We start from the raw sequence: 55974 nt of genomic DNA on the forward strand, positions 1-55974 counted from the left end.
GGTTCGCCAGCCGCAGCGAACCGCGGTCGGCGGCACCGGACCGGCCGACGCCGATCGCGGCCAGCCCCGGTCGGCCGAGGTCCTGCACGGTGGTGAAAACGCCGGGCCGGAGCACTTCGATCTTCGCGGTCATGAAGTGAACCGGATCCGCGTGCCGGGTGCCAGCAGGTTCGGCGGCTCGCGTTCGACGTCCCACACCGGCAACGTCGTGCGTCCGATCAGTTGCCAGCCGCCGGGTGAGGCGTTCGGGTACACCGCCGTGTACTCGCCCGCGATCGCGACCGAGCCGGCGGGCACCCGGGTGCGCGGGCTCGACCGGCGCGGCAGGTGCAGCGCGGGGTCCAGCCCGGTCAGATAGGCGAAACCCGGGGCGAAACCGCAGAACGCCGACACGTAGGTGCCGTCCTCGTGCCGCCGGACGACCGCCTCCGCGGACATGCCGGACGCGGCCGCGACGTCGGCCAGGTCCGGGCCGTCGTAGCGCACCGGCACGACGATCTCGGCCGCCTCGCGTGGCTTGGTGTCCACTCCTGCCCGATGGAGGACGTCTTCGGCGAGCCGGTCGTGGTGGGTGCGGCCGGGGTCGAACCGGATGAGCAGGGTCCGCGCGGCCGGGACCAGTTCGAGGACGCCGTCCGGCGGGTCCTGCTCCAGTGACGCGTGCAGCCCGAGCACCTCCGACGGATCGTCGAAGTCGACCATGGCCGCACGCGCCCCATAGGGCAGCACTCGCATCATGCGGCCTCGATGAACGATCCGATGTGGACACCGGAGGCGTCGAGTCCCGCGCGGATCCGGCGCGCCAGTTCGACGGCGCCGGGGGTGTCGCCGTGCACGCACAGCGAATGCGGCTGCAGCGCCAGCTCGGTCCCGTCGGCGGCGACGACCTTGCCGGTGGTCGCCATCGCGACCGCCCGGGAAGCGACCTCGTCGGCGTCGTGGAGCACGGCACCGGGGAGTTTCCGGGAGACGAGAAGGCCTTCGGGGGTGTACGCGCGGTCCGCGAACGCCTCGGCGTACGCGGGGAACCCGGCCTTTTCCGCCTGCTTGGCCATTTCCGACCCCGGCGGGCACAGCAGCGCGAGCCCGGGACGGAACCGCCGGATCCCCTCGACCACCGCCGCCGCCTGCTCCGGATCGACCGCCGCGGTGTTGTACAGCGCCCCGTGCGGTTTGACGTACCGCACGCTCGTTCCCGCCGCGCGGGCGAACGCGTCGAGCGCGCCGATCTGGTAGAGCACGTCGTCGGCCAGGTCGGCGGGGGCGACGTCCATCGCCCGCCGCCCGAAGCCCGCCAGATCGCGATAGGCGACGTGGGCGCCGATGACGACGCCCCGCTCCGCCGCGCGTTCGCAGACGCGCCGCATCACCGACGGGTCGCCGGCGTGGAAGCCGCAGGCGACGTTCGCGCTGGTGACGATGTCGAGCATGGCGTCGTCGTCACCCATCTTCCAGGCGCCGAAACCTTCGCCGAGGTCACTGTTGAGATCCATCAGGCCACCCTGAACTCACTGTCGAGTTTGTCGGTCACGAACATGTAGCCGGGCGCGTGCGTGATCGCGAACGGCGGACGCGACGCCATCAGCGCCGCCTGCGGGGTCACACCGCACGCCCAGAACACCGGCACGTCACCGGGTTCCGCGACGACCGGGTCGCCGAAATCGGGTTTGCCGAGATCGGCGATGCCGAGCGCGGCCGGGTCGCCGATGTGCACCGGAGCACCGTGCACGGCGGGCATCCCGCGGGTGATGCGCACGGCGTCGTCCACACGGTCTTCGGGGATCTGCCGCATCGAGACCACCATCGGCCCGTGCAGCCGTCCGGCCGGGACGCATTCGCGGTTCGTCACGTACATCGCCACGTTGCGGCCCTGGTCGACGTGCCGCAGCGGGATGCCCTCCGCGGCCAGCGCCGATTCGAAGGTGAAACTGCAGCCGATCGAGAACGTGACCATGTCGCTGCGCCACAACCCGGTCGCGTCCGCGAGTTCGCCTGCCAGCGCGCCGTTCTGCCACACGCGGTAGCGCGGCAGGTCGGTGCGCAGATCCGCGCCGGGCGCCAGCCTGGTCGACGGGTCGCCGGGGTCGCTGACGTCGAGCACTGGACAGGGCTGCGGGTTCCGCTGGCAGAACAGCAGGACGTCGTAGGCCCAGTCCTCGGGGACGGCGATCAGGTTGGTCTGGGTGAACCCGTTCGCCCAGCCGGTGGTCGGCCGGGCCGTGCCCGCGCGGAACAGGGCACGCGCCTCGCCGGGGGACAACGTCGCCGGGTCGTCGAAGGTGGTCATCGTGGTGCCTCCTCTTCCGATTGTGGTCACAGCAGTTCGCGGCCGCGAGTCTCGGGCAGGCCGAGCAGCGCCAGCACGGCGATGCCGTAGCCGACCGCGCCGACCGCCATCGCGCCGCCCGCGCCGAGGAAACCGACCACGGCGGGGAACGTCGCGCCGATGGCCCGGCCGAGGTTGTAGGTGAAGCCCTGCCCGGTGCCGCGCAGCGCCGACGGGTACAGCTCGGCGAGGAAGGCGCCGAACCCGCTGAAGATCGCGGACATCGAGAACCCGAGCGGGAAGCCGAGGAACAGCACGAGCGTGTTCGCGCCCGCCGGGATCTGCGTGTAGGCGACGATGAGGCCCGCCGACAGCACCGAGAACAGCAGGAACGTCTTCTTGCGGCCCAAAAGATCGGTGAGATAGCCGCCGGTGACGTAGCCGATGAAGGCGCCGGAGATCAGGAACGCGAGATAGCCGCCGGTGCCGATGACGGTGAGGCCGCGGGTGGTCTTCAGGTAGCTCGGCAGCCAGGTCGCGAGCGTGTAGTAACCGCCCTGGACACCGGTGGCGAGCAGCGCGGCGAAGAACGTCGTGCGCAGCAGGTCCGGTTTGAAGATGCCCGCCAGCGAACCGCGTTCCTTCTTCGTGGCGCGGGCGGCCTCCGCGACGGGCGCGTCCTGGACGTTTCGCCGGACCCAGAGCACCAGCAGCGCCGGGATGACGCCGGTCCAGAACATGACGCGCCACGCGACGTCCGGGCTCCAAATGCTGAAGACCACCGTGTAGACGACGACGGACAGCGCCCAGCCGACCGCCCACGCGCTCTGCACGAAGGCGACGGTCCGGCCGCGGTACTTCGCCTGCGAGTACTCCGCGACCAGCGCGGCGCCGGCCGCCCATTCGCCACCGAAGCCGAGGCCCTGCAGGGCGCGGAAGACCAGGAGCGTCTCGAAGTTCGGCGCGAATCCGCACAGCACGGTGAAGATCGTGTACATCGCGATGGTGAGCTGGAGGGTGCGGACCCGGCCGATCCGGTCGGCCAGGATGCCCGCCCCGATCCCGCCGATCGCCGAGACCACCAGCGTCGTGGTGCCGAGCAGACCCGCCTCACCGCCGGAGAGGCCGTAGTAGGCGGTGATCGCGGCCAGGCCCAGCGGGAGGGTCTGGTAGTCGAACGAGTCGAGCCCGTAGCCGCCGAACGCCCCGACGAAGGCCCGGCGGCCTCGTGAACCGAGCGTGCGGAACCAGGCGAAGGGGCGTGTGTCTTCGGTAGTGGCTGTCGCGTCCATCGGCACCTCCAGAGGGTGAATCCATCGTGGCACGGGTCACATGGATAGCCACTGTAGGTATTGTTCAACAATTCCACAAGAGGATCCTTGGCTCGCTCTCTTGTAGCCGGTTAGGATCGGTCACGTGACGATCGCGGAGGGTGGTCCTGCCTCGGTTCAAGGACTCGAAGCGGATCGCGGCATGGTGAGCCGCACCAGCACGGCCGAAAGGGTCGCGGGGGTCCTTCGCACGCGCATCGCGGAAGGGTTCTTCCTGCCCGGCGTCCGGCTGTCGGAGCACGACATCGGCTCGGCGCTCGGCGTCTCCCGCAACACGCTGCGCGAGGCGTTCCGGCTGCTCACGCACGAACGCCTGCTCACCCACGAGCTCAACCGCGGGGTCTTCGTGCGGGTGCTGCCCGTCGAGGACGTCGTCGATCTCTACAAGGTGCGCAAGGTCGTCGAGTGCTCGGCGGTGCGTGCGGTGACGGAGAAGCCGCCGTCGTTCGCGAAGCTCGCGCGACTGGTCGAGGACGGCAGGGTCGCCGAGCGGGGTGAGCGGTGGCAGGACCTCGGCACCGCGAACATCCGGTTCCATTCGGCGATCGCCGAACTGAGCGGCAGCGAGCGGATCGACGAGCTGATGCGCGGCATCCTGGCCGAGCTGCGGCTGGTGTTCCACATGATGGCCGACCCGCGGCGCTTCCACGAGCCGTACCTCAAGCGCAACGCGGAGATCCTCGAGCGCATCGAGGCAGGCGACGGCCTCGGCGCCGAAAAGCTCCTCGCGCAGTACCTCACCGATGCCGAAAATCAGCTCGTCGAGGCCTACGCCGAGCGTTCCCAAACGCGTTCAGAGGACTGAATGCGGTAGTTCGTAGTCGAACTACCGCATTCAGAGGACGAAACGCGTGGGGTGCTAGGGGGTCGTCCACTTCTGGTTCGCGCCGCCCCCACAGGTCCAGATCTGGAGTCTGGTCCCGTTCGCGGAGCTGTTCCCGGTGGCGTCCAGACATTTGTTCGCCTGAGGGTTCACGATGTCACGCGCCCCGCTGATCGCCCACTTCTGCGCGCCGGATCCATTGCAGTCCCACAGTTGCACGGCCGTTCCGTCCGCGGTTCCGCCGCCGGAGACGTCCATGCACTTGCCGAGCGCGCGGATCGTCCCGTCGCCGCCGATGGTCCAGTTCTGCGCGGCGTTCCCGTTGCAGTCGGTGATCTGGATCGGGGTGCCGTTGGCGGTGTTCGCCCCGGCGACGTCGACGCATTTGCCGCCGATGCCGGTGATCCGCCCGGTCCGCCCGGCGGTGTCGCTGGAGTTGACGTGCACGTAGTCGACCACGAGCCGCTGCGGGAAGACGGTGCTGGAGTTCGGGTCACCCGGCCAGTAGCCGCCGACGGCGAGGTTCAGGATCAGGTAGAAGGGATGGTCGAACACCCAGCGATTGCCGTTGAGATCGGCGGGCGTACGGGTCTGGTAGAGGTTCCCATCCACGTACCACTTGATCTGGTTCGGCGCCCAGTCGACGGCGTAGGTGTGGAAGTCGTCGGAGAAGTTCGGCCCGTTGTAGGCCGCGCCGATGCCACCCGCGCCGGAGTAGCCGGGGCCGTGGAGGGTGCCGTGCACCGTGTTCGGCTCGAAGCCGACGTTCTCCATGATGTCGATCTCGCCGCTGTTGGGCCAGCCGACGTTGCCGATGTCGGCGCCGAGCATCCAGAACGCGGGCCACATCCCTTGTCCGCGCGGCAGTTTCATGCGCGCTTCGAACCGGCCGTAGGTCTGGGTGAACTGACCCTGCGTGGACAGCCGGGCCGAGGTGTACTCGCAGCGCCCGTACCAGCAGTTGTAGTTGCCGGGGTTCTCCTTCTTCGCGGTGATGACCAGATTTCCCTGGCCGTCGAGCGCCGCGTTGTTCGTCCCGGACGTGTACCACTGCCGCTCGTGGTTGTTGACGTTGTCGCCGGTCTCGAAATGCCACTTCGAGGTGTCGATGCCCGCGCCGGCGGGCCCGTTGAAGTCGTCGGTGAAGGTCGCGGCCATGACGGCGGCCTCGGCCGGGGCCGGTGCGGTGGCGGGGAGTGAGCCGAGGAGAACGCCGGCGGCGAGGAAGGCCGCCCAGCGAAAACGGGAGGAGATGGACATCGTTGTCGCCTCTCTTCGCAGGCAGAAAAACCACTTTGTTGTGCCTGGCAACAAAGTATGCATGGTCTCTACCACTGCGACAAGACGTATTTTTCGACCTCGAATTAAGGTCAGGCGGCGGTGCCCCGCTTCGATCCGGCCGTCCGCGGGTCCGCGCCCTGCTCCAGGAGGGCGGCGACCGGGAGGGTGGCGGCTCCTATGGCGACGGCGTCCGGCCCCAGCTGCCCGAGCTCGATCTCGGTCTGGTCGAACACGTGCGCCAGCGCGTGCTCGCCCGCCACGCGCCGGATCTCGGGCAGGTAGTGCTCGCCGAGCGCGAGCCCGGCCCAGCCGCCCAGCACGATCCGCTCCGGATTGAACAGATTGATCAGATTGCCGATCCCGGCGCCGAGGTAGCCCGCGGTCTCTTCCAGCACCTTGGCCGCGGCCTTCGCCTTGCCCGCCGACTCCAGCAGGGCCGCGAACTGCGTCTGCTCGTCCTCGTCCGAGGCCGTCTTTCCGCCGCGCGCCTTGCGATAGCGGGCGAGGACGCCCTCCGCGCCGACATAGGACTCCAGGCAACCGCGTGCCCCGCAACGGCATTCCTGTCCGCCGTAGACGATCGTCGTGTGGCCCCATTCGCCCGCGCTGCTGGTGGAGCCCCGGTACGTGGTGCCGTCGGTGACCACGGCCGCGCCGACCCCGGAACCGATCAGGGCGATCACCGCGTGCCGGGCGCCGCGGCCGGCGCCGAACCACATTTCGCCCTGTCCCTGGGTTTTCGCGCCGTTGTCGACGAACAGCGGCAGCTCGACACCCTCCGCGCGCAGGAGGTCGACCAGCGGGACCTCCTTCCAGCCGATGGTGGGCGCGTGCACGCGAAGCGCCTCGCCCTGCTGGACGGTGCCGGGGACGCCGACGCCGACGCCGAGCACGGTCGCCTCGTCGATCCCCGATTCCGCGATCACTTCCCGGAGCCCGGACGCCACCTGGGTGACCGCCGCGGCCGCGTCCGGTCGCGGGGAGGCCAGCGGGTGCTCGACGGTGGCGAGCCGGTTCATGGTGAGGTCGAACAACTCGACCTTCACCCCGGTCTCGCCGATGTCGACGCCCGCGACGTGGCCGTACGCCGGATCGACGCGGAGCAGCACGCGCGGCCTGCCGCCATCGGACTCGACGAGACCGGCTTCGACGATGAGGCGTTCCTCGCCGAGTTCGGCGGTCACGTTGCTGACGGTCGCGGCGCTCAAACCGGTCAGACCGCTCAATTCGTGGCGGCTGAGCGGGCCGTCGAAGTAGAGTTTCGACAGGAGGAGGGAACGGTTGTGCCGCCGCAGGTCACGGACGGTGGTGCGCTTGGCAGGCATGCGGATACCCATCTTATGGCGGCGGACCTTTCCAGGATGCCCCACGACCTTAGCCTCCGCCATGTATCAACTGGTGAAATAAGGCGGGAAGAGGGTCATGACGGGGGAGGACGAGCTCATCGGCTCCTTGCCGCCGGACTTCCGGTGGGGGGTCGGCAGCTCGGCGTACCAGATCGAAGGCGCGGTCGCCGAAGACGGAAGAACACCGTCCATTTGGGACACCTGGGCCCGGTCGCCGTGGTCGGTCGACAACGGTGACACCGGCGAAATCGCCTGCGACCACTACCACCGGATGCCCGCCGACATCGCGCTGATCAAGGAACTCGGGGTCGACACCTACCGCTTCTCCGTCTCCTGGCCCCGCGTGCAGCCGCGCGGACGCGGCGGCGTCAACCCCGCCGGCATCGCCTTCTACGACCGGCTGGTCGACGAACTGCTCAACAACGGCATCGATCCCTGGCTGACGCTGTACCACTGGGATCTGCCCCAGCATCTCGAAGACGCGGGCGGCTGGCCCGCGCGTGACACCGCCGTCCGGTTCGCCGACTACGCGATGCTCGTGTTCGAGCGGCTCGGTGATCGTGTCCGCCACTGGACCACGCTGAGCGAGCCGTGGTGCACGGCGATGCACGGGTACGTCCACGGTGTGATGGCGCCCGGCCGCCGGGACGCGAAGGCGGGGATGGCGGCGGCGCATCATCTGCTGCTCGGCCACGGGCTCGCCGTGCGGCGGATGCGGGAACTCGCGAAGCCCGGCACGGAATTCGGCATCACGCTCAACCTGAGCACCGCGGACCCGGCCACGCCCAGCGAGGCCGATCGCGAAGCCGCCCGCTTCGAGGACGGGCTCGGGACGCGGTTCTACCTCGACGCGCTGGTGCACGGCCGGTACCCGGAGGACGTCCTCGAGACCCTCGCGCGCCAGGGCATCCGCCTGCCGTCCGAGCCGTGGGATCCGTCGATCATCGCGGCACCGCTCGATTTCCTCGGCGTCGACTACTACTTCGGGACGCGGTATTCCGGCGTGGAGGAGAACGGCGACGCGGTGGAGCATTTCGGGTTGCCCGCGTTCCGCAAGGTGCCGTTCGGGGCGCCGTCGACGGCGCTGGGCTGGGAGATCCTGCCGCAGAAGCTCACCGAACTGCTCGTCCGCGTCGGCCGGGATTACCCGGGCCTGCCGCTTTACGTCACCGAAAACGGTGCCGCGTTCGCCGACGTCCCCGACGAGACGGGGTTCGTCCGCGACGACGACCGCGCCGCGTACCTGTCCGCGCATATCGCCGCCACGGCCGCGGCCCGGCAGGCGGGCGCGGATGTCCGCGGCTATTTCGCCTGGTCCTTTTTGGACGGTTTCGAATGGGCGTACGGCTACGCGAAACGGCTCGGCCTGGTCCGGGTCGACCGCGAGACGCAGGCGCGGACGATCAAGCAGAGCGGCCTGGCCTACCGCGACGTCGTCCACCGGGTGCGTGGCAGCCGGCGGTAGGGCCCGCTCCACCATCGAACCGGCGGCGCGCTCCATTCTTCCGCCACGCCCCGCGTTCTAGGTTCGGCAGCGAAAGTTCTTCGCCGGTACCGGAACGTGGGGGATAGTGATGACCGTCAGGCTGGAACGTCGTGATCGGCCGGAGACGGCGCCGCGGAAAACGTGGTGGCGAAGGCCTTGGATAGCGCCGATGGCCGTCATCATCGTGGTGTTCCTGGCCTTTTCGATGCCGCCGTATCTGTCGCTGGACCCGTCGCAGTCGCGGGTGCCGCAACCGCCGGGGTTCACATCGCACTACTGGTTCCTTTCGGCGCACGTGCTGTTCGGCTCGATCGCGATGATCTCCGCGCTGCTCCAGATCTGGCCGTGGTTCCGGGCGAAGTACCCGGCGGTGCACCGGAAGCTCGGCCGCGTGTACGTCTTCGCGGGGGTGCTCCCGGCCGGGGCGATGGCGCTGACCGTCGGCGCCCTGAGCCCGTTCGGCCCGGCGACGCGGGTGGCCAACGTCGTGGCCGGGGTGCTGTGGCTGGGGTGCACGTTCGCCGGCTGGCACGCGGCACGGCAGCGCCGGTTCGCCGATCACCGCCGCTGGATGGTCCGCAGTTTCGCGCTGACCATGTCGATCATCGTCAGCCGGGTGACCGGGCCGATCGCGCTGATCACGTTGCAGCCGCAGCTGGAGACCACGTTCGGCGGAAGCGAACTGGCCTTGACCCAGTCGGTCGCCGCGATCTCGGCCTGGGTGAGCACGACGCTGGTCCTGTTCGCCGCGCAGTGGCACCTCGACCGGCGTCCGGCTAGGAAGAAGCCAGCGACCGCGCGATGATCGTGCGCTGCACTTCGGACGCGCCCTCGTAGATACGCGGCGCCCGGACCTCGCGGTAGAGGTGCTCGAGCAGATGGCCTCGCCGCAGCGCCCGGGCGCCGTGGATCTGCACGGCCGAGTCGACGACGTACTGCGCGGTCTCGGTGGCGAACAGTTTCGCCATCGCGGCCCGGCCGGCGAGGTTCCGCTCGCCCGCGTCGTACGCGGCGGCCGCGGCGTAGACGAGCAGACGTGACGCTTCGGTGCGGGTCGCCATTTCGGCGAGGGTGTGCGCCACGGTCTGTTGCTTCAGTAGCGGCCCGCCGAACGCGACCCGGGTCTGGGCGTGGGCGACGGCGGCGTCGAGCGCGGCCTGCGCCATCCCGACGGCGAACGCGCCGACACTCGGCCGGAACAGGTCCAGTGTCCGCATCGCCACGCCGAAGCCGCGGTCCTGTTCGCCGAGCAGTTCGTCGCGTTCGACGCGGACACCATCGAAGACCAGGGTGCCGATGGGATGCGGGCTGACGAGGTCGAGGTGTTCGCCCGACAGCCCGGCCCGGTCGGCGGGGACGACGAACGCGGACACCCCGCGCGATCCCGCTTCCGGTGTGGTGCGGGCGAAAACGCTGTAGAAATCGGCCTCGGGGGCGTTGGAGATCCACATCTTCTCGCCGGTGAGCCGCCAGCCGTCGCCGTCGGGCTCGGCGGCGAGCTCCAGGGCGGCCGCGTCCGAACCCGCGTTCGGCTCGGTGAGCGCGAAAGCGGCGACGGCGTCGCCCGCGGCCACGGCGGGAACCCACTTCGCGACCTGCGAGTCCTGCCCGGACTGCAGCACCGGATACGTGCCCAAGCCCTGCAGCGCCAACGCCGTCTCGGCCTCGGTGCTCTGGCTCGCGAGTGATTCCCGCAGGATGCAGAGATCCGTCGCGGCGGCCTCCCGGCTCGGGCTGCCGCCGTCGACGCCGGGGAACAGCCGGGCGAGCAGGCCGAGCGCGCCCAGTTCCTTGAGCAGCGGCCGGTTGACCGCGCCTTCGGTGCCGGATTCGGCCAGCGGGCGGAGTTTTTCGGCGCCCAGCCGCCGGACTTCTTCGGCGAAGGACTGCTGATCGGGGCTCAGTGCGAAGGCGGTCATCGGTCGCTCCCAGGTCGCCAGCGGGCGTGCGCGGTGCCGGGTTCTCCCGAGCGCAGGAGTTCCAGCCGTGGTTTCGGCCCGTCGGTGCGGCCGCCCTGCGGTTTCCGGCTGCCCGCCGCGAACTGCTTCGGCCACGGCATCGGATAGCCCTGCTCGGCGGCGGCGTGCAGTGTCCACTGTGGATCGTAAAGGTGGGTTCTGCCGAGCGCGCACAGATCCGCGCGGCCCGCGAGGATCAGCGAGTTGACGTCGTCGTAGGAGGAGATCGCGCCGACGGCGATCACCGCGATCCCGTATTCGCGGCCGATCTCGTTGCGGATCCGGTCGGCGTACGGCGTCTGATAGCTGCGGCCGTACTCGGGTTTCTCCTCGCTGACGACCTGACCTGTCGACACATCGATGCCGTCCGCGCCGTGTTCGGCGAACGCGCGGGCGATCTCGACGGCGTCGTCGACGTCGATCCCGCCGTCGTACCAGTCGGTCGCGGAGATGCGGACCGTCATCGGCCGCTCGGCGGGCCACGCGGCACGGACGGCGTCGAAGACTTCGAGCGGGAAACGCAGCCTGTTCTCCAGTGAGCCGCCGTACTCGTCGGTGCGCCGGTTGGTCAGCGGGGACAGGAACGACGACAACAGGTAGCCGTGCGCGCAGTGGAGTTCGAGGAGATCGAACCCCGCCCGTGCGGCGGCTCGGGCGGACTGTGCGAACTGGTCGCGGATCTCTTGTAGTTCAGCGACCGTGAGTTCGCGCGGGGTCTGGTTCGCTTCGCTGTACGGGATCGCGGACGGGCCGCAGATCTCCCAGTTGCCCTCGGGGAGCGGCTGGTCGATGCCGTCCCACATCAGTTTCGTGGAGCCCTTGCGCCCGGAATGGCCGAGCTGGACGCCGATCCGCGCGGGCGAATGCCCGTGGACGAAGTCGGTGACCCGCTTCCACGCTCGTTCTTGTTCCTCGGTGTACAGGCCGCCGCAACCCGGGGTGATCCGGCCGGTTTCGGAGACGCAGACCATCTCCGTCATCACCAGCCCGGCGCCGCCGAGCGCCTTGCTTCCCAGATGTACCAGGTGGAAGTCGGTCGGGACGCCGTCCTCGGAGGAGTACATGTCCATCGGCGAGACGACGACGCGGTTCGGCAGGTCCAGGTTCCCGATACGGAACGGCTGGAACATCGGCGGCCGGACTTCGGTGTCCAAAGTGGACGCGAACCAGCTGTCCAGTTCCGCGGCGAACTCGGGATCGCGCAGCCGGAGATTGTCGTAGGTGACGCGGCGGCTGCGGGTGAGGATGTTGAAGGCGAACTGCGCCGGATCCTGGTGGGTGTACTGGCCCAGGTTCTCGAACCATTCGAGGCTCGCCTGCGCGGCGCGCTGGGTCGAGGTGACGACCGGCCTTCGCTCCGCCTCATAGGCTTTCAGCGCACTGTCCATATCGGACTGTTCGTGCAGGCAAGCGGCGAGCGCGAGCGCGTCCTCCATGGCGAGCTTCGTGCCGGAACCGATGGAGAAATGCGCCGTGTGCGCGGCGTCGCCGAGCAGGACGACGTTCTCGTGCCGCCAGCTCGCGCAGCGGACGGTGGCGAAGGCGGTCCACTTCGAATTGTTGGCGAACACCTGATGGTCGCCGAGGACGTCCGCGCACAGCTCGCGGATGACCTCGATCGACTTCTCGTCGCTCTCGCCCGGCGCCAGTGACGTCGCGGCGATCTCGCCGAACGCGCGCTGCCAGACGTCCTCGTGCAGTTCGAGGATGAACGTGCTCGCGGTGTCGCTGTACGGATAGCCGTGGATCTGCATGATCCTGTGCGGGGTTTCCAGGACGTGGAACTTGAAGGCGTCGAAGACGAGGTCCGTGCCGAGCCAGATGTACTTGCAGCGCCTGGTCTGGAGGCTCGGCCGGAAGCTCTCCGCGAAGGCGTTGCGGGTCGGCGAGTTGACGCCGTCCGCCGCGACTACGAGGTCGTACTCGGCGCTCGCCTCGGCCGCGCTCGGCGCCTCGGTGCGGAACCGGACGTCGACGCCGAGCTCCGCGCAGCGTTCCTGGAGGATGCCGAGCAGCCGTTTGCGGCTCATCGCGGCGAACCCGTGCCCGCCGGAGGTGTGCACCGTGCCGCGGAAGTGGACGTCGATGTCGTCCCAGCGCGCGAACTCCCGGCGCATGGCCGCGTGGATCACCGGATCGGCGTGCTCGATGCCGCCGAGTGTCTCGTCGGAGAACACCACCCCGAACCCGAAGGTGTCGTCGGGCGCGTTGCGCTCCCAGACGGTGATCTCGTGATCGGGATGGAGCTGTTTCGCCAGCGTGGCGAAGTAGAGCCCCGCCGGGCCGCCGCCTAACACCGCGATACGCACGTCGCTCAGGGTATGTCGCGGTATGTACGACCGTCAACGATACGGGATATGCTGACCCGTATGGAGCGCATCAACCCGCCCGAGCTCGGCCGCCCCTCCGGTTTCTCGCACGCCGTCGCGGCGAGTGGCCGGTTCGTCTTCCTCGCCGGTCAGACGGCGTTGGACGAGGAGAACCGCATCGTCGGCGACGGCGTGGTCGAGCAGTTCGAACGCGCGCTGTCCAACCTGCTCACCGCGTTGCGCGCGGCGGGCGGGAAGCCGTCGGACCTGTGCAGCGTGACCATCTACATCGTGGACATGGACGACTACCGGGCCCACGCGCGCGAGATCGGCGCGGTGTGGAAGCGGCTCGCGGGGAGCGAGTACCCCGCGATGGCGGGGATCGGCGTCAGCCGGCTTTGGGACGTGGAAGCACTGGTCGAGGTGCAGGGCTTCGCGGTCGTTTAGGGCAGGGTGCGCGAGACGTGGGCGGCCGCGGCCTCGCCCAGCCGCGAGTGCAGCGTGAAGAACAGGTCCGCGGCCCGGATCCCGGCCCAGCTCGGCGGCAGCAGTTCGGCGGGCAGGCCCGGGTCGAGGTAGGGCAGGCGCCGCCAGTCGGTCAGCACCCGGACGTAGTCGGCGAACGCTTCGGCCTCGTCCGTGGTCTTGCGCAGCTGCCACCGCCGCAGCGCGGCCGCGTGCTCGTCGACGAAGGCGGTGTACAGCGCTTCGAGCTGGTCGAGGTCCCACCACTCGCGGATCTTCTCCCGCACGTCGCCGAACGCGAGGTGCTCGGCGTGGAAGAGATCGGCGTAGCCCTCGAGTTCGAGCCGCCGCAGCATGTCGGACGTCGCGTCCCGCAGATGCGCGGGCGCGATCCAGACGCCGGAAGACGCGGTCCCGAAGCCGAGCCTGGCCAGTTGCGTGCGCAGAACGTGCCTTTTGTGCCGTTCGGCCTCCGGGACGGAGAACACCGCGAGCAGCCAGCCGTCGCCGGGGGTGGCGCGTTCACGGCGGAAGATCCGCTCGTCGCCTTCGCGCAGGATCGCCAGCGCGGTCTCGGAAAGCTCGTACCCGGCGGCCCCGTCGCGGCGCACCGCGGACAGGATCCCGCGCCGCTTCAGCCGGGAGATCGACGACCGGACGGCCGGTTCCTCGACGTCCACTCCGGCCAGCAGGTCGATCAGGGAGCGGACGGAGAGCCAGCCGCCCTCGCCGCGCGAGTAGAGGCCGTACACGGTCACGATCAACTGGCGCGGTTGCGCCGTTCGCCCCGCGCCGTCGACTTCGGTTGCCTCCGACACGGCCGTCACCCGGTCACCATACAACGGCGATGAGCTCATGTTTCGGTCGTGACCGAAGCGTTCCGCACTTAGCGTCACGGTATGGAGAATCCCCTGATCGAAGCCCCCGTTCCGCCGGTGCCCCAGGACGTCGAGCCGGGTGGCGTCCGGTGGTTGCGGGCGAACGTCGCCCGGTTCAGCCAGCCGGAGGACCACGCGCGGCGGCGGGCGCTCGTGCTCACCGAGCTGGCACCGATGGGATCCTTGCGGGACAAGGCTTTCGCGCTCGCCAAGGCGATGCGAGACGAGGTGGAGCGGGTGCCGGTCGCCGTACTGGCCGCGGAACTCGGCCTGCCCGACGTTTCCCGCGACATCGCGGCGGTTTCCGCCGCCTATCACCCGCATACGGAAATCGGTGCCGACACCGAAGAAGCCATGCACAGGCTGGTCGAGGTCTGCGGCGGTGACGCGGACGAGCGGACGGCCGCGCGGATCGGGCTCCTGGTGCAGGCCTGCGACGCGACGGCCAAGCTGCTCGGCAAGGCGCTGGCCGCCCATCGGTCCGGTGAGGACGTCGAAAGCCTGCTCGACCGTGTGCTGCGCGAGGATCCGCCGGTCCGGATCACCCGGCGGTGGGTCGGCGGCGAAGTGGTCGAGGTGGACCTGTCGGGGCATCCGTTCGGAGCAGGGCCGAAACAGTGCCCCGGAGAAGCGTCGGCGCGGCAAGTGGCCGCGGGAATTCTCGACGCCCTGCTGTGCTAAGACTTACCCCGGTCATCTGGAACTGGGGAGTCTTTCGATGCTGTATTTCAATGGTTTCTTCGGCATTCTCACGCTCGGTCTGTGGATCTTCTGCATCGTCGACGTGATCACCACGGACGAGGGATCGTGCCGCAACATGCCCAAGGGGATGTGGCTGCTGCTGGTGCTGATCGTCCCGCTGATCGGCTCGATCGTCTGGCTGGTCGCCGGGCGCCCGCAGCACGCCGCCCGCGCGCCGCGCGGACGGTACGAACGGGAGACGCCGGCGTTCCCGGAGTACGACCGGCCGGGCCGGTTCGCCGCGACGAGCGCGGCCGACGACGAAGAGTTCCTCCGCAAGTGCCGGGAGCGCGCCGAGGAGCAGCGCCGCAAGGCCCGTGAAGGCTGAGTAGCCTCGGCGGAGAGATCGACACTGGAGGAAAGAATGTCCGAAGCACTCGACTGGAACAAGAACATCATCAAGGAGTTCCGCGAGAACGAGGGGAAGGTGGGCGGCCCGTTCGAGGGCGGCTCGCTGCTGCTGCTCACCACCGTCGGGGCGAAGAGCGGTGAGCCGCGCACGTCGCCGCTCGCGTACGCGATGGAGGACGGCAAGTACATCGTCGCCGCTTCGTACGCCGGCGCGGACAAGAACCCGGCCTGGTACCACAACATCGTCGCGAACCCGAAGGTCACCATCGAGGTCGGCACGGAGAAGTTCGAGGCGACCGCGACCGTCGTCCTGGAAGACCGCGCCGAGCGCGACCGTCTGTACGCGAAGATGGTCAGCATGATGCCGGGCTTCGCCGAGTACGAGCAGAAGACCGACCGGGTGATCCCGATCGTCACCATCTCGCGCTGATACGGACTAGGCACACAGGCGCGCGGTGTGAGCCAAGGCGTGACTCGCGTGATCAGAGGCGTAACTCGCGTGACTGGAGGCCGCACTCGCGTGTTCCGCCGCTGATCACGTGAGTTCCGCCTTCAATCACGCGAGTTCCGGCTTCGATCACGTGAGTGCGTGCGGCAACTACCGCATTCAGAGGACGAAACGCGAGGGGGTCAGCGTGCGCCGCTGGGGGCTTCGACGGCGTTCGGCCGCTTGAGTTCGGCTTCGGCCGCGCGCAGCGCCTTGCGCTCCTGGCGGCGCGCGATCAGCTTCTTGCCGGTGAGGATCATCGGCTGCTCCACCCAGCGGTGGATCAGGTCGGCGATCGCGAGCCCGACGGCGAACACGGTCAGCGCGCTGATCATCCGGTGCTCGCCCAGCGGCGGGATGGCCGCGACCACGGCGAAGTGCACCGGGCCCTGCAGCAGGTAGAGCGAGTACGAGCGCTCACCGACGAACCGCATCACCTTCGTCGCCAGCAGCCAGCGAAGCGGCCCCGGCGAAACCAGCACCACCAGCAACATCGCCGAGAGCAGGCCGTAGGCGATCAGCAGGCCGAGGTTGCTGCCGGTCTCCCACCACAGGCTTTCCATGTTGACGTGCAGCACGGCGAACGCGCCGAACACCGGGATCGCCGCGAGCGGATGGGTCAGCGGTTTGATCACCGCGTAGGACCGCCGGTAGTGCATCGCGATCGCCAGCACGCAGCCGATCAGCAGGATCGCGTAGTGCACGGTCGACCGGTAGATCGGCACCTGCGGCCCGTTGAGCACCCAGCCGCTGGTGACCCCGACCAGCCCGGCCATCAGCGCGAACGCGGCGATCGCCAGCGCGAGTTTGCGCCAGGCCGCGGCCAGCCCGACGGCGCCCGCGACCACCAGCAGGAACGGCCAGACCAGGTAGAACTTCTCCTCGATGCCCAGCGTCCACGAGCCGCTGAAGAAGTTGTCCGGGCCGTTCGGGCTGCTGGCGGGCAGGAACTCGTTGAAGAAGGTCAGGTAGTACTTCAGCGCGTGCGGGAGCTCGCGGGTGAAGAACTCCCCGCGCAGCCACACGAACACGATGATCCCGCCGAGGATCACCAGGTACGGCGGCAGGATCCGGAACACCCGCCGCAGGTAGAACGCCGAAAGCGAGATCCGGCCGGTCCGGTCCTGCTCACGCAGCAGCAGCGTCGTGATCAGGAAACCGGACAGCACGAAAAAGATGTAGACACCGACCCAGCCGGACAGCCAGCTCCACTTCGGACCCGCGAAGTGGAAGAGGATCACGATGGTGGCCGCGATCGCGCGCAGCCCGTCGAGCGCGGGGAACCGACGCATGGCGAGGAACTCGTCATGGTCCAAAGTGCGCACAGTGCCCCCTAATGGCGGTATCGGCCCGGAAGTATACGGGTGCCGCCCACTGTGCCTTCGCCCCGCATGGGGGCCTCCTACCAGCGGATTTCGGAGATCACCCAGCGTCACGCGCGGGTTCGACGTTATGAGTGAGCCGGAAGCGGTTCGCCGGATCGACGGCCGCCTTGACCTCGGCGAGCCGCCGCAGATCGGCCGGTGAGTACACCTTGGCCGCTTCGTCGCCCGCGCCGCTGTCGCCGTAGACGAAGGTCAGGAGCTTGCCGGTCGACTTGGGCTTCAGCGCGTCGAACAGCTTCCCGTGGGCCGCCTTGATCTCGGCCATGCCCGCGTCATCCACTACGGACAGTGCCCGGACGGTGAAGCGGGCTTCGCGGTCCCAGCCGACGCCGGGGTGCTCGGGCAGGTCGGACAGCGCGCCGCCGAGCAGGTCCAGCAGGACGACGGTCGGCACCGGGGCGCCGGGGCCGGCGTGTTCGAGGATCGCGTCGAGCATCGTGTCGTCCAGTTCGGACACGGTGGCGTTGTCGGCGCGGTAGCCGTGCGGGAACGGCGGCTCGTTCGCGATCTTCCCCGATTCGGTGAAGGGGATTTCGGCGAGCGTGTCACCCAGCAAGGGGGCGGCGGCGCGCAGCGGGGCGACCAGGCGCTCGCCCTCGGCGGCGTCACCGAGATAGGCGATCCGGATCTGCGCGACGTGCTGTCCGCGCAGCGGCTCGGGGACCATCGGCAGGTCCGGCATCGGGACCATGCCCAGCGACGACGTCATCTCGCGCGGCAGGTCCGCCGCCCAGTCGCGCCAGGCGTGGAGCACGGCGGACAGCGATTCGGTGCCGAACTGCAGGCTCCCGCCGTACAGCCGGGTGACCGGGACGAGCCGGAACTCCAGCGCGGTGACGATCCCGAAGTTGTCGCGGCCGCCCCGCAGCGCCCAGAACAGGTCGCTTTCGGTGTCCGGGGTGGCGCGGCGGAGTTCGCCGTCGGCGGTCACGACCTCGATCGCGGTCACCTGGTCGGCGGCCAGCCCGTACTTGCGGCCGAGCAGGCTGAACCCGCCGCCGAGGGTGTACCCGACGACGCCGACTCCGGGGAAGGAACCGCTCAGCGGCGCGAGCCCGTGCTTCGCGGCCGCCTCGATGACCGCACCCCAGCGCACGCCCGCGTCGACTCGTGCGATGCCGTCTTCGATCCGGATCCCGGTCATGCGGTGGGTGGTGACGAGGACGCCGCCCTCGAAGGGGACGCCCACGCCGTGCCCGGTCGAGTGGACGGCGATCGGGAGATCGTGCTCGGCGGCGTGACGGACGGCCTCGACGACGTCGGCGGCCGAAGCGGCGGGCACGATGACGTCGGGACGGCGGGGCACTGCGGTCTGGAAACCGGCGAGTTCGGTGTCGTAATCGGGGTCGCCGGAGCGGAGCATCGTGGTCATGAGACCAGCGTGATCTCGATTCGGTCAGAAGTCCAAGATCTGGTTTGTCTGGCAACTAGAATCATTGGTTATGGAACTGCGCCAGCTCGAATACTTCGTCGCGGTGGCCGAGGAAGCGAACTTCACCCGCGCCGCCGAACGGCTGCACGTCGCGCAGCCCGGCGTCAGTGCCCAGATCCGCCGCCTCGAACGCGAACTCGGGCAGCCGCTGCTCGACCGGTCGGCCAGGGCGGTGCGGCTGACCGAGGTCGGTGCCGCCGCGCTCCCGCACGCGCGGGCCGCGCTCGCCGCCGTCGCCGGGGTGCGGCAGGCGGTCGACGATCTCACCGGGCTGGTCCGCGGCCAGGTCGCGATGGGCATGGTGTCCTCGCGCGGCCCGGTCAACCTGCCCGATCTGCTCGCGCGCTTCCACGAGCGGCATCCGGCCGTCGACATCACGCTCGCCGAGGCGACCTCCGACGTCCTGCTCGCGGGCGTCGCCGACGGCCGCTTCGACGTCGCGCTGATCGGCGTCTCCGGCGAACCGCCGCCGGGGATCGGCCTCGAGGTCGTCCTCGACGAGCCGCTGGTCGCCATCTCCGGTCCGGACGACGCGCTCACCGGGCAGGCCACGATCACGTTGTCGGAGCTGGAAAGCCGGTCGCTGGTGAGCCTGCCGAAGGGCACCGGCATGCGCGCGATCGTCGACGCGGCGTTCCTCGCCGACGGCGCGCAGCCTCGGGTGACGCTGGAGGCAGGCGATCCGAACGTCGTCGCCGAACTGGTCGGGCGCGGGCTCGGCGTCGCCGTGGTGCCGATGTCGCTGGCGACGCACTACACGAAACTGCACGCCATGAAGATCACGCGGCCGGCCAGACTGCGCGCGAAACTGGCGCTGGCCTGGCGGACGGAGGGGCCGGTCAGCCCCGCCGCCCGCGTGTTCATCAGTCAGGCACGGGCGCTGCTCGGGTTGTGAGCCGCCACAGCGAGGTCACCTCCTTCGCGTCGGCCCGTCGATGCCTCGGCCGGATGTCCTCCTTGCCCAGCACTTCGAGACCGGCCCGCTCGAACAGGTCGAGGAGTTCTTCGCGACGGCGCAGGCCCAGCAGTTCGGCAAGATCCGAGAGGATCAGCCACGCCTCCCCGCCGGGTTCGAGGTGCCGCGGCAGCCGGTCGAGGAACGCCTTCAGCATCCGGCTTCCCGGGTCGTACACGGCACGTTCGAGCGGGGTGTACGCGCGGGCGGGCAGCCAGGGCGGATTGCAGACGATCAGCGGTGCGCGGCCCGGCGGGAACACGTCCGTCTCGAGGATTTCGATCGCGTCGAAACCCAGGCGATCGAAGTTCTCCCGCGCGCAGGCGAGCGCGAGAGGTTCGTTGTCCGTCGCCACCACGCGTTCGACGCCTCGATGGGCGAGGACCGCGGCGAGCACGCCGGTGCCGGTGCCGATGTCGAACGCGAGTTCCTTGGCAGGCAAGGGAGTTCTCGCCACCAGATCGACGTACTCGCCGCGGACGGGGGAGAAGACCCCGTGGTGCGGGTGGATCCTCGCGCCGAGCGCCGGGATCTCGACGCCCTTCACGCGCCATTCGTGCGCGCCGACGACGCCGAGCAGTTCACGCAAGGAGACCAGCGACGCGGTTTCGGACGGCCCGTAGACCTCGGCGCAAGCCTCGCGGACGTCCGGCCCGCGGCGCAACGGCAGGACATGGCCCGGATCCAGCGGGACCAGCAGCCTGCCGAGGATCCGCGCCCGGCGTGACCGCTGGTTCCGCTGGTCCGGAAAGGGTTTTCCCGCCGCCGTTCCGCACCGCCGGGACATCGCGGCGAGGAGGTTCCGCGCGCCGGGGAAGTCGCCGTACCAGGCGAGTCCGGTGCCGGACGCGGCGAGCAGGAACGCCTCGTCGGCGGTGATGCGATCGTCGACGTCGACGAGGCGTTCGGGGCGTTTCGTGCCGACGGTGGTCAGCCAGCGCCGACCACCGTCCTTTGTGGACAGGGGGTTCATGGTTTCCGTTCCTGTTTTCGCCCGCGGCGAAGAGACCCCTCGGGCTCCGTGGGGTGTGGTCAGGAACGGCGGTTAGTGGACCACCGCAGCATGAACCGGTGTCGACACGAAGCCGAGTTTAGCGGAACGACGCGGCGTGATCGGTGGCCCAGACCTCGAAGTCCAGCCCCGGCCTACCGGTGACGTCCTGGACGGTCGAGGTGACCTCGCCCGGTTTCGTCACCAGTTCCCGCAATCCGGTCAGCATCGTGTCGACGACGAAGTCCGGCATCTTGGTGAGCAGGGCGGCACGCGCTTCGCCGAGCGGGATCTCCTCCCAGCGCGCCGGACGGCCCGCGGCCTCGCCGATGATGCGGGCTTGTTCGGCCTGCGTGATCGGCCGCGTGCCGGTGAGCGGGTACTTCGCCCCCGCGTGCCCGTCGCCGGTCAGTGCTTCGACGGCCACCGCGGCGATGTCCTTCTCGTGGATCAGCGGCATCGACGCCTCGCCGTACGCGCCGCGGACGACGCCGTCCGCGCGGATCGACGGTGCCCAGCCGAGGGTGTTGGTCGCGAACGCGTGCGGCCGCAGGAAGGTCCACTCCACGCCCGCGGCTTCGATCGCCTCCTCGACGGTGCGATGCCAGGCACCGATGGCGTTGTCCTGCTCCACGAGGGAGTCGTCGACGGCGCCCGAGGAAAGGAACACCACCCGCTTCGCCCGTTCCCCGAGCAGCGACACCGTGGGGACCAGGGCTTCGGCGGCGCCGGAGAGCATCAGGAACACGGTGTCGACGCCGTCGAGCGCCGGCGCGATCGTTTCCGGTTTCGCCAGGTCGCCGCGGACGCCGTCCGGCGGCGGGTTCCGGCTCAGCGGCCGGACCGGGACGTCTCGCTCCCGCAACCGGGCGACGACCTGCGAACCGACGTTGCCCGTCGCGCCGGCGACCAGGATCGGCTTCATGCCGCCACCGCCGAGAAGACCGGGCGGTACCGCTTGACCGACCCGCCCGACATCCCCGGGTAGGTCTGCACCTTCTTCCACGCGTCCGTCGTGCCGATGCCGTCGGCGCCGGGGGCCGCGAGCGCGGCGAGGTGGGCTTCGGCGCTGACCCATTCGGCGTAGTTCAGCACGCGGGTCCCGTCGGTGCTCACGTGGAAGTACCCCGAGATCCCGCCTTTGGGATGTGCAGGTTCGGATGCCAGCGCTTCGAAGACGAGGTCGATCCAGTCGCGTTGCCGCCGCTCGTCAGGTCCTTCGAACTCGACCGAGACGATCACGAGGCAGCCCGGCGTTCCTTCGCCGCGGTGGCCGCGGTAGAGGTGGAACACGGGCGCGCCGTCCAGGTTCCGGATGACTTCTTCGCTGGTCCACTGCTCGTAAGTGAAGGCACCGTCGTGGTCGATGCCTTCGTACGCGGTGAAGGAAACGAGCCCCTCGTGGCTCTTGTACGCCGCCCGTGCCGCGTCGGCGTCCGGCCATTCCCGCGCCACGACGACGGTCGCGTCGTCGGGCGTCGGCCAATGTCCTTTGTGGATGGTCATTTCGGAGGTCCCCTGTACTGTCATGCCTCCAGCATGAAACTTAAACAAGGGTTGAAGTCAAGCTAGGATCACGGGCATGTCAGAACTCCCGGCCGAACTCACCATCGGGGAGCTGTCGCGGCGCAGCGGTGTCGCCACCTCCGCCCTGCGGTTCTACGAACGCCAGGGCCTCATCAGCAGCAGGCGGACCAGCGGAAACCAGCGTCGCTATCCCCGGAGCACACTTCGCCTCGTCGCGTTCATCCGCGCGTCGCATCATCTCGGCATCCCGCTCGAGGTGATCGGCGGCGTACTCGACTTCCTGCCGGAGGGCGCCGCGCCGGATCACGCGTTCTGGCGACGGGCTTCGGCCTGCTGGAGTGCCGAGCTGAACAAGCGCATCGAGCAGCTGGAGTGCATGCGGGACCGGTTCACCGAATGCATCGGCTGCGGCTGCCTGTCCTTCGATCAGTGCGTGCTGGTGAACCCCGGCGATTTCCTCGCCGCGAAGGGACCCGGCCCGGCGCGGCTGATCAGCGACTGAGCACGGCCAGTTTTCGTTCCAGCAGCCGTCGTTCGGCGCTGTTGCCCGCCTGCCGGATCGCCTCTTCGTACTCTTGGGCGGCTTCGGCCGTACGGCCCGCGCGATGCAGCAGATCGGCGCGAATGGCGTGGTAGAGGTGGTATCCCTCCAGGTCGAGGGCATCGATCACGTCGAGCGCCTTCTCCGGGCCGCGTACCTCGGCGACCGCGACGGCCCGGTTGAGCGCCACGACCGGCGTCGGATTCATCGCGAGCAGCAGGTCGTACAGCTCGACGACCTGCGACCAGTCGGTGCTCGCCGTGTCGGCGGCGTCGCTGTGGACGGCGTTGATCGCCGCCTGGATCTGATACGGCCCCGGCTGGTTCCGGCGCAGGCAGGCGCGGACCAGCTCCTGCCCTTCGGCGATGAGCGCCCGGTCCCAGCGTGACCGGTCCTGCTCCGCCAGCAGCACGACGTCGCCGTCTTCACCGGTGCGGGCGGCGCGGCGCGACTCGGTGAGCAGCATCAGCGCCAGCAGGCCGGTGGCCTCCGGTTCGTCGGGCATGAGGCCGGCCAGCAGCCTGCCGAGCTGGATCGCCTCGGCGCACAGGTCCTCCCGCACCAGCCGCTCACCCGAGCTGGCCGTGTATCCCTCGTTGAACACGAGGTAGATCACGGCGAGCACCGAACGCAGCCGGTCCGGCAGGTCGGCGTCGCCGGGGACGCGATACGGGATCTTCGCGTCGCGGATCTTGCCCTTCGCACGGACCAGCCGCTGGGCCATCGTCGTCTCGGGGACGAAGAACGCGTGCGCGATTTCGGCGGTGGTCAAGCCGCCCAGCAGTTTCAGTGTCAGCGCGACCTGCGCGGGAACGGCCAGCGCGGGGTGACAGCAGGTGAAGATCAGGCGTAGGCGATCGTCGCGCACCGGGCCCTCCTCCACTGGTTCGCTGTCCGCGTTGAGCAGCGCGGCCTGGGCGTGCTTGTCGTCGCGCGCGGCTTCCCGGCGCAGGCGGTCGACGGCCTTGTTGCGGGCGGTCGTGATGATCCAGCCCGCCGGGCTCGGCGGTGGACCGCTGGACGGCCACCGGTCCACCGCCTCGGCGAAGGCGTCCTGGACCGCGTCTTCGGCGATGTCGATGCTGCCGAAGACGCGGACCAGCACGGATACCGCGCGGCCGTACTCCTGTGCGAAGACCCGGCCGATGTCTTCGGAGGTCAGGGCACGCACGAAGGGTCTTCCACACCCTGGAACGGCCGGACCTCGACCGGGAGATAGGTGATCTCGGCGATCCGGCGGCCCCAGTCGAGCGCGGCGTCCAGATCCGGCACCTCGACGATGGTGAAACCGCCGAGATGTTCCTTCCCTTCGAGGTACGGGCCGTCGAGCGTCGCGATCTGACCGTTCTCCGAGGCCCGCAGCACGGTCGCGGTGGTCGGCGGGTGCAGGCCCGCGGCGAACACCCACACCCCCGCGGTCTTCATCTCGTCGTTGAGCGCCTGGATCTTGCGCGTCACCGACTCGAGGAACTCCGGCGGCGGAAGGGGGCCGTCGGGGTGGTAGAGGCTGATCAGGTACTGGGTCATGGCGTCCTCCTCGTTCGTGCGGACTTTCACTCCCTATACGAAGGGCGACCCGCCGATTCGACAGCGACGGCGATCTTTCCGGGTTTTTTCTTTCCGCGCATTTCGTCGCAGGTCAGGCGGGCAGACGGCAGCCGGGGCGGGACAGGTCGAGCCGTGCGCCCTTGGTCAGGCAGGCCGAGATCCGATGGACCTGCTGGCCGTAGCCGCGGCCCTGCACCGCGGTCACGGTGCCGTCCCGGCCGACCTCGCACGGGTTGCCCTCGGTGCATCGCCCACCGTCCCGGTTGTGGGTGTTGTTGACGCCCATCACGGTATTCCCGTCGAGGGACAAAAGCGCCGAGCCGGAGGCGCCGGGCCTGCTCACACAGGTGTCGCTCTGGGCGTAACGGACCGCGTCGTCCTGCTGGTATCCCGCCTCGCGCAGATGCGGCACCACCGCCTCGATCGTGCACTGCGGGCGGCCGCTGGCGTAGGACATGAGCAGGCGGTCTCCGGCGCGCATCGGGGTGGTGGTCAGCCGGAAGACCTTCGCGCCTTCCCTGGCCAGCTGCGCGTACGTCTTGTTCAGCCGGTACAGCGCGATGTCGGTGCCGGTCATCGTCGCGTACACCAATCGGGTGGCGCCGGCGCTGCTCTTCGGATAGCCGTCCCGGCCGGCGATGGTGACCGGGCGGGGCAGGTCGGCGGGCCGGTCGACCAGGGCCTTCCCCGGTGCGGGCCGTCCGCTCGGCACGCAATGGCCGTTGGTCAGCACCAGCGCCTGATCGTGAGGACGCGCGGAGGCCGGGCGCACCACCGCGCCCACGCAGTCACCCACCGCGGCGGTGCCCTCCACGTTCGGGCCGGGGTCGTCCGGCGGGACGTCGGTGCCGGTCACGATGCCGTCGATCCAGGCCGAGTTCTTCGCGACGTCGGTGTACATGTCGGGGAAGTCGGAGCCGCGGATACCCGGTCCGATGACCGTCCCCGCCAGCGCCCAGCCATCACCCGAACGGATCAGGGCGGGGCCGCCGGAATCCGTCGTCCCCGGCCCGACCGGCGGATCGGTGCGGCCGACGCACAACGGCAGCGTGCTCCCGTCGTCGTCCCAGCAGCGGTCGAGCGGTACGACTTCGGTGTCCGCTTCACGCAGCTTGCTCGGGAAGCACTTCGGGTCGGCGAAGTCGTCGCAGCCGGTCGCAGCCGCGCCCCAGCCGAGGATGCGCACGGGGGTTCCGACGGCAGGGGAGCTCCCGGCGAGCCGGACCGGCTTGGCCCGCACCGGTGCGCGCAGGTGCAGCAGCGCGATGTCCTCACCGGGCGGGTTGTAGGAGAGGTGGCGACGGTAGAACTTGTCGACTTCGGTGACCTCGCCCCCGGCGGTGGTGTCCAGCGAGCCGACGCGGACCTTCCAGCCGCGGGGGACGCCCGCCGTCGCGCCGTTCGGGGTGTTGGCGCAGTGGCCGGCGGTCACCGCCCACTGCGGGGCGATGAGCACCGCCCCGCACCGATGACCGTCCGGGCGGGGAGCTTCGTATTGAAGCGAGACCATGAAGTCGTAGGGCGTGGTGGACTCGGTGCCGCCGATGACGGCCGCCGCGGGGGCGGCGGTCGCCGTCATCAGGGTCAGCGCGAGTGCGAGGGATCGGATTCGCATGCGGATCACGGTGGCCGGTCCGTGTCCGCGGAACTCGATGAGCACGTAACAGTTCCGTGCGCGGCCTGACTGGTACTGCCGGACCCAGGCTGGACAGACCGTGCCATCTCCGCGCGTGGCCCGGTTTTCTGGACTCATCACCCGAGTCCACTTAGGAGAAACAGAGATGACGAATTCCCCGGCACCGCACGCGAACAGGGTCGCCGTCGTCACCGGAGCGTCCAGCGGGATCGGCGAAGCGGCCGCGCGGCGGCTCGCCGGCTCCGGTGCGGCGGTCGCGCTCGTCGCCCGCCGGGCCGACCGGCTGGAAGTCCTGGCCAAGGAGATCGAACGGGACGGCGGCACCGCGCTCGTGCTCGCGGCCGACGTCGCCGACGCCGAGGCGATGCGGGCCGCCGCGGCCGAGGTCGAAGCGAAACTGGGCCGCGCGGACCTGCTGTTCAACAACGCCGGCGTGATGCTGGCCGCGCCGATCGACGAACTCGCCACCGGCGACTGGCAGCGCATGATCGACGTCAACATGACGGGCCTGATGAACGCCATCGGCGCCTTCGTCCCGCATCTGGTCGCTTCGGCGGCCGAAAAGGGTGTCGCGGACCTGGTGAACACCTCGTCCATCGGCGCGCAGGCCGTCTTCCCCTCCTTCGCCGTGTACGTCGCTTCGAAGGCATACGTGACGCACCTGTCGAAGAACCTCCGCGCCGACCTCGGCCCGAAGGGGGTGCGGGTCGCGGCGATCGAGCCGGGCCTGGTCGAGACCGAACTGCAGGGTCACGTCACCGACGCCGGCGCGCTGGAGTGGCTGGACGGCGCGCGCGAGACGCTGACCTGGCTGAAGCCGGAGGACATCGCCGAGACCGTGGCGTTCCTGACCTCGCTCCCGGCGCGGGTGAACCTCCAGCAGGTCACCGTGATGCCCACCGCGCAGGTCTGAGTCGGTTTCAGGGGAACAGGATCCGGGCGATCGCGCGGGCGGCGGTGTCCGGATCCTCCTGGAGCTCGGCGCGTAGCGCGCCGGTGAGCCACAGGTTCGCGAACCCGTGCATCAACGACCATGCGGCGACCCCCGCCATCGCGTCGTCGCTGACCGACGACGCGCCGCTGGTCAGCAGGGCCCCCGCACGGTCGCGAGCGGCGGTCAGCGCCTCGTCGTCCTCGCGGTGGAGCTCGGGGCGGAACATCACCTCGAAATGCGCGCGATGCTCGATCGCGAAGCGCACGTACGCCACCCCGACCTCGACGAAGCCCCGCTCGCCCTCGGCCGCGAGCGCGTCCGCGAGCAGGTCGAACCCCTCGGCGGCCAGCGCGGTGAGCACCCCGGCCTTGTCGCCGAAATGGTGCACCGGCCCGGCGTGCGAGACCCCCGCACGCCGGGCGAGGTCGCGGAGGCTGATCCCGGCCGGGCCGTGTTCGGTGATGGCCGCGACGGCGGCGTCGAGCACGGCCCGGCGGAGGTCGCCGTGATGGTAGGGACTCATGACGATGAATCTAGTCATTGACAAGATGGCCTGCAACAGCGCATCTTGTCAGTGGAAAGATTCGCTGCTCCTTGGGAGGACATGGTCATGGATCCCGGTCTCGTACCCGTACTGATGCTGGTCGCCGTCACGGCGACGCTGTTCCTGCTGGGCGTCTTCAGCGTCCAGCGCTTGAAGCCGTGGCCGGTGGCCGTGCGCGGCGGTGTCGCGGCACTGTTCGTCACCACCGGTCTCGCGCACTTCATCGGCATGCGCGAGGAACTCGTCGCGATGGTGCCGCCCGCGCTGCCCGCGCCGGGACTGCTGGTCACCGTCACCGGTGTCCTCGAACTCGCGGGCGCCGCGGGGGTGCTGTGGTCGCGGACCGCGCCGTGGGCGTCCGCCGGGCTGACGCTGTTGTTGCTGGGGATGTTCCCGGCGAACGTGTACAAGGCCCTGCACGGCCCGGTGACTTCGACGATGGACGAACTGGTGCCGCGCAGCCTGATGCAGGTGGTCTTCCTGGCCGCGACGGTGTCGCTGGTGGTGTATTACGCGCGTACGCCGGACAGACCCTTTTCCCAAAGGAGACCTTAAGTCTTTCCCAAGTTCGGGGCCTCACACTGAGAACGGCCCTACCCTCTGAGAATGAAGATCTCATTGTGGATCGGATTCTGTGGGCTGTGCATCCTCGCCGGGCACATGCTTCTCGGTGCTGTCGGTGTCGTACTGCTGATGAGCTGCCTCCCGGCGGGGCACGAACACGAATCCGGTGAAAGGAAAGCGTCCGCACGGCTGGCCTGAGCTCAGCCCAGCGCGCTGGCGAAGGCGAGGCCGCCCAAAACGGGAACGGCGATCGCCGCGAACAACACCGTCCGGCGGCTCGGTTTGGGACTTTCCAGTAATGCGCGGACACCGGCCGGAACCAACGCGAGACAAAGTCCGGCGGTGCCGATGATCGACACGATTTCGGTGCCCTTCAAAACACCCAGCGGCAGCAGTCCCATCGTCGCCATCCCGATCGACCCGGCGATGCCGAGCACTTTCGCCCGATAGGCGGCGAACGCGAGCACGTACCAGCCGAACATGATCGTGAACGACAGAAAACTGAACAGATGCAGATCCTGGTACGACTCGCTGACCACACTCTCGGCGAATCCGGCTCCGCGCCGTTCGGCAAGGCTGAGGGCGGCCTGGTCGATCCCGGCGTGAAAGGTCCGCTCGAAGAGTCCGAAAAGGACGAACAGGCCACCCCAAGCGGCCAACGCCGGCCTGGTCCGGCAGATCTTCGTGGCGAGCGCGACGATCGCGGGCCACAACACGACGTTGCCCGCCAGGAAACACGTGTACGCGGCGGTCATCAGCGCGGGATGGTCGCTCATCGCTTTCAGCTGGTCGGGGAAGAAGAAGTTGAAGCGTGACCGCAACAGCGTCCCGGTGAGCAGCAGGAGCGGGCCGAGGATCATCGAGACCGCGGCTATGCGGCGGCCGGGGAAGACGTGGTCGGTTTCCATGCTTGGTGAGCGTGCCGGTCGCGGTGGGTTCGCGGATCGGGTCAGGGGCCGATTTGTGGGGTCCGACCGTGGGTGGAGTCTTCTCCGCACAACATCCGCACGTCGCCGTTTTTCGGCGACGGGTTCAGAACGGTGGTGGCTCGTCGCCTAATGGGCGGGGTTCGTGAAGCGGCGGCGGTGTGCTGTCGTGGCGTTGCCCGGTAGGGGTGGTGATGGTAAGGGTGCCATCAGGGTCGAGGTGGTAGGTCCAGCCGGGTTCGTCTTTCAGCCGATGATCGCGGCGGCAGAGGTCGATGAGTTCGGTATCGGTGGTGTGTCCGCCATGCTGCCACGGCACCGCATGATCGAGGTCGCACGCCTGAGCCGGCCGGTGGCAGCCGGGTCTTCGGCATTCACGATCCCGCACCCGCACGAACTCCGCCAAACCCGCGGTCGGCCGGTACCGGTCCCGGCCGAGATCGAGAACCTGCCCGGACAATGGATCGGTGACGATCCGCCGCAACACACTGTTCTCACCGCCAGCGATATGCCTGGCCAACGCCGCGGGAATCGTGCCATGCCCCGCCAACTCCGCCGGGTCCTCGTTCAAACCGAGATAGGTGAACAAGTCCATATAGAGGAACACTTCGCTGCGCTCACTCGGCCCGCCCTGCCCGCCGAGCAGTAGATCGAGCGCGACGTCGGCTCTCAGCTGATCCAGAGTACGGGTCTCGCCACCAACCCTGAGGGCGCGTGCTTCACGGTCGATCCGCTGATACGCGGCAGCGACCTTCTCCACCGGCCCATCCTCGACCTCGATCGAGGCGACCCCGGTCTCCCCATGCCGCAGCGTGAGGCGGCGGCCTTCGCGATGCTGCTCGGCTCGTTTGCCGGCCCCGTCGGGGTCAATGGTGTTCGCCGCGTGATTGGCCGCTTTCCGGACCTGATCCGGATTCTTCTCCGCGATCCGATCCTCCAACAACGCGTCCACCGCACGCGCATCATCGTCCGACAGCCACGCGGTGGCGGTGGCGACTTTCGCCGCACCGAACCCGCTCAATTTCCCGTTGTCCATCAAGGCCAGGGTGCGAGGCAGACGGCTGGTCACCGCGTCCGCGGCGGCCACCAGCGCACCCGCATGATTGTCCGTGACAGACAACGCCAACGCGACCTCCTGCGCCACGCTCCGCGCCCCCTCACGATGCCGGTTCAACTGCGCGAGTGCCCGGAACCGCACCGCTTCCAGGCGTGCGATCCCGGCCGACGCGGCTTGCGCCAACGCGATGGAATCCTTGTCGTCCAACATGTTCGCGGCATCGTTCACCGCTGTCAGCACCTCAGGATCGGTGAGGCTTTCCAGAAGCGCCACAGGCGCGGAATGAGTATCCACCCCACGAACCTACGACCCACCACCGACAATTCCGGGGCCTCACGAGCAAGGGAGGCCTTACCGATTTTAGGCAACAAGGAATCGGTAAAGGGCGGCTGGTCTTGGTCGCGGGTTGGTGTCGCCGTCTTCCGGCAACGCGCCCCTTCGGAAGCCGCAGGGTTCAGCCATCACACCGAATCGCCGTTTTTCGGCAACGAGGCCGAGCAAGCGACTGAGGTCGCCCGTTCACCGCTGCCGATTCCAGTACAAGCGAGCGGAGAAGGACGAGTCAAACCAGACGGAAACTGTCCTTCGGCGCAATGCCCGCACACCACAATCCGGTGCCCGGCCCCAAAAGACCGGACACCGGACAGCGGCGTTCCCCACTCAGTTCGTATCGAGAGCCACCGCGACATCCGCGATCGGCAGCGGAAAATCGCCGACCTTCGCAGCAGCACCAGTAAGCAGATTCACGCTGTAGAAACTCGAAGGCCCGGAAGCCGGGTTGAGCACGGCAAAAGCGCTCACCGAAGTCGTCTTGCCGTTGGTCAGATCGCTGTAGATGTCGAATCCCGCCGCCGGGCCGGTGTCGACGCCGAGTGCGCCGGTCGGGCTGAGGAAGCCGTTGTTGGCGGGCGCTTGGACGAGTACCTGGTCGGTGAGCGTGCCGATGTCGAACAACGTGGTCGCGGTGTCGGGGTTGAGATCGTTGTTCGTGTAGGCGGCCGCCGTGACACCCCTGGTCGGCCCGCCCGCCGGCGGTGTGGTCAGGATGGTGTCTTCGATCGTGACGTGGTCGGCGAGATTGTGCCGCAGGTTCTGGCCGTAGTCGCTGATCACCCGGAGCCGGTCGGCGGCCGGGTTGAAGTCGACGCCGAAGTCCTTGCCGTACAACGGAACGCTCAGTTGCGAGACCTTCGTGACGACGACATCGGGTGCCGCGGGCGGGAATTTGATCGTGTAGATACAGCCTTTCTCGCCCACGCCGTACAGCAAACCGTTCTGGACGCGGAAATCGAGCCCGATCAGCCGCGTCTCCCCGCAGGTGAGCCCCTGCACGAGCCGGACCCAGTCGAGGACCTGGGGTGTGTCGGTGTAGAAGGTGGCCATCAGCTTGCCGTCCGACGAGATCGCGAACGCCCGCGGACCGGCGGCCTGCGCCGAGTTCGCGGTGCCGACGACGAGCGCCGTCGCGAGCGCCACCACGGCCAAGACCTTCGTGAGTCGTGCCTTCATCCGTACTCCCCTCAGCGGAAACTGTGCGAGCACAAGCTATTCGGCGGCACTGGACGGCCATTGGACGTCGGTTGGACCCGGCATCCGGCGGCTTGCGGCCGGGCGAATCCGGCGGAACAGTGGGAGAGATGAACATCCTTGCCTGCTCGATGGTCCTCGGCGCCGGCCTCGTCTTGGCCGCACCCGGTGAGGCGGAAGCGGCCCGGGAATGCGGTTCCGGCGTCAAGGTGATCAAGCCGGTCGTGCTCGAAGATCCGGGGAGGTGGACCTACACGTTCGACCTCGCGTGGTGCGCGGACGGCGGCAGCATCATTTGGGCGGAGCCCTCGGTGACGCCGCGGGTGCACAGCCCGGCCTGCCGCTGGGTCGGCCGTGTCGAGGAGTCGATCAGGCAACTCCCGGACAAGGCGTGGAGCGTGTTCGACATGAGCGAGTTCTCCTGCCAGGACAGCGCGGGCAAGGAACACGGCGTCAATCCGTGGGTGGTCGTGACCTTCCATCCGGCGGGCGCGTACGACACCAGCGGCGACATCGCGGCCTAGGCCCGGAGGATCGACTCCACCACGGCCGCCGCCCGTCTTCGCAACGCGCGATACCCCGCTCGCTCGGCGAGCGCGAGCGCATGACGGGCCTGCCCGAGGTCGCCGGAGACGGTGGCGAGCCCGATGAGCGCGTCGACCTCGGGATACCGGTCGCCGGTCTCCCGCAACAGGACCAGTGCTTGCCGGTACCGGCGGACGGCCTCTTGCCGGTGTCCCGCGCAGTGGTGCACGCTCGCGAGTGCGACGAGAGCTTCGCCTTCACTGCGCGGTTCGCCGGTCTCCCGCGCGAGCCGTAGTCCTTCGCGCGCGTGGTCGAGCGCGTCGGCGCGACGGCCGAGATCGCAGTACACCGAGGCGAGCCTGCCGAGCGTTTCCGCTTCCCCGGCCCGATTCCCGGCTTCGCGATGCAGCGCGAGCGCCTTGACGAGCAGCCCGGCGGCCTCGGCGACCCGGCCGCGGGCGTGCTGCGCCTGCCCGAGGTTGGCCAGGTTGATCGCCTCCCCGTACCGCGAGCCGATGCCGCGATACCGGCGCAGCGCCTCGACGTAGTTTCCGGCGGCTCCGGGCAGATCGCCCATCTCCCACCGCACCAGCCCCAGATTGCCCAGCGCGACGGCCTCCCCGGCGGGTGTTCCGGCGCGTCTGCTCAGCTCCAGCCCCCGCGAGAACCGTGCCGCGGCCGCCGGGAGCCGTCCGGATTGCCAGTACACGCAACCGAGATTGCCCAGCACCGCCGCTTGCGCCTCCACCCAGCCCGCCCGCCGGGCGAGCACGAGCGCGCCGGTGTAGCCACGGACGGCCTCCCGATACCGTCCCTGCCGGAAACCCAGGTCCGCCAGGCTGAACCGGGCGGACGCGCGGGCACGGAGATCGCCGTCCTCCTCGGCGGCGGACAGCGCGGCCCCGGCGGCCGCCCGCCATTCCACCTGGCGCGACGACATCCAGAAGTAGCCACGCAGGGCGTCGGACAGCAGCCAGGCGACCGGAAGCGGTCCGGTCCGCGCCGCGTCTTCGGCGACGGCGGCAAGACTTCCCAGTTCGGTTTCCAGCCACTCCGCCGACGCGGCGGGAACCGGGCCGTCCGGCACGGACAGCGGGAGACGGAACATGTGCGGGTACAACAGTTTCGCCGCGACGTCGACGCCACGCAGGTACCACTCGTGCAGGCGGCGGCGGGCGGACGCGCGTTCCGCCGGGGATTCCCGCGCTTCCAGGCGATCGGCCGCATAACGGCGAAGCAGGTCATGGAAGTGATAGCGGCCCGGCGCGTGCTGCTCGACGAGATGCGCGCCCGCGAGGGTGTCCAGCATCCGACCGGCCCGATCGGAACCGGTAAGGATCTCGACCGCTTCGACGCCGATGTCGTTGCCCGGCACCAGGCTCAGCAGCCGGAACAGACGGCGTGTTTCGGCGGGCAAGGCCGCGTACGAAAGGTCGAAGGCGGTCCGGACGGCGATCTGCTCGTCACCCGGCACGGTGAGCGCGGCGAGCAGATTCCCCTTGCGCAGCTCGATGGCGTAGTCCTCGATGCCGTTGCCGGGATCGTCGGCCAGGTTGGCCGCGGCGATCCTCAGCGCCAGCGGCAGATACGCGCACAGCCCGGCCACCTCGGCGGCCGCTTCGTGTTCGGCCCGGACCCGCTCGGCGCCGAGCAGCCGCGCGAGCAGTTCCAGCGCTTCGCCGGGATCGAGCATGCCCAAGGTGACCCGCCGGGCGCCGTGGAAGGCGACCAGACCGGCCATCCGGTCCCGGGCGGTGACCAGCACCAGGCAGCCCGGACCGGCGGGCAGCAGCGGCCGGACCTGAGCGACGTCGACGGCGTTGTCCAGCACCACCAACGCCTTCCGGTCGGTCATCAGCGTCCGGTACAGCGCGGACGCGGTCTCCGTGTCCGCGGGAAGGCGTTCGGCGGGCACCTCCAGCGCGGCCAGGAACCGGGTGAGCACTTCGAGTGCCGTCGCGGGCGCGCCGCCGGAATGGCCGCGCAGGTTCGCGTACAACTGCCCGTCCGGGAACCGGCCCTTCACCCGATGCGCCCAGTGCACGGCCAGCGCGGTCTTCCCGGCGCCCGCGGTCCCCGTGACGGCCGCGAGTGCCACCGTCCCGCCGGAGCCGCCGGGGCGCGGCACCAATTCATCCAAAATGGACAGTTCGATCGCCCGTCCGGTGAAGCCGGGTGGTTCGGCGGGCAACTGCCGGGGGACACAGGGGGCGGAAGGCGGGCCCGGGAGCGGTTCGCCGTCTTCGAGCAGCGCGGCGTGCGCCGCCACGAGTTCCGGCCCGGGTTCGACGCCCAGTTCTTCGAGCAGCCGCTCGCGAACCTCCTGGTAGAGCCGGAAAGCCGACGCCCGCTGGCCCGCGAGATGGTACGCGCGGAGCAGCCTTGCCTGCGCGGGTTCGTCCAGCGGCTGATCCGCGGCGGCTTCGACCAGTTCGGTCAGCACCTCGTCGGCGGCGCCGATCGCGAGCATCGCGTCGCCGTACCGGGCGAGCAGCGCGCGGCGTTCCGCGAGCAGGGCCACGACCTTCGGATGCGTTGCGAGCAAAGGGACATCGGCCAGCGGCCTGCCACGCCACCGGCGCAGGGCCTCGCCGAACAGCGCCGCGGCGCGGCCGGTCTCGCCGTCGCGCTGGGCGCCGGTCGCCTCGGCGACGAGCCCGCGGACGTGCGGCAGGTCGATGTCGACGGCCTCCCAGCGCACCGCGTAACCACCGCCGACATGCGGCAGGATCTCACTCCCGGATCGCGACGGACGGCCTGGTTCCAGCAGTCGCCGCAGATGTTTGACGTGGGTCTGGAGGACGTTCACCGCGCTGCGCGGCGGCCGGTCACCCCACAGCGCGTCCACCAGTTCCTGCTTGGACATCGCCTCGCCGCCGGCGAGCACGAGCAAGCCGAGGACGGCGCGGCGGCCCGGTGGGCCCAGGTCGACTTCCGCCCCGGCCAGCCATACGCGCAGCGAGCCCAGCACCTGGATCCGCACAGCCACCGGCAGGAACGTAGCGAGCCCTTCCGCGCCGCACAAGGAACGACGACGGAAAGGGCCCCGCTGCGCCCGGCTTTGGGGCCGCTCAGGCTAATGCCCCGCGGGCTGGAGGTCGTGGCCGTTCCAGGTGAACCTGGCCGTGGTGACCGCGTCGTCGCCGTCGCCGCCGGTGATGAGCTGATGGATCCCGACGCCGCCGAGTTCGGCGTAGGTGCACCATTCGTGGTCCGAGGTCAGCATGAGGTCGAGGTCGAGTGCGGACAGCAGGCCGAACACCTGCCCCCGGTTGGTGGTGTCGACGCCGACGAACACCTCGTCGAGCAGGATCACCCTCGGCGCCTTGGGCGCGGCCTGGTAGTGCGCGGCGACGGCGGCGAACAGCGGCAGATGCAGCGCGATTGCCTTCTCCCCACCGGAAAGCGCGCCGTGCAGCTTCTTGGTCAGCAGCTGCCAGCCCGCCCCGTTCGCCCGGTCCACCTTGACCACGAACCGGTGCCACGACGTGTAGTCGAAGACCTGCGCGAGCTGCTGTTCCCAGCTGGTCGCCGTGTCGTCCGCCTTCGCCTGCTCGACGCGCTCACGGAAGAACTTGTGCAGGGACACGCGGTCTTCGGCGGTCAGCTGATCCGGATCCTTCAGCAGCAGATCCCGCGCGGTCTTCGTGCCCGGCGGCAGATCCGGGGAGACCTGCCAGACCAGCCGGACGGCGACCCGCGACGCGGTCCGCACGCGTTCCAGCCGCGCGTTCATGCCGTCGACGAGGTCGTTGGCCTGCCGGATACGGGCCGCGAGATGACGGCGGGTGTCGCCGGTGAGGGTCTTGTCGAACAGGTCGCTCTCGCGGTCGGTGATCTCGTGCCTGCTCTGTTCCGCTTCCGCGTAAAGGATCTTGAGCAGTTCGGCCGCGCCGACCCGCAGCCCGTCGACGACGGCGGTGAAGATCTGGACGTCCTCGTCGGTCTCCAGATCGAGTTCCGCCCGCGAGCTGAGGGTGTTCCGGCAGGTGTGCACGGCTTCCGACAGCCGGTGCAGTGCCTCGCCGAGGTTGCTCGGCGCGTGCGGCACGGACGGCCACGCCGCGGCCACCAGCCGGGCGGTGTCGAGCGCGGCACGGACACTTTCGGACGCGGACAGGGTGGCCTGGAACTTCGGCAGATCCTCGATCCCGCCGTCCGCGGGGAAGATGCCGGTGGCGAGCTTCCGGAACCGGAGCGCTGCCGCGTCCTGTTTCTTGGCCGCCTCTTCGCGTGCCCGCGCGTCGGTCGTCCGGCGGACGCCGAGCGCGCCCAGCGACACCGCGAGCTCCTTGGCGTCGGCGTTCGCGGCGCGGAGTTCACCCGAAAGCTCGCGCAGTTTCGTGCGCAGGCCGTCGATTTCGGCGAGCACCTCGCGCTGGCCGGTGCCGACCGTGCCGTCGATCGCGTCGAGCATCGCGGTGAGCTTGGTGCGTTCGGCCTCCGCGTCGGCGGCCTCCTCCTCGCGCCGGGCCGCGTTCCCTTCCGACCGGTCCGCCTGTTCGGCGCACAGCTCGGCCCGCTGGGTCGCGGTGAGCAGGTTCCCGTGCTCGTACAGCCAGTTCTCGCCCTGGTCGGAGTACGTGCGCAGGGCCGTGGCGAGCGCGGCCAGCGGCGCGCGTTCGGTCGGCAGCCCGGATTCCGAAGCCCGGGCGGTCAGCTCGTGCAGCGCTGTCTTGGCCTCGGTTTCCAGCGTGGAGACGGTGTTCTCCAGATGCCGGACGGCGGCGTCGGCAGCGGTCAGCTCCGCCTCGGCCGTGGTCAGTTCCCCGGTCGCGGCAAGGAGATCGTCGTGACCGGGACGGGCCGCGCGTTCGATCTTGATCAGCTCGCGCCTGCCGCGCAGCGCGGCCAGCTCGCCCTCCAGCTCGGCGATGGTCTTCTCACGGAGGGAGATCTTGTCCCGCAGCGCGGCGATGCGGCGTTCGCGGGCGCGCAGCCGGGCGGAACCGCCGATGTACGCCGGGGCGTCCTTCGTCCAGCTGCCCGACAGGCCGCCCATCCGCCAGGCGCCGTCCGCGCCGATCGCCGCGGGGCCGGCGGGGAGCGTGTCGTCGAAGGCGATCACTTCCAGGATCCGGCGGATCTTCGTAGGCGAAACCTCCGCGTCGGGTTCCGGCACGAGGACGTCGGCGAGCGAACGACCGGAGGCCACCGGCAGCGTGCCGGACTCCGCGAGCACGTCGTGCCCGTCGACGACACCGTGGGAGTTCACCCAGGCGTCGAGCAGCCCGGCGCCTTCGAGCGCGGCCTCGATCCCCGCATGGGTGCTTTCCGGGACCGAGCCGGCGAAATCGACCAGCCGCCACAACGGCGCGCCGCTCATCTCGGCCCGGTCCGTCGTGCGGGTGCGGGGTGGCTCGGGCGCGAGGACGTCCTCGGTTTCGAGCACGCCCGCCTCGACGAGGAGTTCGTCGTGCTCGGCGCGCGCGGTGGCCAGCGCGGCACCGGTCGCCGCCTCCCGCCGGATGATGTCTTCGAGCACGGTCTCGGCGACGGCGCCGAGCCTGCCCAGCAGCGAGACCTCCGCCTCGGCGTCCCGGACGACCGCTTCCACGTCGGGGAACCGCAGCTCACGGCAGCCGATCGCCCATTCGGCGAGCCGGGTGCGCAGATCGCTCAGCGCGAGTTCCCGCGTCGCCGTCGTGAGCTCCACCCGCTCCTGCGCGACGGAGAAATCCGCTCGCGCGCGGTCCAGGTCCGCCTCGGCCTGGTGGCGCCGCCCGACGGCGCGTTCGTGTTTGTCCAGCGCCCGGCCGATCGTCTCGACCTGGTCGCGTTTGCCGCGGACGGCGGCCTGCAGCAACGGGCGGAGCCGGGCCGGTTCGTCCAGCCCGGCGACGAGTTCGTCGTGCACCCCGGCCAGGTTCGCGCGGGTCGCGGCGGCGCGGACCTCGGTTTCCAGCGAGCGCACGAGGTCGGCCTGCCGTTTCGCGGCCTGCTTCGCCGCCCGCGAGCGCTCCTCGTCGGCGTCCGCCTCGGCGCGGAGCCGGTCCGCGTCCGCCCGCAGTGCCTCCGCTTTCTCGCGCGTGGACAAGGTCCGTTGCCGCAGCTTGTCGAGCTCCTGGCCCTTGCGGTACGACTCGGACTCGGTCAGCCCCGACAGACGTGCTTCGGTCTCTTCGACGTCCTTTTCCAGCTTCGCCGCCCGTTCCTCGGCGGCCTCCTTCTTCGCGGCGACCTCGTCGTGCTCCTCGGCCGAACGGCGGGCGGCCGCGGCGAGTTCGTCGAGTTCCGCGGTGGCGTTGATGAGGTTCGCGGCGCCCGCGCGCAGCACACGCTGTGCGTAGGTCTTCTGCCGGGCGGCGAGCGCGCGGGTCGCGTCGACCTCGGTCTCCAGTGAGCCCAGCCGTTCGCGTTGCGCGTCGAGCCGCTCGAAACCCTCGGCGAGATCCGCGATCTCCTGCTGCCCCAACGGCGGAAGCGCGCGGGAGAGCAGATTGGACAGCAGGCTCGGGTCGAGCCGCTGCGAGAGTTTGGGCATCCGCAGCTGCAGCAGCGCGGTGATCAGCGCGTCGTAGCGCTGTTCGCTCAGGGTGGGGAACAGTTTCGCGCGGATCTCGGCGCGGTACTCGGCCGCGCCGTCGTGCACCGTCCCGTGCTCGCCGAGCGCCTCCTCCAGCGCGCCCTTGGTGAGCGGCTGACCGGCCTCGTTGACCAGCGGCAAGCCGTCGCCCACGCGCTGATCGGTGGTGAAGAAGTCGGCGTGCACCGTGCTGGTGTGCGTGCTGGCCTGCAGCCGCGCGCCGCAGGTGAACCACTTCTCGCCCGCCATGCCGAATTCGAGCCAGACGTACCCGACGCGCGTGGCGCCGGAAGCGCCTTCGCCCATCAGGTTCCAGTGCATGCTGCGCTCGCTGGTGCCGAAGGTCGACAACCGGTTGGCGCGCAGGCTCGCGTCGAACAGGAACGGCAGCAGCAGCTCCAGCGCCTTCGACTTCCCGCTCCCGTTGGGGCCGCGCAGCAGCAGGCGCCCGTCGTGGAACTCGAAGATCTCGTCGTAGTAGCGCCAGATGTTGAGGATGCCCGCACGGGAGGGGATCCACCTCGTCACGGTCACGGCGCCTCCTCAGTGCGGTCGGTGTACCTCGCGGCGGCCGGGAGCGGCCGGACGAGTTCGGCTTCGGTGCGGGCCAGCCCGAAGCCGGTCAGCACGGCGAGCGCGTCGACGGTCAGCCGTCGCACGCCGTCCTTGCCCCGGTAGGTCTTGGCCCAGCGCGGGAAGCGTTTCAGCAGTTTGGCGGTGGCCTTCTGCAGGTAATCGACGGTCCGCGGCTCGTCCAGCGCGTCGAGCAGCAGGAGCGCGGCGACCTTGGCGTTGCTGCCGTCGTCCGGGAACCGCTCGTCGGTGGCCAGCCCGTCGACGTCGACGAGCAGCACCCCCTCCGCGCGTTCTTCGAGGACGAAACCGCCCTGCTCCGCGGCACGCCGCAGCAACTGGCGTCCGGTCGGCGTGCCGAGGTACGCGCGTTCCTCCGCGGTCAGCTCGGCGAAGTACAGCACCGGATCGTCGACGAGACGGCGGAACACCGTGTGCCGCAGCCACAGGTTCCGCTGGACGTCGGACGCGCTCGGCGTGTCCTCGTGGCGGCCGGAAGAAAGGCCGTAGCGCTGCTCGTGCGACACCGCCTCCAGCAGTTCCTCGAACCGCAGCGCGACGTCGTCGGCGGGCACGGCGAGCTGGGAAGGACCGACCGGCGCGGCGAGCAGCCGCAGCAGCAACGTCGCGTCGACCCGGAACAGCACCTTCGCCGCCGGATCGTCCACAAAGGACTCCGGATCACCGTCGGCGGCTTCGAGTACGCCGAAGGACTCCAGAAGCTTGAGGACGTCCACGAACGCCAGCCGCTCCGCCCTGGTGGCGACGTCGAACGTGGTGACGAGGTCGTCGGCCGCGCTCGCCTGCGCGACGCGGCCGGCGAGCAACCCGATGGTCGTCACCGGCACGGTCAGCAGTTCGGCCGCCACCACGCACAGCAGGACGTAGCGGCGGCGGTCGAACGCCGCGCGCCCGGAGCGCAGCCGTCGCGCCGGGCGGGTGGGGTCGGCGGCCGCGCGGACCTTGACCAGCCGGGTGTAGCCGAGCCGCGGTTCGACCGTGAGCGTCCAGCCGCAGTAGTAGTCGAACCACTGCCGGATGGGCTCGCGGCGGCGCCGGATGAGGTCGAAGGTCTCGGGGGAGCCGCGTTCGCCGATCAACGGGGTGGCCAGCAGGGCCCGGATCCCGCGCGCGACCTCTTCGCGTTCCGCGATGACCAGTTGGTTCGTGAGGCTCACGCACCGCCTCCGGCCGTGCTGATCTCGATCTCGTAATCGGGGCCGCGGAAGACGCCGCTCGTGGTGGTCAAGCGGGCGACCGCGCCGTTCCTCGGCGGCCGCAGGACGATCTCGATCTGGCCGTCGGACGTCGTGCTCCGCCTGGTGCCCTCCGCGCCGGGCGGCCTGCCCAGCGCCTGGCCCAGCAGGTCCAGCAGCCGCTCGAAAACGGTGTGGTCCAGCTTCTCGAACGCCGAAAGCCGCACGACGCCGCCGGTGTCGAGCATGTTCCAGGCCGCTTCGAGTTCGGCGCGTTCCTGCAGGGCTTTTTCGGCTCTCGCGGCTCTGATCGCGCTGACGTCGCGGACCCGTCCGGTCCGGGTGAACCGTTCGGTACGGCCCGCGGAGCGCAGCAACTCCGACACCTCGACCGGCGGCGCGTCGAGCCACGAGGCCGTCGTGCTGACCACTTCCGGGTCGGCGTGGGCGAGATGCGCGTGCCGCGCGGAGCTCAGCCCGAACATCGTGGACCACAGGCGATGCAGGTCCTCCTGCGCCGGGACGACGGTGAACCACCGCGCCAGCTCACGGAAATCGGCGACCGCGCTGCTCGCGCGCCGCCGCGACTCGGTGATCCGGTCCAGGACCTGGAGAAGCGTGATGATCGCCCGCCGCGCGAGGTTGTGGAGGTCCTCGACCCGCGGCGTCGCCCCGTCCTCGGGCAGGAACCACGCGCGAAGCCCGTCCCACCGCGCCTTGCGGACGTCGAGCCAACGCGCGTCTGGCTTCGGCAGCGCCGCTCCGTTGAGCGCCCGCCGGTGCACGCGCTCGATGCCGTGGTCGTCGATCTCCTTGATGCGGGTGGCGATGGTGTGGGTGTGATGCTCGAGGTCGTTGAGGAACTCCTGCAGATATGCGACCGTCGCCGCCTTGACCTCGTGGAACGTCGCCATGTCGGCCTCCGCGTGCAGGAGGCGCTGGAGGTCGCCGTTGAAGCGTTTCGTGTTGTCGCGGAACGCTTCGAGGTGGCCCTCGACTTCGGCGAGCGTGCTGAACACGCGCCTGTCGGTGCCGTCTTCGAGCTGCTTCGCGAGCTCGCCGAGCCGCTCGCCGAGCGCTTCGAGCGTCGCGGTCTGAAGCGCGCCCGTCGCGTTGAGCACCTCGTTCGCACGGACCACACCCGCGTACGCCGCTTCACCCTGCCTGGTCAGCGCGTACTGGAGATTGCGGCGCTCGTACTCGGACGCGGTCCGGTAGTCGCCCGCGTGGCTCTGAACGGTTTCGAGATGGCCCTGGTCCTTGAGCTGGTCCAGCGTTTTGACGAGGTCATCGTCGTCGAGCGTCTCCAGCCAGCCGACTTCGCGCAGCCGAGTGCGGACGTCGTCGATCCCGAGCGCCGTCTCGAGCCGCTCGTTCGCCTCACCGAAGGCGTGCAGGATCGCCAGGGGGAGCCCTGATCTGCTGCCGTCGGTGAAACGGAACAGCTCGGGCGGTACACGGAACGGATCCATGCGTCCTCCGGCGGATGGTGCGTGGAGGTACACGTTAGGGGGTCACCCAAGCGAGTCCGAACGGCCCATCTTTTTCACGCAGAGTGCTCACGTCGTGAACATCTCGAGGCGCACCGTGGTCCCCTCGACAGTGACCTTGCGGAAGACGTGACGACCCTCGACGACCCGGTCGTCGTTCATGACCCCGGGCGCGAAGTTCGACGCTTCGAGCAGCTTGGGCACGTCCTCCGCCGGCAGGGTGAGGACGACGACGTAGCGCGAGTCGATGCCCCGGTCGTACTGCGTCTCCAGCACCTTGCCGCTGGCCGGCATCGAGATCCCGCCGAACCGGAAGGCGTCCTCGGGCGTCGGGCTCGGCGGGGCCGTCGCACAGCCGGCGAGGAGGAGGGCGAGGACCGCGAGGAGGGCTTTCACCTAGCGTGAGACGCACGGTGGACGTAAGCGTTCCGTCACACTTGGACGGGGATGACAGGGGCGGTGCGACACGTTGTACTGGGTGTCAACGACCGAAGGAGATCTACAGTGACGGAAAAGGCTGTTCTCGCGGGCGGCTGCTTCTGGGGCATGCAGGACCTGTTCCGCCGGCACCCCGGGGTCGTTTCCACCAGGGTCGGCTACACCGGCGGCGACGTGCCGAACGCGACCTACCGCAACCACGGCTCCCACGCCGAAGGCATCGAGATCGTCTTCGACCCGGCGCAGCTGACGTATCGGCAGATCCTGGAGTTCTTCTTCCAGATCCACGACCCGACGACCCGCAACCGCCAGGGCAACGACATCGGCACCAGCTACCGGTCGGCGATCTTCTACACCGACGACAAGCAGAAGCAGGTCGCCGAGCAGACGATCGCGGACGTCGATGCCTCCGGCAAGTGGCCGGGCAAGGTGGTCACCGAGGTGACCCAGGCCGGTGACTTCTGGGAAGCCGAGCCGGAGCACCAGGACTACCTGGAGCGCATCCCGAACGGCTACACCTGCCACTACGTGCGGCCGGAATGGCAGCTCGGCGAGCGCTGATCGTCGCACTGCACGTCTCTTCCGTGCACGCTTACGAGGGCCGTCCCTCTGACGGCCCTCGCCCCGATCCCGCTCCGGTCTCGCGCGACCATGTCGAGGTGCGCGCGGGACTGGGGCTGGTGGGGGACCGGTACTTCAACCACCCCGCGCACCGTTCCGCCGCGGTCACGCTCTTCTCTTCCGCTGTCCCTGGTGATCCGCTGCTGGCCCGGCGGAACATCGTGCTCTCGGGCTTCGATGTGGACGCTTTGCCGCGGGGCTCGGTCGTGACTTTGGACTCCGGTGACGGCCCTGTGCGCTTCGAGGTCCACCGGCCCGCGAACCCGTGCGCCTGGATGGACGTCGTCTACCCGGTCGGGACCTTTCGCGCTTTGCGGGGCCGCGGTGGGAAGCGGTGCGTGCCGCTGGACGACGGCGTCTTACGCGTCGGTCCGGTAGAGATCTCTTAGTCCCGCTTTGATCTGTTCCGGCGTCATGCTTCGCCGCTGGTAGACGTACTGGGCCGCCGCCAGCGGCGCGAGGATCGCATCGGCCCTGAAGTGCGCGTCGGTCTTCGGATCGATCTCGCTGATCAGCGCGACCAGGTGACTGTGGTGCAGCCGGTACGCGCCCGTCACGAACCGCGCCATCGGCGTCTCCGTCTCCGCGACCATGAGCAGCTCGCCATGCGTCTCAAGCCGGTCGACGTACTTTTCGAGGAACGCCTTCAGCCTTTGGGGCGCGGGTGCCCCGGGCCCGAGCGGCGGCGGCCCGCTGATGAACGCCTCCTGGAACTCGCGCTCGTTCTCGTCGAGCAACGCCTGCGCCAACGCCCCCTTGTCCGGGAACCGCCGATACACCGTCCCGATCCCGACACCCGCCTCCGCCGCGACCTCGTCCAACGCGAGCCCGTCGATCCCTTTGGCCGCAACGAGCTTGGCCGCCGCGCGGACGATCTTCTGCCGGTTGCGAGCCGCGTCCGCCCGCTCTACCGGCCCGGACCCTGCGATGGGAAGCACCCCGTGAGCTTAGTCGGTGGACAAGTGGAACTTTCTCCAGTTAACTAAGTGGAGGAAGTTCCACTTAGGAGGTTTGCATGTTCGTCGAACACTTCACGAGCGACGACGCTTCAACCTGGTTCCAGCGGCTCGACCAGCAGATCTTCCTGGCCGACGTCCTCGCGCAAGACAGCGGCGCGGCCATGTCCGTCGGCTTCGCCCGGTACGGCAAAGGCGAGAAGAACCCCTGGAAGATGACCTACGACGAAGCCCTCGTCATCACGTCCGGTGTTTTCACCGTCGAGGGCCCTTCGGGTTCGGTGACGGCTCGGGCCGGCGAGGTGATCTACCTGTGTTCCGGCGCTGAGGTCGTCTACGTGGCCGAGGAGGACACGGAACTCGTCTATGTCACCTATCCGCATTGGCTGGCGGCTACGGAGTCATCGGCCGAGGCGCATCGCCTCGACGACTTCCACGAAGCCTGACAGTGGCTTGAACCTCCCAAGAACAAGTAGTCTCAGTCTGAGGGGGGAGGGGTTTCATGACGGGGTTCGAAGCTGCTCCGAAAGCCTGCGCGACGCGGCCGACCAGGCCAAACGAGCCGCGGGAATCGTTCGAGAGCTGGATCTGGAGCGGGTGGCGGCGCTTTCCGGCGCGTTGACTGGAACCGAGTCGGCGAAGACCGCCGCCAAGCTCGGTCCACATTGGGAGAACTCGATCGGTGTCTGGGCGAAAGGGGTGGATTCCTACGCGGCATCGCTGACCACCGCCGCGAGCGCGTACCGGGTTCGGGACGACGCCGGTGAACAGGAATTCGACGGGACAGGTGGTCGATAATGGTCACTTGGGCCGATGTCAGCCAATGGAAGGCTGACGGGGTAGGGCAGATCGGTGACCACCTGGCCGCGCAGAACCGCCAGGTGCTCGGCTTGCAGGACGAGATCGACGGCCCAAACCCGCTGGGTGGGCCGGTGAGGCGGCGGACGCGGCGGCCGAAAATCTGCGCGCCCGCTGTCAGGAACTCGAGGACCTCGCGGCGCGCCTGTTTGCGGCAGTGAAGACCATCGACGACACCGAGCAGGCAGTGCGCGATTTGGTGCGCAGTGTCGAGACGACCGCGGATTTCGCCGCCAAGAACGGTTTCCGGATCGACAACGGCAAGGTCGTCGAGACCGAGGGCGCCAGCGGGTTTCTCTCCACCATGCTTTTGCAGGTCGAGGTGGAGGCCACCCTCGCCCGCTCCGGCCAGATCGACACCGAACTGAATTCGGTGCTCAAACGCATCATGGCAGGCGAAATCGGTGACGCCGGCGCGACGACGCTGGCAGCGGCCGCCGCGGCAAGCGAAGACCGCATCGCCGACGAACAGCGGCACCGCGATCTCCTGGCGAAGTACCAGGTCAAAACGGACGGCACGACGGTGTGGCCGAGCGGCTTGACCGGCTGGCTCGCGGAACGAGCGGGTTTCTCGAAGGAGAAGATCACCCAGTCCGAAGCCAAGCTGCTCGACGACCTGCAGATGCGCAAGGGCTTGCTCGGGCTCAAGGAGTTCGCCGACATCCGGCAGGACGCCTTGCATGTCGCCGAAGGCAAATTCGAGGGCAAAGGCTTGACCGACGGCCACGCCGACGCGTTCCGCCACGCCTATTGGAACGCGATGGGACGCAGCGGTACGGGGAGGAATGGGCCCGCGACTTCGCCACGGCGCACGAGCGGAACCCGGGCAGCCATCACGTCCCGGTGGCCATGGACCTGCACAACAACGAAGTCGGCCGCGCGATCGCCCGGGCCAACCCGGACGCCAGTCCCGAGCAGATGGCGAACCTGATCGAACAAGCCGTCAAGGACGGCAAAATGGTGGTCATCGACAAGAACGACACACTGGTACCGTCCAGCGAATCGCCTCCAGGCGAGACCCGCGAAACCAAGAACACGCCTTGGCCCACGGACAATCCGGGGCGCAACGACGACCACGACCCCGGCGATCCGTCGGCGTATCCGGACCAATACTGACCATGCGCTTGATAGTGACTCTGCTCGCCCTGCTCGCCCTCGTGGCGGCCTGCGGCACGAGCACCCCAGGAGTGACAGTGGAATTCGACGAAGGTCTCGAAAAAACGATCGGCGATCTCGCCAAGTCAGGCGGCTCGCGCCCGCTCAAGGAACTGGCGCCCGGCGATTGGACCTCGGTGCAGGTCCTCACCGGCCCCGCTTCTGGTGCGCGAATCGAACGCGAACTCGGCAGGCCCGTCACAGTCGAGGGGGATGACACACACAGTGGAGACTACGTCCAGGACGGCAATCTGCTGGTGTTCGACTGTGATGGTGCTACCACGCGGATGGTCAGCCTCGGCACTCTCGCCGCACTCGGCGACGGGAAGTACCGTGCCGACGTGGTTCTGCAGGCACGGGGTGGTGCCATCACGATGACGGACCCGGACGGCAGTCCCGCGGGCCGCTGATCAGGGTAGGTCGGTATCCGGGTGCGGCAGGCGGCAAGGACTTCAGGATCTGCGAGTCTTTCCTCATCGACTGAACATGTGCTGCGAACGTTGAGGGTGGCAACTGGTCGGGTATTCCTGGAATCATTCTGGCGAGCTACGTGAACCAGCAAACGCATTCGCCTGACGGAGCAGAGGAACGAGATTCTACTGAGGTCGGATGCGTATTTCGCACGGAGCAATAGGCTGGGAAAGTAGCCTTCCAGCTCGTTCGTGAACTGGCTGACTGGCATCGTCGGGCATTCCGTCGCCAGGCAAGCTATATTCATGCGCGAGTAATTACCGAAGAGGGCAATCGTTTTACAAAGGAGGTGAATTTCCATGTTTGTAGTAACGATTCCGTACGCATCGCTCGCTACGCAAGCCTAAACTCATCGTAACTCGCCGCCTTGCGTCTGGCACAGTGTCCCCCGCAGCGGTCGCCACCTTCGGCCAAGGGGGTTGGCTCTGCAAGAATGCGTTATTTCTTCATGAGACTCGTTCTTGGCGCTGAATTTCACTCGAACAGTGGATGGGCGACAAGTGGTTTGTGTGTTATGTCTTGATGTCAAGTCAAATTGATCGAGGGGTTGTAGATGCCGGATGCGCCGATTCAAGCGTTCTCGCAGACTGTCCATCAGCTTTTTTCCGGTGCAAGCTTCCGGGTTGATAATTACCAGCGCGAGTTCACTTGGGAGCGCAAAGATGTCGCGACGTTGATCCTTGATCTATACAAGAGCTTCTCGTCGTCGCGCAAAGCCGGTGACGGCCGGAAGGAGACTGCTGCATACAAGCCGTACTTCCTTGGGCCCTACGTCTATGTCGAAGGGAACGACAATACCGTTCTGGTAGACGGCCAGCAGAGAATGACCTCGTTGCATCTACTACTCATCCACCTGTATCGACTGCTCGACGAAGCCGATGAGCGGGTCGATGCTACGAAGGTTGCTAATCTGATCTGGACTGTCAACTACGGTGAGACCACATTCACCGTCAACGCGTCGGAGCGCAGGGATCTACTCGAAGCGTTGGTTCACGGACATAGCTACGACCTGCCCTCCAATCCGAGTCCGTCTGTGCGCAATCTTGCGCAGCGAGCACGTGACCTCGTGGAGGATTTTCCGGAGGATCTTCGGGGAGAGAGCCTACTTCCATTCACGGACTGGCTTCTGAACCGTGTGTGCCTGGTGGGCATCAAGGCGGAAAGTGAGAGACATGGTTGGGAAATCTTCGTCACGATGAACGATCGAGGCGTCAGGCTGGCGCCGATTGATCTTCTCAAAGGGCATCTTATTGAGATGGCTCGCCTGGACGCCACGGATCTGAACACGCAGTGGCGTGAGATGCTCAGTAACCTTTCAACATTAGGTTCGCGGGTGCCGGGCGAGTTCTTGAGTACGCTGCTGCTCGCCAAGTATGCCAATGTCGGCGACCGCGCCGAGCGAGACGCTGTCGAAAACGCGGCGCACGAATGGGTTCGCGTCAATTCTGACAGGATGGGGCTGCATACGGCAGACAATTATAGGGAGTTTCTGAAGGTCACCGTTGCCAAGCTTTCGGAGCGTTATCAGTCCCTCGTTTGGGCAACAATGAACTTCACGGATGAATTGCGTCCTGTATACTACAATTCTATTACCGGGATGGATAAGCAGCTGCTCTTGATCTTAGCCGCTGTCGGGGCAGGGGATAGCGAGTCGGATTTTTGGGAAAAGGCGAATCTTGCTGCATCATTTCTGGACCTAATATACATCAGAAAATTGGTAAACGGTTCTGTAAGTAAGCCTGCGGATCTTGACGAAGACGTCTATGAAATAGTGCCATTGGCGCGGAGGACACGATCCGTGGGCGAGTTGCGCACGCTACTGTCTAGATACATTGTGGATCTTGACGATGAATTTTCTGGAATGTCGAAGTTCGGCCTACAGCCCGACAATTCGCGACAAGTAAGGTATCTGCTCGCCAGAATAACGGCATTTGTGGAATCTGAGTGCGATGGAAGCAATGAATTTCCGGCATATGTGGATCGAGAACGTCCATATGAGATTGAACATGTCTGGGCGAATAAGTTCGATCGGCATCAGGTGGAAGTAAAGACGCCGCAGGCGTTCAAGGCGACCCGCAATAGGTTGGGTGGCCTATTGTTGCTGCCGAAGTCTGATAATGCTAGCTATAACGCGGATAGCTATGCCGACAAGCTTCCGTATTACTTTCGTCAGAATATGCTCGTCAAGTCGCTGAGTAAGCACAGCTACTCGAAGTTCCCGGCATATCGGAGATTTCTTGAAAAATACAACCTCAAGAAGATTATGAGGCACTACGACGATTTTACCAAAGAATCCATCGATGAGCGCCAGCGGCTCTACATAAAGATGTGCGAGCTTATTTGGAAGCCAGAAACGTTAGGTTTCACGGTTCCTCGGACGCTGAGCCCTCAGCGGCGAGTGGCTCGACGAACTCGTGCTCGATACGACGTGACGATCGCGGAATTGCTGACTGCTCGATTGCTGAGGCCTGGCGACGTGTTGATCGGTCGCAACAAAGGCAACGACTATACAGCAACGATCGAGCGGGACGGCAGGATAAGTGTTCCCTCCGGAGAGTTGTTTCCCAGTCCATCTCGTGCCGCGATGTTCGTTATCGATCGCCAATCATGCAATGGATGGACATTTTGGCGCCTTAATCGCGACGGGCAAAGTACTTTACATGATATTCGTGCCAAGCTTCTTGCTTCCGGAAGTTTGGAGCGGTCGGCTCAGCTGCCGATCGACTGAGCCTTGCCTGTGAGGCTGGCATAGGTCGAAAATGATCATCTAACCGACGGCCGATCGTCATCTGAGCTAACAGATCGGTCACCATGGCGCGAGTTCCCCTCATGTAGACCGGCGACGGCGGTTGTGCCCTTTCAGTGCCGGACGGGCACAAACCGCCGAGCCTCTCGCGCGGCACTTCGCCCACACCATGTGAGGTCCTTCGTCCGTCTGCGCCATTCCTGGGAGCCTGTCGTCGCTCCGCGTGTAGCGGTGGTGACAAAACTCTTGCGGCAAGCCGTCGGTCGGAATGTCCTTCGCGCAAAGAACCCAGCTGACGGGGCTCGAGCACGTGGGTTTCTACCCGAGGACGTGGGCGATGGCGAGGGCGATTCGCTCGATCCAATCGATGGCGTCCGTAGCCTCCGCGTCCGAGATAGGTCGCCGGCGTTTGAGGTCGCCGTCCAACAGGTCCGCGTCATGGGCGATCTTGTTGCGGCGCTCGGTGATGGAGTTGTACTGCTGCTTCAGGGTCTGCGCGCTCATAGACGTGCGACCGTGGTTCCACTCGTTCAGCTTGGCTGCCGCCTTGGCCCAGATGTCTTCCTCTGAGACCAACTTAAGTGCCTCGCTGATCTTGCGTGGGTTTTGGAGGGCTGCGTTTGACCACTTTGCTCTGACGTGCTCCGAGACGGCATCGGCGAGCGTGGTAGCGCCCCTCCGTACCTCCTCCACCTTTGTCAGCGGCAGCTCAAACTTGGTGAGCTGGTAGGGCATCGTCGGACGGTCCTCAGCGGTCAACTCAGCGACTCGGCGGTACAGCTCCTCGTGGAACCAGTGGTCGATGGCGCTGACAGCCTGTACCCACGCGGCACGGTAGAAGTCGCCGATGTCGATGACTGGAGACTGGAAGGCGGCCAGGCTGCGACCTGCAAGGATCATCTTCCGGGCGTACTCGATGTTGTTCAGGAACGCCCGGAACTCTCGTGTCTGTGGATGTGCGTTGGTCATCGGGCTCCCCATCCCGTCGATTGATCGACCTCACGATGCCTGTGAGAGCCGGGGTAGGGCAAGTCGATTGGTGTCACCCTGCTTCATGCGGCGAGATCGCATCGACATCGGCTGGAACTTCACCGCCGAGTGCCTCTGCAATGGCGGCGAAATCGCTCAGAGCGGCCTGTAGGTCCTCCACGATCTCCTGTGCGATCACCGCAGGTGGCAACAGGCTGTCGGCGTCGTCGAGCGCCGGGTCCTTCATCCAGGTGATGTCGAGGTTGACCTTGTCCCGAGCGATGAGTTCCTCGTAGTCGAAGGACTTAAAACGCTCAGACTCCACCCGCTCGTTGCGTGGTTTGCCCGGCAGGTATGCCTCGGAGAACTCGTTCAAATCCGCGCGGCGCAACGGGTGCTGCTTGAGGGTGAAGTGCTTGGCAGTGCGGAAGTCATAGACCCAGAGCCGTGATGTGTTGGGCGCAACTCCGCTACGAGGTGGTTTTTTCTCGAAGAAAAGGACGTTTGCCTTAACGCCGCCTGCGTAGAAAATGCCAGTAGGCAGACGCAGGATGGTGTGCAGGTCGAATTCTTCCAGCAGTCGGCGACGTACCTTCTCGCCCGCGCCGCCTTCAAAGAGCACGTTGTCCGGGAGGACCACGGCCGCGCGGCCGTTCATCTCCAACAGAGACATAATGTGCTGAAGGAAGTTGAGCTGCTTGTTGGTGGTGGTGGCACGGAAGTCATCTCGCTCGTAGGAGATGTCCTCCTTCTCCGCCTTGCCATCCGTGCCGACGACGGTGATCGCTGACTTCTTGCCGAAGGGCGGGTTAGCAAGGACCAGTGAGGCGTGCCGACGCGGCTGTTCGGCGAGTGCATCGCCCACAGTAATGAGTGAAGGGCCCTCGGCGTCACCGATGCCGTGCAGCAGCATGTTCATCGCTGCGAGGCGGGCAGTGCCGGTGACCAGCTCGTTGCCCCAGATCTTGCCGGACCCGAGCGCGAGACGCTGCTCACGGGAGAGATCCCGCATGTGGTTCTTGCGGATGTAGTGATGGGCCGCGATGAGGAAACCGCCAGTGCCGCAGGCGGGATCGGTAATGGTGTCCTCGGGCTGCGGTTGCATCACGTCGACCATGGCGTCGATGAGCGCGCGGGGTGTGAAGTACTGGCCGGCCCCGGTCTTGGTGTCTTCAGCGCCCTTGGCGAGCAGACCTTCATAGGCATCGCCCTTGAGGTCTGTGCCCTGGATCGTCCATTCCTCCTTCCCAATCAGGTCGACAACGAGCTTTTCGAGAAGTGCGGGCTCGGTGATTCGGTTCTGCGACTTAGCGAAGATCGTGCCGAGGGTGGTGCCGGGCTTCTTCGCGAGCACTTCGAGGGTTGCGCGGTAATGGATTTCGAGGTCGATACCCTTGAGGCGGGCGAGCGACTTCCAGTCGTATGGAGCCTTTACAACGGCTTTGGCCTCCTGTTCGGTGAATGGATCAGAGGCGATCTCGTCGGCCATCTTGAGGAAGAGCAAGTACGAGAGCTGCTCGACGTACTCAATTGTGGAGAGACCGTTGTCCCTGAGGACATTGCAGTAGTTCCAGAGCTTGGCTACTAGCGCGTTGGTCTGCGCGTGAGCCTGGGCGGGGGATACGAGGGTCACAGCGGAAGCTCCTGCTGAACGGTGGTGGTCGGGGCGGAGGGCGCGAGCGATGTTTTTGCAGTGGTCTCGCCCTGGCGGCGGCGGGTAGCGCGCTGGGCCTTGCTGTCCCCGGGCTCTTGCTCAGCGCGAATACGGTCGAGGAGTATGGACGGAGGCTCATCTGCCGGACTTTGGGGGACGAGCTTGCCCAAGAAGGCTCGTCTTAGGACTGCCTGTCGAAACTTCTTGGCCCGCAAAGAGATGATAGCTGCCTGCTTGTTGAATCGATCGCTGATTTCCAGGATTTCCGCAGATTGCTTGACAAGTTCGAGCTGCACGTCCCTGGGTGGAATGGGTAGTGGAAGTTCGCGACATGTTGATAGTGCGATATTAAATTGACCGGCGGTCGCTTTAGCTGTTTTTTTTAGCATTTCAATCACAGTCGGCGACTGAAGGATTAGGGCGAGCCACTCGGGCTGAATATCTGGTCCGGATCGAAATACCACGATTGCCTGATTTATGTTCCATTCGGGATGTTGATTTGGAACTACGGCCGTTTTTCCGAGCGGAGGGCCCACGATATTTGTTATTACATCCCCTGGTCGCACACGCGATCGCTTTAGGTGAATCTCATGCGTCTCTCGATCGATGTAGGTCGGCTTGTTGGTGAAGTCGACCTGTCCGTCCTGTGTGATGTTGTAAACTTTCAGGAACGGGACATCGCCGCTTCCGGCGTGCATCAAATGCGCCTTAGGGGTGGAGCCGCTGCTAATAAGGGTGCACACATCGGAGGCTTGGCGCCAGAACCAACCTTCAGGCAGTGGGGGCAGGGCTGTGTATTCGAAACGCCTACTTGACAGGTTTTGCAGTAGGGCATGGCTGGAATTTCCTGTGCCTGGAACGAAACCGGCCGTCGACGAGATCCCGAGGGTAGTTCTGTTGAGTACGGAGGCCGAGAAGGAATTAAGGCGTCGCTTGGCGCTCGTCACGGCTTCCGTTGCCGCGTCGAGACGGGAGAGGTGGTCTTCGAGGGCTTCAACTATGCGATATTGCTCTGCAAGGGGAGGGAGGAGCAATTCTGTTTCTGCAAATTTCTTTCCGGAAATCTCCTTAAATGTGGTTCCGCTAGCATTGGCGATAATATCCGGGGTCTTATACTGCAAGTACCAGTATAGGTAGTCGGCACATGCTGCAGGCCCGGGGATTATTGTCTTAAATCCTTGATTGGTGCACAGGTAATCGCTGGCTATTGTTACATAACCGATAGGTGCACGCGAGCTAAATAACACTGATTCTGGTGGAACTATGCGAGTTGAACATGAATTGTAGCCGCTTCGAGTAAGGGATCTGCGTCCAACCTTTGTTCTCTTCGCAGGATTCTTGGAAAGATCATCTGGGGTAATCCATGGGATATCTCCACCCCAGTATTCTGCGATGTTGGTCTTCGGGGTAGCTCCCGATACCACCTCGCCGACATCCGCCAGCGAGGTGCGAACCCACCCCGCTGGTAACTCCAGGTTGCTCATCTCGTTCAAGCCAACTCTCGATTCAAATCACTTAACAAAGACCGGACATCCCGCCCCGTGAAGGCGTGCGCGAAACCTCGGCCGCCGCCCTTTCCCTTGAAGGGCTCGGCGTTGAACTCGGCCGGGCTGATGCCGACGTCACTGGATACCACGTCGCTGATGGCCCGCAGCCACCACAACTGGTCCTCTGAGAAGTCTGCGCCCGCCTGGCGCTGCTTGAGCAGCCACCCTTCAAGGCGTTCTTCTACGAGATCCCGGTATGGCTTCAGTTCGTCGTCTACGCCCAGCTCATACCGGATGAGGGAGATAAGGTCAGGCAGACCTGCTTCTTTCCCCGGGTAGTGGGCTGCTTTTCCGAGGTCTTCGTAGAAGCCCCACAACGACTGCGGAGTCCACGCATAGTCTGGGCGGCGAATTTCTTGCGCCAGGTCCTTCAACGCCCCGTACGCCTCAGCAGGTGATACGGAGCGGGGACTGGTCAACGCGATGTCGATAGCGGCAAGGCGATCACGGCGTTCCTTAAGGAGTTGGCTCCACCGGTCGACTTGCTCCTTGGCCCGTTCCTCTTTTGGAATCTCGACCAGGTCGGTCACCTCGACAGGCGTGAACTCGTCAAATAGGTAGTCTTTGTCCCGCCGGATTTCGATGATGTGCCGTCGTAGTTCGGGATGTTCGGTCAGCGGGGCGATTGCGTTCTCGATCAATTGTCGGGCTGCGGTCTGCCCGCCCTCATCCAGCGCTCGCTCTTGCCGATCGGGGTCTACTGCCTTGACGATGGCACCCGCGATCTCTGACAGGGTTCGTCCGCCCGCCGCGCGGGTGAGTAGCTCCCGCTCCTCGTCGGTCAGCTGCTGGTTGAGGCGCGCCAGTCGGCCCGCCATGATTTCGGCCTCGCTCGCGCTGATCGAGTTCGTGCCAGCTTTATCAAGCAGCTTTGCGAGCGAGACCTGTCGCTCGCCTGCCGGAACCAGCGGCCTGGCATCGACCAGTGGCGAGTCTGTCACGCCTACCGCGTCCACGAGCACGAAACGGTCCTTTCGTACCGAGTCGTCCGCATCCGGGGTGACCCCTTGGAGTTCTGTCGGATCGATGGTTCGGGCGCCGCGGCCCTTCATCTGCTCGAACAGCACCGCGCTACGGACCTCGCGCAGAAAGATCACGCACTCCAGCGCCTTGATATCGGTGCCGGTAGCGATCATGTCCACGGTGACGGCAACACGTAGCCGAGGCGAGGTCCGCAACGAGCGGATCAACTCGTCCGGGTCCTCGCCGGCCTGACGGCTCTTGTACGTGATCTTCTTCGCGAAGTCGTCCCCGCGTCCGAAAACATCCTTGACCTGTGCGAGGACGTCTTCGGCGTGGTCCTCACCAATCGCAAATATCAAAGTCTTCGGCAGTTCGATCCGGCCGGGGAACCAACGCTTCCAGTTGTCCCGATAGGCGGTGAGGACAGCCCTGATCTCGTCGACCGTGACGACTGACCGGCCGATCTGTCCAGTCGTGTAAGTGAAGTCATCGGCCAGTTCCTGGTAGCGCTGTCGTCGAGTCTTGCGGTCCTTGACGCGAACGGTTGTACCGGCCTCGATCGTCGCCGCGCCCTTCTCCCGCAGATCCGTCCGCATCCGCACGACGTCGAAGTCGACGTTCACCCCGTCCGCGACCGCTTGCGGATAGGTGTATTCGGAGACCAGGTTGCGTCCGAAGAAGCCGAGTGTCTGAAGCGTCGGGGTCGCGGTCAGACCAACCAGATGCGCGTCGAAGTACTCCAGCACTCCCCGCCACAAGCCGTAGATCGAGCGATGACATTCGTCCACGATGATCAAATCGAAGGACTCGATCGGCACAGTCTCATTGTAGGAGATCGAGATGGGCTGGTCCGTGGCGTAGGTGTCTTCGTAGGCCAGGCTGTCCGCGGCCTCGTCCGAGGGATCGTCATCGACGAGAGTTTCGTTGCACAGCAGGGAGTACATCTTCTGGATCGTGCAGATTACGACCGACGAGGTCTCTTGAAGCCCTGCTGCGCCGAGCCTGTCGACGTTGTAGATGTCCGAAAGCTTGCGCCCGTCGTCGGGCGTCGTGAACTTGCGGAACTCGTCGTAGGCCTGTTTGCCCAGGTTGTTGCGGTCAACGAGGAACAGGACCCGTCGGGCCTTGGCGTGCTTGAGCAGCCGATAGGTCTGGGCCACTGCGGTGAAGGTCTTTCCTGCGCCGGTTGCCATCTGGATCAGCGCTCTCGGCCGATCGTGGGCGAGGGATTCTTCAAGGCCCGTGATCGCATCGACCTGAGCCAGGCGCAGTCCGTTCGGTTCCAGCACCGGGAGTCTGCGCAGCGCGGCTCGCAACGTGGGTGCAGCAGGTGCTTCCTCGGCGCTTCGCATCCAGTCCGCGACGGTCTCAGGACGGTGGAAGGCGAAGACCTCACGGGACCGGGCGTCGGGGTCGAGTCGGTTGATGAAGTGAGTCTCGGTACCGGTAGTGGCGTAACGGAATGCGAAGGGCTCGCTCTCCTGCCAGACCGCGAGCCGATATTCCTTCAACACCCCGGCTGCATACCGATCGTTCTGCTCAACTGCGCTGGAGAGGTGGTCGCCCTCGCGCTTGGCCTCCACGACGCCGACGATCTTACCGTCGACGTACAAGACGTAGTCGGCCCGGCCGGTGGCGAGGGTGAACTCGCGGACAGCTACACCTCGGCCAGCCAGGGGATTCACCTGGTCACGGTCTTGGACATCCCAGCCACACGCGCGCAGCATCGCATCGATCGCGTCGCGCGCCTGCACCTCGTTGAGCGGCGCGGGGCGCTGCGCCCGGTGCACGATCGCGTCTCGGCGTTGGGCGTCGACTTGACGAGGCTGCTTGCGTGCTGCCTCGTACCGCGCGTGCTGGGTGCTTCTGAGGTCGCCTATCTGAGCGCTTAGCTGCTCGACCTGGGCTAGTAGCGCTTCCTTGTTGGCAGCGGCGCTGGCGATTAAGCGCTCTGCCTCAACGCGGGCCTTGCGCTCGGCCTCCAAAGCGCTGTTCGA

The 55974-nt window shown here is 67.4% G+C and carries 53 protein-coding genes (2 of these 53 only partly in view); 21 read left to right on the forward strand and 32 right to left on the reverse strand.

The annotated features are described in order from the left end of the window. The 5 genes in view from DMC61_RS31995 to DMC61_RS32015 are tightly spaced (at most 26 nt apart) and all read right to left on the reverse strand, a layout consistent with a single transcriptional unit that may run on beyond the window. Positions 1 to 133, reverse strand: partial view of a biotin-dependent carboxyltransferase family protein gene (locus DMC61_RS31995; protein WP_125693901.1) — the start only. Its footprint begins 725 nt before the window's first position; 133 of the gene's 858 nt are visible here — the first part of the coding sequence; the start codon lies at positions 131 to 133; its stop codon lies off the left edge, out of view. Further along, entirely contained in the window at positions 130 to 735 is a 606-nt protein-coding gene (locus DMC61_RS32000) for an allophanate hydrolase subunit 1 (RefSeq protein WP_125694288.1), read from the reverse strand. The genes DMC61_RS31995 and DMC61_RS32000 overlap by 4 nt, the downstream gene beginning before the upstream one ends. Further along, the gene (locus DMC61_RS32005) at positions 735 to 1493 is read right to left on the reverse strand and encodes a LamB/YcsF family protein (RefSeq protein ID WP_016337439.1); all 759 of its coding nucleotides are present in this window, start codon (positions 1491 to 1493) and stop codon (positions 735 to 737) included. Before DMC61_RS32005 ends, DMC61_RS32000 begins: the two co-directional genes overlap by 1 nt. Further along, the gene (locus DMC61_RS32010) at positions 1493 to 2287 is read right to left on the reverse strand and encodes a putative hydro-lyase (protein WP_125693903.1); all 795 of its coding nucleotides are present in this window, start codon (positions 2285 to 2287) and stop codon (positions 1493 to 1495) included. Before DMC61_RS32010 ends, DMC61_RS32005 begins: the two co-directional genes overlap by 1 nt. A gap of 26 nt (positions 2288 to 2313) precedes the next feature. Beyond that, positions 2314 to 3558 carry an MFS transporter gene (locus DMC61_RS32015; protein WP_125693905.1) on the reverse strand — a complete coding sequence of 415 codons (1245 nt, stop codon included), beginning with the start codon at positions 3556 to 3558 and terminating at the stop codon, positions 2314 to 2316. A gap of 181 nt (positions 3559 to 3739) precedes the next feature. Here DMC61_RS32015 and DMC61_RS32020 point away from each other — a divergent pair, with 181 nt between their 5' ends. Continuing rightward, positions 3740 to 4402, forward strand: a complete 663-nt coding sequence (locus tag DMC61_RS32020) for a GntR family transcriptional regulator (protein WP_125694290.1) — start codon at positions 3740 to 3742, stop codon at positions 4400 to 4402. 54 nt (positions 4403 to 4456) lie between these two features. Here DMC61_RS32020 and DMC61_RS32025 read toward each other — a convergent pair whose 3' ends face one another. Together DMC61_RS32025 and DMC61_RS32030 are read right to left on the reverse strand one after the other, a co-directional pair. Then, positions 4457 to 5680, reverse strand: a complete 1224-nt coding sequence (locus DMC61_RS32025; RefSeq protein WP_125693907.1) for a glycoside hydrolase family 16 protein — start codon at positions 5678 to 5680, stop codon at positions 4457 to 4459. A gap of 110 nt (positions 5681 to 5790) precedes the next feature. Beyond that, positions 5791 to 7038 carry an ROK family protein gene (locus tag DMC61_RS32030; protein ID WP_016337434.1) on the reverse strand — a complete coding sequence of 416 codons (1248 nt, stop codon included), beginning with the start codon at positions 7036 to 7038 and terminating at the stop codon, positions 5791 to 5793. Positions 7039 to 7123: 85 nt separating this feature from the next. Between DMC61_RS32030 and DMC61_RS32035 the strand changes: the two genes are divergently transcribed. Next, positions 7124 to 8512 carry a GH1 family beta-glucosidase gene (locus tag DMC61_RS32035; protein ID WP_125693909.1) on the forward strand — a complete coding sequence of 463 codons (1389 nt, stop codon included), beginning with the start codon at positions 7124 to 7126 and terminating at the stop codon, positions 8510 to 8512. Between the two features lie 190 nt (positions 8513 to 8702). Further along, a complete protein-coding gene (locus DMC61_RS32040; protein WP_125693911.1) occupies positions 8703 to 9338 on the forward strand; it encodes a DUF2306 domain-containing protein in 636 nt (211 codons plus the stop codon). Here DMC61_RS32040 and DMC61_RS32045 read toward each other — a convergent pair. Together DMC61_RS32045 and DMC61_RS32050 are read right to left on the reverse strand one after the other, a co-directional pair. Beyond that, the gene (locus tag DMC61_RS32045; protein WP_125693913.1) at positions 9310 to 10452 is read right to left on the reverse strand and encodes an acyl-CoA dehydrogenase family protein; all 1143 of its coding nucleotides are present in this window, start codon (positions 10450 to 10452) and stop codon (positions 9310 to 9312) included. The genes DMC61_RS32040 and DMC61_RS32045 overlap by 29 nt on opposite strands. Further along, a complete protein-coding gene (locus tag DMC61_RS32050; RefSeq protein ID WP_125693915.1) occupies positions 10449 to 12800 on the reverse strand; it encodes a bifunctional salicylyl-CoA 5-hydroxylase/oxidoreductase in 2352 nt (783 codons plus the stop codon). Before DMC61_RS32050 ends, DMC61_RS32045 begins: the two co-directional genes overlap by 4 nt. 48 nt (positions 12801 to 12848) lie before the next feature. Here DMC61_RS32050 and DMC61_RS32055 point away from each other — a divergent pair, with 48 nt between their 5' ends. Then, the gene (locus tag DMC61_RS32055) at positions 12849 to 13247 is read left to right on the forward strand and encodes a RidA family protein (RefSeq protein ID WP_016337429.1); all 399 of its coding nucleotides are present in this window, start codon (positions 12849 to 12851) and stop codon (positions 13245 to 13247) included. Here the strand turns inward: DMC61_RS32055 and DMC61_RS32060 are convergent. Further along, entirely contained in the window at positions 13244 to 14092 is an 849-nt protein-coding gene (locus DMC61_RS32060) for a PaaX family transcriptional regulator C-terminal domain-containing protein (RefSeq protein WP_125693917.1), read from the reverse strand. The genes DMC61_RS32055 and DMC61_RS32060 overlap by 4 nt on opposite strands. 72 nt (positions 14093 to 14164) lie before the next feature. Between DMC61_RS32060 and DMC61_RS32065 the strand changes: the two genes are divergently transcribed. The 3 genes from DMC61_RS32065 to DMC61_RS32075 are packed head-to-tail and all read left to right on the forward strand — an operon-like array spanning position 14165 to position 15665. Next, positions 14165 to 14824, forward strand: coding sequence for an oxidoreductase (locus DMC61_RS32065; protein WP_125693919.1), 660 nt, complete (start codon positions 14165 to 14167; stop codon positions 14822 to 14824). A gap of 37 nt (positions 14825 to 14861) precedes the next feature. Continuing rightward, a complete protein-coding gene (locus DMC61_RS32070; RefSeq protein ID WP_125693921.1) occupies positions 14862 to 15212 on the forward strand; it encodes a PLDc N-terminal domain-containing protein in 351 nt (116 codons plus the stop codon). A gap of 36 nt (positions 15213 to 15248) precedes the next feature. Further along, a complete protein-coding gene (locus DMC61_RS32075; RefSeq protein WP_125693923.1) occupies positions 15249 to 15665 on the forward strand; it encodes a nitroreductase family deazaflavin-dependent oxidoreductase in 417 nt (138 codons plus the stop codon). A 200-nt stretch (positions 15666 to 15865) separates the two neighbouring features. Here DMC61_RS32075 and DMC61_RS32080 read toward each other — a convergent pair whose 3' ends face one another. Together DMC61_RS32080 and DMC61_RS32085 are read right to left on the reverse strand one after the other, a co-directional pair. Further along, complete coding sequence (locus DMC61_RS32080; RefSeq protein ID WP_125693925.1) at positions 15866 to 17047, reverse strand: acyltransferase; 1182 nt, start codon at positions 17045 to 17047, stop codon at positions 15866 to 15868. Positions 17048 to 17144: 97 nt separating this feature from the next. Then, a complete protein-coding gene (locus DMC61_RS32085; protein WP_125693927.1) occupies positions 17145 to 18479 on the reverse strand; it encodes an FAD-binding oxidoreductase in 1335 nt (444 codons plus the stop codon). A 70-nt stretch (positions 18480 to 18549) separates the two neighbouring features. Between DMC61_RS32085 and DMC61_RS32090 the strand changes: the two genes are divergently transcribed. Next, positions 18550 to 19434: a LysR substrate-binding domain-containing protein gene (locus tag DMC61_RS32090; RefSeq protein WP_125693929.1), complete on the forward strand. Its 885-nt coding sequence runs from the start codon at positions 18550 to 18552 to the stop codon at positions 19432 to 19434. Here the strand turns inward: DMC61_RS32090 and DMC61_RS32095 are convergent. The 3 genes from DMC61_RS32095 to DMC61_RS32105 form a co-directional block, all read right to left on the reverse strand. Continuing rightward, on the reverse strand, positions 19403 to 20467 hold the full coding sequence (locus DMC61_RS32095) for a class I SAM-dependent methyltransferase (protein WP_125693931.1): 1065 nt from the start codon (positions 20465 to 20467) through the stop codon (positions 19403 to 19405). The two genes, DMC61_RS32090 and DMC61_RS32095, sit on opposite strands and share 32 nt — an antisense overlap. Before the next feature lie 118 nt (positions 20468 to 20585). After that, entirely contained in the window at positions 20586 to 21410 is an 825-nt protein-coding gene (locus DMC61_RS32100) for an NAD(P)H-binding protein (protein ID WP_125693933.1), read from the reverse strand. Then, entirely contained in the window at positions 21407 to 22015 is a 609-nt protein-coding gene (locus tag DMC61_RS32105) for an antibiotic biosynthesis monooxygenase (protein WP_233595029.1), read from the reverse strand. The genes DMC61_RS32100 and DMC61_RS32105 overlap by 4 nt, the downstream gene beginning before the upstream one ends. Before the next feature lie 52 nt (positions 22016 to 22067). Here DMC61_RS32105 and soxR point away from each other — a divergent pair, with 52 nt between their 5' ends. Beyond that, positions 22068 to 22514, forward strand: coding sequence for a redox-sensitive transcriptional activator SoxR (soxR, locus tag DMC61_RS32110; RefSeq protein ID WP_125693935.1), 447 nt, complete (start codon positions 22068 to 22070; stop codon positions 22512 to 22514). Here soxR and DMC61_RS32115 read toward each other — a convergent pair. The 3 genes from DMC61_RS32115 to DMC61_RS32125 all read right to left on the reverse strand — a co-directional run bounded on the left by DMC61_RS32115 (position 22504) and on the right by DMC61_RS32125 (position 25716). After that, the gene (locus DMC61_RS32115; RefSeq protein ID WP_016337417.1) at positions 22504 to 23724 is read right to left on the reverse strand and encodes an RNA polymerase sigma factor; all 1221 of its coding nucleotides are present in this window, start codon (positions 23722 to 23724) and stop codon (positions 22504 to 22506) included. The two genes, soxR and DMC61_RS32115, sit on opposite strands and share 11 nt — an antisense overlap. Continuing rightward, positions 23712 to 24080 carry a YciI family protein gene (locus DMC61_RS32120; protein ID WP_016337416.1) on the reverse strand — a complete coding sequence of 123 codons (369 nt, stop codon included), beginning with the start codon at positions 24078 to 24080 and terminating at the stop codon, positions 23712 to 23714. Before DMC61_RS32120 ends, DMC61_RS32115 begins: the two co-directional genes overlap by 13 nt. 112 nt (positions 24081 to 24192) lie before the next feature. After that, positions 24193 to 25716, reverse strand: a complete 1524-nt coding sequence (locus tag DMC61_RS32125; protein WP_125693937.1) for a trypsin-like serine protease — start codon at positions 25714 to 25716, stop codon at positions 24193 to 24195. Positions 25717 to 25882: 166 nt separating this feature from the next. On the opposite strand from DMC61_RS32125, the gene DMC61_RS32130 reads away from it, so the two are divergent. Beyond that, positions 25883 to 26650 (forward strand): SDR family oxidoreductase, encoded by a 768-nt coding sequence (locus DMC61_RS32130; protein ID WP_125693939.1) that lies wholly within the window; start codon positions 25883 to 25885, stop codon positions 26648 to 26650. A gap of 7 nt (positions 26651 to 26657) precedes the next feature. Here the strand turns inward: DMC61_RS32130 and DMC61_RS32135 are convergent, their stop codons facing one another. After that, a complete protein-coding gene (locus DMC61_RS32135; protein WP_125693941.1) occupies positions 26658 to 27194 on the reverse strand; it encodes a TetR/AcrR family transcriptional regulator in 537 nt (178 codons plus the stop codon). Between the two features lie 81 nt (positions 27195 to 27275). Between DMC61_RS32135 and DMC61_RS32140 the strand changes: the two genes are divergently transcribed. Next, a complete protein-coding gene (locus tag DMC61_RS32140) occupies positions 27276 to 27770 on the forward strand; it encodes a DoxX family protein (RefSeq protein ID WP_125693943.1) in 495 nt (164 codons plus the stop codon). A gap of 51 nt (positions 27771 to 27821) precedes the next feature. Continuing rightward, positions 27822 to 27977: a hypothetical protein gene (locus DMC61_RS41250; protein WP_157376270.1), complete on the forward strand. Its 156-nt coding sequence runs from the start codon at positions 27822 to 27824 to the stop codon at positions 27975 to 27977. 2 nt (positions 27978 to 27979) lie between these two features. Here the strand turns inward: DMC61_RS41250 and DMC61_RS32145 are convergent, their stop codons facing one another. From DMC61_RS32145 to DMC61_RS32155, 3 genes are all read right to left on the reverse strand, one after another. Then, positions 27980 to 28687, reverse strand: coding sequence for a hypothetical protein (locus DMC61_RS32145; protein WP_125693945.1), 708 nt, complete (start codon positions 28685 to 28687; stop codon positions 27980 to 27982). Positions 28688 to 28811: 124 nt separating this feature from the next. Further along, positions 28812 to 30035 carry an HNH endonuclease signature motif containing protein gene (locus tag DMC61_RS32150; RefSeq protein ID WP_125694294.1) on the reverse strand — a complete coding sequence of 408 codons (1224 nt, stop codon included), beginning with the start codon at positions 30033 to 30035 and terminating at the stop codon, positions 28812 to 28814. Between the two features lie 387 nt (positions 30036 to 30422). Continuing rightward, on the reverse strand, positions 30423 to 31271 hold the full coding sequence (locus tag DMC61_RS32155; RefSeq protein WP_125693947.1) for a DUF4394 domain-containing protein: 849 nt from the start codon (positions 31269 to 31271) through the stop codon (positions 30423 to 30425). A 128-nt stretch (positions 31272 to 31399) separates the two neighbouring features. Here DMC61_RS32155 and DMC61_RS32160 point away from each other — a divergent pair, with 128 nt between their 5' ends. Then, on the forward strand, positions 31400 to 31813 hold the full coding sequence (locus DMC61_RS32160) for a hypothetical protein (protein ID WP_125693949.1): 414 nt from the start codon (positions 31400 to 31402) through the stop codon (positions 31811 to 31813). Here DMC61_RS32160 and DMC61_RS32165 read toward each other — a convergent pair. The 5 genes from DMC61_RS32165 to DMC61_RS32185 form a co-directional block, all read right to left on the reverse strand. After that, a complete protein-coding gene (locus DMC61_RS32165) occupies positions 31810 to 34803 on the reverse strand; it encodes a BTAD domain-containing putative transcriptional regulator (protein WP_233595031.1) in 2994 nt (997 codons plus the stop codon). The genes DMC61_RS32160 and DMC61_RS32165 overlap by 4 nt on opposite strands. An 87-nt stretch (positions 34804 to 34890) precedes the next feature. Next, positions 34891 to 38874 (reverse strand): TIGR02680 family protein, encoded by a 3984-nt coding sequence (locus tag DMC61_RS32170; protein ID WP_125693951.1) that lies wholly within the window; start codon positions 38872 to 38874, stop codon positions 34891 to 34893. Further along, a complete protein-coding gene (locus tag DMC61_RS32175) occupies positions 38871 to 40091 on the reverse strand; it encodes a TIGR02678 family protein (protein ID WP_125693953.1) in 1221 nt (406 codons plus the stop codon). The genes DMC61_RS32170 and DMC61_RS32175 overlap by 4 nt, the downstream gene beginning before the upstream one ends. Beyond that, entirely contained in the window at positions 40088 to 41581 is a 1494-nt protein-coding gene (locus tag DMC61_RS32180) for a TIGR02677 family protein (RefSeq protein ID WP_125693956.1), read from the reverse strand. The genes DMC61_RS32175 and DMC61_RS32180 overlap by 4 nt, the downstream gene beginning before the upstream one ends. Before the next feature lie 87 nt (positions 41582 to 41668). Further along, a complete protein-coding gene (locus DMC61_RS32185; protein ID WP_125693958.1) occupies positions 41669 to 41995 on the reverse strand; it encodes a hypothetical protein in 327 nt (108 codons plus the stop codon). A 108-nt stretch (positions 41996 to 42103) separates the two neighbouring features. Between DMC61_RS32185 and msrA the strand changes: the two genes are divergently transcribed. Both msrA and DMC61_RS32195 read left to right on the forward strand, forming a co-directional pair. Continuing rightward, a complete protein-coding gene (gene msrA / locus DMC61_RS32190; protein ID WP_063273222.1) occupies positions 42104 to 42598 on the forward strand; it encodes a peptide-methionine (S)-S-oxide reductase MsrA in 495 nt (164 codons plus the stop codon). Then, entirely contained in the window at positions 42577 to 43047 is a 471-nt protein-coding gene (locus DMC61_RS32195) for a molybdenum cofactor biosysynthesis protein (RefSeq protein WP_125693960.1), read from the forward strand. Before msrA ends, DMC61_RS32195 begins: the two co-directional genes overlap by 22 nt. Here DMC61_RS32195 and DMC61_RS32200 read toward each other — a convergent pair. Next, positions 43018 to 43596 carry a TetR/AcrR family transcriptional regulator gene (locus DMC61_RS32200; RefSeq protein ID WP_125693963.1) on the reverse strand — a complete coding sequence of 193 codons (579 nt, stop codon included), beginning with the start codon at positions 43594 to 43596 and terminating at the stop codon, positions 43018 to 43020. The two genes, DMC61_RS32195 and DMC61_RS32200, sit on opposite strands and share 30 nt — an antisense overlap. A gap of 77 nt (positions 43597 to 43673) precedes the next feature. Between DMC61_RS32200 and DMC61_RS32205 the strand changes: the two genes are divergently transcribed. The 6 genes from DMC61_RS32205 (at position 43674) to DMC61_RS32225 (ending at position 48826) form a co-directional block, all read left to right on the forward strand. Continuing rightward, positions 43674 to 44060, forward strand: a complete 387-nt coding sequence (locus DMC61_RS32205; RefSeq protein ID WP_125693965.1) for a cupin — start codon at positions 43674 to 43676, stop codon at positions 44058 to 44060. Positions 44061 to 44211: 151 nt separating this feature from the next. Beyond that, positions 44212 to 44412 carry a hypothetical protein gene (locus tag DMC61_RS32210; RefSeq protein WP_233595032.1) on the forward strand — a complete coding sequence of 67 codons (201 nt, stop codon included), beginning with the start codon at positions 44212 to 44214 and terminating at the stop codon, positions 44410 to 44412. A 217-nt stretch (positions 44413 to 44629) separates the two neighbouring features. Next, positions 44630 to 45403, forward strand: coding sequence for a hypothetical protein (locus DMC61_RS32215; protein WP_233595033.1), 774 nt, complete (start codon positions 44630 to 44632; stop codon positions 45401 to 45403). After that, positions 45391 to 45588, forward strand: coding sequence for a hypothetical protein (locus DMC61_RS41820; RefSeq protein WP_233595034.1), 198 nt, complete (start codon positions 45391 to 45393; stop codon positions 45586 to 45588). The genes DMC61_RS32215 and DMC61_RS41820 overlap by 13 nt, the downstream gene beginning before the upstream one ends. A gap of 77 nt (positions 45589 to 45665) precedes the next feature. Beyond that, positions 45666 to 46037: a hypothetical protein gene (locus DMC61_RS32220; RefSeq protein WP_125693967.1), complete on the forward strand. Its 372-nt coding sequence runs from the start codon at positions 45666 to 45668 to the stop codon at positions 46035 to 46037. A gap of 614 nt (positions 46038 to 46651) precedes the next feature. Next, the gene (locus DMC61_RS32225; RefSeq protein ID WP_125693969.1) at positions 46652 to 48826 is read left to right on the forward strand and encodes a DUF262 domain-containing protein; all 2175 of its coding nucleotides are present in this window, start codon (positions 46652 to 46654) and stop codon (positions 48824 to 48826) included. Between the two features lie 336 nt (positions 48827 to 49162). Here the strand turns inward: DMC61_RS32225 and DMC61_RS32230 are convergent, their stop codons facing one another. From DMC61_RS32230 to DMC61_RS32245, 4 genes are all read right to left on the reverse strand, one after another. After that, positions 49163 to 49813: a hypothetical protein gene (locus DMC61_RS32230; protein ID WP_125693971.1), complete on the reverse strand. Its 651-nt coding sequence runs from the start codon at positions 49811 to 49813 to the stop codon at positions 49163 to 49165. A gap of 73 nt (positions 49814 to 49886) precedes the next feature. Continuing rightward, positions 49887 to 51446 (reverse strand): class I SAM-dependent DNA methyltransferase, encoded by a 1560-nt coding sequence (locus DMC61_RS32235; protein ID WP_125693973.1) that lies wholly within the window; start codon positions 51444 to 51446, stop codon positions 49887 to 49889. Beyond that, a complete protein-coding gene (locus DMC61_RS32240) occupies positions 51443 to 52951 on the reverse strand; it encodes a restriction endonuclease subunit S (protein ID WP_125693975.1) in 1509 nt (502 codons plus the stop codon). The genes DMC61_RS32235 and DMC61_RS32240 overlap by 4 nt, the downstream gene beginning before the upstream one ends. Positions 52952 to 52956: 5 nt before the next feature. Further along, positions 52957 to 55974: the 3' portion of a DEAD/DEAH box helicase family protein gene (locus DMC61_RS32245; RefSeq protein WP_125693976.1), read on the reverse strand. The gene runs 543 nt beyond the window's last position; 3018 of the gene's 3561 nt are visible here — the last part of the coding sequence; its start codon lies off the right edge, out of view — the gene reads right to left on this strand; its stop codon occupies positions 52957 to 52959.

Origin of the sequence: Amycolatopsis sp. WAC 04169, assembly GCF_003947535.1 — a bacterium.
Lineage (GTDB): Bacteria > Actinomycetota > Actinomycetes > Mycobacteriales > Pseudonocardiaceae > Amycolatopsis > Amycolatopsis keratiniphila.

What these genes read in the sequence shown, in the direction of transcription:
- DMC61_RS32000 (WP_125694288.1), bottom strand. Translation starts at nt 735, where the DNA reads ATGCGAGTGCTGCCCTATGGGGCGCGTGCGGCCATGGTCGACTTCGAC.
- DMC61_RS32005 (WP_016337439.1), bottom strand. Translation starts at nt 1,493, where the DNA reads ATGGATCTCAACAGTGACCTCGGCGAAGGTTTCGGCGCCTGGAAGATG.
- DMC61_RS32010 (WP_125693903.1), bottom strand. Translation starts at nt 2,287, where the DNA reads ATGACCACCTTCGACGACCCGGCGACGTTGTCCCCCGGCGAGGCGCGT.
- DMC61_RS32015 (WP_125693905.1), bottom strand. Translation starts at nt 3,558, where the DNA reads ATGGACGCGACAGCCACTACCGAAGACACACGCCCCTTCGCCTGGTTC.
- DMC61_RS32020 (WP_125694290.1), top strand. Translation starts at nt 3,740, where the DNA reads ATGGTGAGCCGCACCAGCACGGCCGAAAGGGTCGCGGGGGTCCTTCGC.
- DMC61_RS32025 (WP_125693907.1), bottom strand. Translation starts at nt 5,680, where the DNA reads ATGTCCATCTCCTCCCGTTTTCGCTGGGCGGCCTTCCTCGCCGCCGGC.
- DMC61_RS32030 (WP_016337434.1), bottom strand. Translation starts at nt 7,038, where the DNA reads ATGGGTATCCGCATGCCTGCCAAGCGCACCACCGTCCGTGACCTGCGG.
- DMC61_RS32035 (WP_125693909.1), top strand. Translation starts at nt 7,124, where the DNA reads ATGACGGGGGAGGACGAGCTCATCGGCTCCTTGCCGCCGGACTTCCGG.
- DMC61_RS32040 (WP_125693911.1), top strand. Translation starts at nt 8,703, where the DNA reads ATGGCCGTCATCATCGTGGTGTTCCTGGCCTTTTCGATGCCGCCGTAT.
- DMC61_RS32045 (WP_125693913.1), bottom strand. Translation starts at nt 10,452, where the DNA reads ATGACCGCCTTCGCACTGAGCCCCGATCAGCAGTCCTTCGCCGAAGAA.
- DMC61_RS32055 (WP_016337429.1), top strand. Translation starts at nt 12,849, where the DNA reads ATGCTGACCCGTATGGAGCGCATCAACCCGCCCGAGCTCGGCCGCCCC.
- DMC61_RS32065 (WP_125693919.1), top strand. Translation starts at nt 14,165, where the DNA reads ATGGAGAATCCCCTGATCGAAGCCCCCGTTCCGCCGGTGCCCCAGGAC.
- DMC61_RS32070 (WP_125693921.1), top strand. Translation starts at nt 14,862, where the DNA reads ATGCTGTATTTCAATGGTTTCTTCGGCATTCTCACGCTCGGTCTGTGG.
- DMC61_RS32075 (WP_125693923.1), top strand. Translation starts at nt 15,249, where the DNA reads ATGTCCGAAGCACTCGACTGGAACAAGAACATCATCAAGGAGTTCCGC.
- DMC61_RS32085 (WP_125693927.1), bottom strand. Translation starts at nt 18,479, where the DNA reads ATGACCACGATGCTCCGCTCCGGCGACCCCGATTACGACACCGAACTC.
- DMC61_RS32090 (WP_125693929.1), top strand. Translation starts at nt 18,550, where the DNA reads ATGGAACTGCGCCAGCTCGAATACTTCGTCGCGGTGGCCGAGGAAGCG.
- DMC61_RS32095 (WP_125693931.1), bottom strand. Translation starts at nt 20,467, where the DNA reads ATGAACCCCCTGTCCACAAAGGACGGTGGTCGGCGCTGGCTGACCACC.
- DMC61_RS32100 (WP_125693933.1), bottom strand. Translation starts at nt 21,410, where the DNA reads ATGAAGCCGATCCTGGTCGCCGGCGCGACGGGCAACGTCGGTTCGCAG.
- DMC61_RS32105 (WP_233595029.1), bottom strand. Translation starts at nt 22,015, where the DNA reads ATGACAGTACAGGGGACCTCCGAAATGACCATCCACAAAGGACATTGG.
- soxR (WP_125693935.1), top strand. Translation starts at nt 22,068, where the DNA reads ATGTCAGAACTCCCGGCCGAACTCACCATCGGGGAGCTGTCGCGGCGC.
- DMC61_RS32120 (WP_016337416.1), bottom strand. Translation starts at nt 24,080, where the DNA reads ATGACCCAGTACCTGATCAGCCTCTACCACCCCGACGGCCCCCTTCCG.
- DMC61_RS32125 (WP_125693937.1), bottom strand. Translation starts at nt 25,716, where the DNA reads ATGCGAATCCGATCCCTCGCACTCGCGCTGACCCTGATGACGGCGACC.
- DMC61_RS32130 (WP_125693939.1), top strand. Translation starts at nt 25,883, where the DNA reads ATGACGAATTCCCCGGCACCGCACGCGAACAGGGTCGCCGTCGTCACC.
- DMC61_RS32135 (WP_125693941.1), bottom strand. Translation starts at nt 27,194, where the DNA reads ATGAGTCCCTACCATCACGGCGACCTCCGCCGGGCCGTGCTCGACGCC.
- DMC61_RS32140 (WP_125693943.1), top strand. Translation starts at nt 27,276, where the DNA reads ATGGTCATGGATCCCGGTCTCGTACCCGTACTGATGCTGGTCGCCGTC.
- DMC61_RS41250 (WP_157376270.1), top strand. Translation starts at nt 27,822, where the DNA reads ATGAAGATCTCATTGTGGATCGGATTCTGTGGGCTGTGCATCCTCGCC.
- DMC61_RS32145 (WP_125693945.1), bottom strand. Translation starts at nt 28,687, where the DNA reads ATGGAAACCGACCACGTCTTCCCCGGCCGCCGCATAGCCGCGGTCTCG.
- DMC61_RS32155 (WP_125693947.1), bottom strand. Translation starts at nt 31,271, where the DNA reads ATGAAGGCACGACTCACGAAGGTCTTGGCCGTGGTGGCGCTCGCGACG.
- DMC61_RS32160 (WP_125693949.1), top strand. Translation starts at nt 31,400, where the DNA reads ATGAACATCCTTGCCTGCTCGATGGTCCTCGGCGCCGGCCTCGTCTTG.
- DMC61_RS32180 (WP_125693956.1), bottom strand. Translation starts at nt 41,581, where the DNA reads ATGGATCCGTTCCGTGTACCGCCCGAGCTGTTCCGTTTCACCGACGGC.
- DMC61_RS32195 (WP_125693960.1), top strand. Translation starts at nt 42,577, where the DNA reads ATGGCAGCTCGGCGAGCGCTGATCGTCGCACTGCACGTCTCTTCCGTG.
- DMC61_RS32205 (WP_125693965.1), top strand. Translation starts at nt 43,674, where the DNA reads ATGTTCGTCGAACACTTCACGAGCGACGACGCTTCAACCTGGTTCCAG.
- DMC61_RS41820 (WP_233595034.1), top strand. Translation starts at nt 45,391, where the DNA reads ATGGCGAACCTGATCGAACAAGCCGTCAAGGACGGCAAAATGGTGGTC.
- DMC61_RS32225 (WP_125693969.1), top strand. Translation starts at nt 46,652, where the DNA reads ATGCCGGATGCGCCGATTCAAGCGTTCTCGCAGACTGTCCATCAGCTT.
- DMC61_RS32230 (WP_125693971.1), bottom strand. Translation starts at nt 49,813, where the DNA reads ATGACCAACGCACATCCACAGACACGAGAGTTCCGGGCGTTCCTGAAC.
- DMC61_RS32240 (WP_125693975.1), bottom strand. Translation starts at nt 52,951, where the DNA reads ATGAGCAACCTGGAGTTACCAGCGGGGTGGGTTCGCACCTCGCTGGCG.